General features: G+C 56.8%; 52 protein-coding genes and 1 pseudogene (1 of these 53 running past the window's edge). 43 read left to right on the forward strand and 10 right to left on the reverse strand.

Features of this window, described 5'->3' with window-relative positions; genetic code table 11:
* From IEI95_RS00870 to IEI95_RS29205, 3 genes and pseudogenes are all read left to right on the forward strand, one after another.
* Nucleotides 1-397, forward strand: a pseudogene (locus IEI95_RS00870) (hypothetical protein); the annotation flags it as partial.
* Nucleotides 398-599: 202 nt separating this feature from the next.
* On the forward strand, nucleotides 600-1,574 hold the full coding sequence (locus IEI95_RS29200) for a DEAD/DEAH box helicase (RefSeq protein WP_234934140.1): 975 nt from the start codon (nucleotides 600-602) through the stop codon (nucleotides 1,572-1,574).
* Nucleotides 1,575-1,582: 8 nt separating this feature from the next.
* The gene (locus tag IEI95_RS29205; protein WP_234934141.1) at nucleotides 1,583-3,109 is read left to right on the forward strand and encodes a hypothetical protein; all 1,527 of its coding nucleotides are present in this window, start codon (nucleotides 1,583-1,585) and stop codon (nucleotides 3,107-3,109) included.
* Between the two features lie 165 nt (nucleotides 3,110-3,274).
* Here the strand turns inward: IEI95_RS29205 and IEI95_RS00880 are convergent, their stop codons facing one another.
* Nucleotides 3,275-4,384, reverse strand: coding sequence for an RHE_PE00001 family protein (locus tag IEI95_RS00880; RefSeq protein ID WP_012654977.1), 1,110 nt, complete (start codon nucleotides 4,382-4,384; stop codon nucleotides 3,275-3,277).
* A 282-nt stretch (nucleotides 4,385-4,666) separates the two neighbouring features.
* On the opposite strand from IEI95_RS00880, the gene IEI95_RS00885 reads away from it, so the two are divergent.
* Nucleotides 4,667-5,608, forward strand: a complete 942-nt coding sequence (locus IEI95_RS00885; protein ID WP_194415655.1) for a recombinase family protein — start codon at nucleotides 4,667-4,669, stop codon at nucleotides 5,606-5,608.
* 8 nt (nucleotides 5,609-5,616) lie between these two features.
* Here IEI95_RS00885 and repC read toward each other — a convergent pair whose 3' ends face one another.
* From repC to repA, 3 genes are all read right to left on the reverse strand, one after another.
* On the reverse strand, nucleotides 5,617-6,936 hold the full coding sequence (gene repC, locus IEI95_RS00890) for a plasmid replication protein RepC (protein ID WP_194415658.1): 1,320 nt from the start codon (nucleotides 6,934-6,936) through the stop codon (nucleotides 5,617-5,619).
* 214 nt (nucleotides 6,937-7,150) lie between these two features.
* Complete coding sequence (gene repB / locus IEI95_RS00895; RefSeq protein ID WP_172691113.1) at nucleotides 7,151-8,161, reverse strand: plasmid partitioning protein RepB; 1,011 nt, start codon at nucleotides 8,159-8,161, stop codon at nucleotides 7,151-7,153.
* A gap of 229 nt (nucleotides 8,162-8,390) precedes the next feature.
* Nucleotides 8,391-9,608, reverse strand: coding sequence for a plasmid partitioning protein RepA (gene repA / locus IEI95_RS00900; RefSeq protein ID WP_041724029.1), 1,218 nt, complete (start codon nucleotides 9,606-9,608; stop codon nucleotides 8,391-8,393).
* Nucleotides 9,609-9,971: 363 nt separating this feature from the next.
* Here repA and traI point away from each other — a divergent pair, with 363 nt between their 5' ends.
* Genes traI through IEI95_RS00960 form a run of 12 tightly spaced genes read left to right on the forward strand, consistent with a single transcriptional unit; the run spans nucleotide 9,972 to nucleotide 20,274 of the window.
* Entirely contained in the window at nucleotides 9,972-10,607 is a 636-nt protein-coding gene (gene traI, locus IEI95_RS00905) for an acyl-homoserine-lactone synthase (RefSeq protein WP_194415661.1), read from the forward strand.
* The gene (trbB, locus tag IEI95_RS00910; protein WP_194415663.1) at nucleotides 10,604-11,575 is read left to right on the forward strand and encodes a P-type conjugative transfer ATPase TrbB; all 972 of its coding nucleotides are present in this window, start codon (nucleotides 10,604-10,606) and stop codon (nucleotides 11,573-11,575) included. The genes traI and trbB overlap by 4 nt, the downstream gene beginning before the upstream one ends.
* Complete coding sequence (trbC, locus tag IEI95_RS00915; RefSeq protein WP_194415665.1) at nucleotides 11,565-11,972, forward strand: conjugal transfer pilin TrbC; 408 nt, start codon at nucleotides 11,565-11,567, stop codon at nucleotides 11,970-11,972. Before trbB ends, trbC begins: the two co-directional genes overlap by 11 nt.
* A complete protein-coding gene (gene trbD, locus IEI95_RS00920; RefSeq protein ID WP_080868326.1) occupies nucleotides 11,965-12,264 on the forward strand; it encodes a conjugal transfer protein TrbD in 300 nt (99 codons plus the stop codon). Before trbC ends, trbD begins: the two co-directional genes overlap by 8 nt.
* Nucleotides 12,265-12,274: 10 nt before the next feature.
* Nucleotides 12,275-14,743, forward strand: a complete 2,469-nt coding sequence (locus tag IEI95_RS00925) for a conjugal transfer protein TrbE (protein WP_070167517.1) — start codon at nucleotides 12,275-12,277, stop codon at nucleotides 14,741-14,743.
* The gene (gene trbJ / locus IEI95_RS00930) at nucleotides 14,715-15,524 is read left to right on the forward strand and encodes a P-type conjugative transfer protein TrbJ (protein WP_070167518.1); all 810 of its coding nucleotides are present in this window, start codon (nucleotides 14,715-14,717) and stop codon (nucleotides 15,522-15,524) included. The genes IEI95_RS00925 and trbJ overlap by 29 nt, the downstream gene beginning before the upstream one ends.
* Entirely contained in the window at nucleotides 15,521-15,739 is a 219-nt protein-coding gene (gene trbK / locus IEI95_RS00935) for an entry exclusion protein TrbK (protein WP_070167519.1), read from the forward strand. Before trbJ ends, trbK begins: the two co-directional genes overlap by 4 nt.
* On the forward strand, nucleotides 15,733-16,935 hold the full coding sequence (gene trbL, locus IEI95_RS00940; RefSeq protein ID WP_070167520.1) for a P-type conjugative transfer protein TrbL: 1,203 nt from the start codon (nucleotides 15,733-15,735) through the stop codon (nucleotides 16,933-16,935). Before trbK ends, trbL begins: the two co-directional genes overlap by 7 nt.
* 6 nt (nucleotides 16,936-16,941) lie before the next feature.
* Nucleotides 16,942-17,604 (forward strand): conjugal transfer protein TrbF, encoded by a 663-nt coding sequence (locus tag IEI95_RS00945; RefSeq protein ID WP_070167521.1) that lies wholly within the window; start codon nucleotides 16,942-16,944, stop codon nucleotides 17,602-17,604.
* Between the two features lie 17 nt (nucleotides 17,605-17,621).
* Nucleotides 17,622-18,476 carry a P-type conjugative transfer protein TrbG gene (gene trbG / locus IEI95_RS00950; RefSeq protein ID WP_070167554.1) on the forward strand — a complete coding sequence of 285 codons (855 nt, stop codon included), beginning with the start codon at nucleotides 17,622-17,624 and terminating at the stop codon, nucleotides 18,474-18,476.
* Entirely contained in the window at nucleotides 18,476-18,952 is a 477-nt protein-coding gene (trbH, locus tag IEI95_RS00955; protein ID WP_070167522.1) for a conjugal transfer protein TrbH, read from the forward strand. The genes trbG and trbH overlap by 1 nt, the downstream gene beginning before the upstream one ends.
* Before the next feature lie 14 nt (nucleotides 18,953-18,966).
* On the forward strand, nucleotides 18,967-20,274 hold the full coding sequence (locus tag IEI95_RS00960; RefSeq protein ID WP_070167523.1) for an IncP-type conjugal transfer protein TrbI: 1,308 nt from the start codon (nucleotides 18,967-18,969) through the stop codon (nucleotides 20,272-20,274).
* A 329-nt stretch (nucleotides 20,275-20,603) separates the two neighbouring features.
* On the opposite strand, the gene IEI95_RS00965 is transcribed toward IEI95_RS00960, so the two are convergent.
* Complete coding sequence (locus IEI95_RS00965; protein ID WP_070167524.1) at nucleotides 20,604-21,506, reverse strand: LysR family transcriptional regulator; 903 nt, start codon at nucleotides 21,504-21,506, stop codon at nucleotides 20,604-20,606.
* Nucleotides 21,507-21,754: 248 nt separating this feature from the next.
* On the opposite strand from IEI95_RS00965, the gene nocP reads away from it, so the two are divergent.
* From nocP to IEI95_RS00990, 5 genes are all read left to right on the forward strand, one after another.
* Nucleotides 21,755-22,528, forward strand: a complete 774-nt coding sequence (nocP, locus tag IEI95_RS00970; RefSeq protein ID WP_070167555.1) for a nopaline ABC transporter ATP-binding protein NocP — start codon at nucleotides 21,755-21,757, stop codon at nucleotides 22,526-22,528.
* Nucleotides 22,529-22,592: 64 nt separating this feature from the next.
* The gene (gene nocT / locus IEI95_RS00975) at nucleotides 22,593-23,444 is read left to right on the forward strand and encodes a nopaline ABC transporter substrate-binding protein NocT (protein WP_045023355.1); all 852 of its coding nucleotides are present in this window, start codon (nucleotides 22,593-22,595) and stop codon (nucleotides 23,442-23,444) included.
* A gap of 73 nt (nucleotides 23,445-23,517) precedes the next feature.
* Nucleotides 23,518-24,228 (forward strand): nopaline ABC transporter permease NocQ, encoded by a 711-nt coding sequence (nocQ, locus tag IEI95_RS00980; protein ID WP_045023353.1) that lies wholly within the window; start codon nucleotides 23,518-23,520, stop codon nucleotides 24,226-24,228.
* A gap of 1 nt (nucleotide 24,229) precedes the next feature.
* Entirely contained in the window at nucleotides 24,230-24,955 is a 726-nt protein-coding gene (gene nocM / locus IEI95_RS00985; RefSeq protein WP_045023350.1) for a nopaline ABC transporter permease NocM, read from the forward strand.
* A gap of 114 nt (nucleotides 24,956-25,069) precedes the next feature.
* The gene (locus IEI95_RS00990; RefSeq protein WP_070167525.1) at nucleotides 25,070-25,990 is read left to right on the forward strand and encodes a LysR family transcriptional regulator; all 921 of its coding nucleotides are present in this window, start codon (nucleotides 25,070-25,072) and stop codon (nucleotides 25,988-25,990) included.
* Nucleotides 25,991-26,110: 120 nt separating this feature from the next.
* Here the strand turns inward: IEI95_RS00990 and IEI95_RS00995 are convergent, their stop codons facing one another.
* Nucleotides 26,111-28,066 carry a hydantoinase B/oxoprolinase family protein gene (locus IEI95_RS00995; protein ID WP_070167526.1) on the reverse strand — a complete coding sequence of 652 codons (1,956 nt, stop codon included), beginning with the start codon at nucleotides 28,064-28,066 and terminating at the stop codon, nucleotides 26,111-26,113.
* Between the two features lie 3 nt (nucleotides 28,067-28,069).
* Nucleotides 28,070-30,106, reverse strand: coding sequence for a hydantoinase/oxoprolinase family protein (locus IEI95_RS01000; RefSeq protein ID WP_070167527.1), 2,037 nt, complete (start codon nucleotides 30,104-30,106; stop codon nucleotides 28,070-28,072).
* Nucleotides 30,107-30,708: 602 nt separating this feature from the next.
* Here IEI95_RS01000 and IEI95_RS01005 point away from each other — a divergent pair.
* The 20 genes from IEI95_RS01005 to nos all read left to right on the forward strand — a co-directional run bounded on the left by IEI95_RS01005 (nucleotide 30,709) and on the right by nos (nucleotide 50,953).
* Nucleotides 30,709-31,827, forward strand: a complete 1,119-nt coding sequence (locus tag IEI95_RS01005; RefSeq protein ID WP_012654952.1) for an NAD(P)/FAD-dependent oxidoreductase — start codon at nucleotides 30,709-30,711, stop codon at nucleotides 31,825-31,827.
* A complete protein-coding gene (locus IEI95_RS01010; protein ID WP_041723965.1) occupies nucleotides 31,824-32,117 on the forward strand; it encodes a (2Fe-2S)-binding protein in 294 nt (97 codons plus the stop codon). The genes IEI95_RS01005 and IEI95_RS01010 overlap by 4 nt, the downstream gene beginning before the upstream one ends.
* Nucleotides 32,114-33,532, forward strand: coding sequence for an FAD/NAD(P)-dependent oxidoreductase (locus IEI95_RS01015; RefSeq protein WP_045025077.1), 1,419 nt, complete (start codon nucleotides 32,114-32,116; stop codon nucleotides 33,530-33,532). Before IEI95_RS01010 ends, IEI95_RS01015 begins: the two co-directional genes overlap by 4 nt.
* A gap of 47 nt (nucleotides 33,533-33,579) precedes the next feature.
* Nucleotides 33,580-34,536, forward strand: a complete 957-nt coding sequence (gene rocF / locus IEI95_RS01020) for an arginase (RefSeq protein ID WP_085946471.1) — start codon at nucleotides 33,580-33,582, stop codon at nucleotides 34,534-34,536.
* Nucleotides 34,537-34,611: 75 nt separating this feature from the next.
* Complete coding sequence (locus IEI95_RS01025; RefSeq protein WP_070167528.1) at nucleotides 34,612-35,694, forward strand: NAD/NADP octopine/nopaline dehydrogenase family protein; 1,083 nt, start codon at nucleotides 34,612-34,614, stop codon at nucleotides 35,692-35,694.
* Between the two features lie 47 nt (nucleotides 35,695-35,741).
* On the forward strand, nucleotides 35,742-36,803 hold the full coding sequence (ocd, locus tag IEI95_RS01030; protein WP_070167556.1) for an ornithine cyclodeaminase: 1,062 nt from the start codon (nucleotides 35,742-35,744) through the stop codon (nucleotides 36,801-36,803).
* 18 nt (nucleotides 36,804-36,821) lie between these two features.
* Nucleotides 36,822-37,082, forward strand: coding sequence for a DUF3422 family protein (locus tag IEI95_RS01035; protein ID WP_234887850.1), 261 nt, complete (start codon nucleotides 36,822-36,824; stop codon nucleotides 37,080-37,082).
* A 285-nt stretch (nucleotides 37,083-37,367) separates the two neighbouring features.
* On the forward strand, nucleotides 37,368-38,159 hold the full coding sequence (locus IEI95_RS01040) for a DeoR/GlpR family DNA-binding transcription regulator (protein WP_070167529.1): 792 nt from the start codon (nucleotides 37,368-37,370) through the stop codon (nucleotides 38,157-38,159).
* A 46-nt stretch (nucleotides 38,160-38,205) separates the two neighbouring features.
* Nucleotides 38,206-39,771 carry an ABC transporter substrate-binding protein gene (locus IEI95_RS01045; protein ID WP_070167530.1) on the forward strand — a complete coding sequence of 522 codons (1,566 nt, stop codon included), beginning with the start codon at nucleotides 38,206-38,208 and terminating at the stop codon, nucleotides 39,769-39,771.
* Nucleotides 39,772-39,832: 61 nt separating this feature from the next.
* The gene (locus IEI95_RS01050) at nucleotides 39,833-40,780 is read left to right on the forward strand and encodes an ABC transporter ATP-binding protein (protein ID WP_070167531.1); all 948 of its coding nucleotides are present in this window, start codon (nucleotides 39,833-39,835) and stop codon (nucleotides 40,778-40,780) included.
* A complete protein-coding gene (locus IEI95_RS01055) occupies nucleotides 40,777-41,772 on the forward strand; it encodes an oligopeptide/dipeptide ABC transporter ATP-binding protein (RefSeq protein WP_070167532.1) in 996 nt (331 codons plus the stop codon). Before IEI95_RS01050 ends, IEI95_RS01055 begins: the two co-directional genes overlap by 4 nt.
* Nucleotides 41,772-42,692 (forward strand): ABC transporter permease, encoded by a 921-nt coding sequence (locus tag IEI95_RS01060; protein ID WP_081344248.1) that lies wholly within the window; start codon nucleotides 41,772-41,774, stop codon nucleotides 42,690-42,692. Before IEI95_RS01055 ends, IEI95_RS01060 begins: the two co-directional genes overlap by 1 nt.
* Nucleotides 42,692-43,558 carry an ABC transporter permease gene (locus IEI95_RS01065; RefSeq protein WP_070167533.1) on the forward strand — a complete coding sequence of 289 codons (867 nt, stop codon included), beginning with the start codon at nucleotides 42,692-42,694 and terminating at the stop codon, nucleotides 43,556-43,558. The genes IEI95_RS01060 and IEI95_RS01065 overlap by 1 nt, the downstream gene beginning before the upstream one ends.
* Before the next feature lie 15 nt (nucleotides 43,559-43,573).
* Nucleotides 43,574-44,374: a glycerophosphodiester phosphodiesterase gene (locus IEI95_RS01070; RefSeq protein ID WP_070167534.1), complete on the forward strand. Its 801-nt coding sequence runs from the start codon at nucleotides 43,574-43,576 to the stop codon at nucleotides 44,372-44,374.
* Nucleotides 44,367-45,179 (forward strand): inositol monophosphatase family protein, encoded by an 813-nt coding sequence (locus IEI95_RS01075; RefSeq protein ID WP_070167535.1) that lies wholly within the window; start codon nucleotides 44,367-44,369, stop codon nucleotides 45,177-45,179. The genes IEI95_RS01070 and IEI95_RS01075 overlap by 8 nt, the downstream gene beginning before the upstream one ends.
* Nucleotides 45,180-45,552: 373 nt before the next feature.
* Nucleotides 45,553-45,882 (forward strand): NUDIX hydrolase, encoded by a 330-nt coding sequence (locus tag IEI95_RS01080; protein ID WP_475559351.1) that lies wholly within the window; start codon nucleotides 45,553-45,555, stop codon nucleotides 45,880-45,882.
* A 10-nt stretch (nucleotides 45,883-45,892) separates the two neighbouring features.
* Nucleotides 45,893-46,867 carry a DUF4432 family protein gene (locus IEI95_RS01085; RefSeq protein ID WP_070167537.1) on the forward strand — a complete coding sequence of 325 codons (975 nt, stop codon included), beginning with the start codon at nucleotides 45,893-45,895 and terminating at the stop codon, nucleotides 46,865-46,867.
* A gap of 200 nt (nucleotides 46,868-47,067) precedes the next feature.
* Nucleotides 47,068-48,717 (forward strand): Na/Pi cotransporter family protein, encoded by a 1,650-nt coding sequence (locus IEI95_RS01090; protein ID WP_070167538.1) that lies wholly within the window; start codon nucleotides 47,068-47,070, stop codon nucleotides 48,715-48,717.
* A 52-nt stretch (nucleotides 48,718-48,769) separates the two neighbouring features.
* Nucleotides 48,770-49,210: an aldose epimerase family protein gene (locus IEI95_RS01095; RefSeq protein ID WP_070167539.1), complete on the forward strand. Its 441-nt coding sequence runs from the start codon at nucleotides 48,770-48,772 to the stop codon at nucleotides 49,208-49,210.
* A 504-nt stretch (nucleotides 49,211-49,714) separates the two neighbouring features.
* The gene (gene nos, locus IEI95_RS01100) at nucleotides 49,715-50,953 is read left to right on the forward strand and encodes a D-nopaline dehydrogenase (RefSeq protein WP_070167540.1); all 1,239 of its coding nucleotides are present in this window, start codon (nucleotides 49,715-49,717) and stop codon (nucleotides 50,951-50,953) included.
* Between the two features lie 425 nt (nucleotides 50,954-51,378).
* Here the strand turns inward: nos and IEI95_RS29715 are convergent, their stop codons facing one another.
* Entirely contained in the window at nucleotides 51,379-52,074 is a 696-nt protein-coding gene (locus IEI95_RS29715) for a RolB family protein (protein ID WP_139190089.1), read from the reverse strand.
* A 440-nt stretch (nucleotides 52,075-52,514) separates the two neighbouring features.
* On the opposite strand from IEI95_RS29715, the gene IEI95_RS01110 reads away from it, so the two are divergent.
* Complete coding sequence (locus IEI95_RS01110) at nucleotides 52,515-53,129, forward strand: RolB family protein (protein ID WP_070167541.1); 615 nt, start codon at nucleotides 52,515-52,517, stop codon at nucleotides 53,127-53,129.
* 499 nt (nucleotides 53,130-53,628) lie between these two features.
* On the opposite strand, the gene ipt is transcribed toward IEI95_RS01110, so the two are convergent.
* A complete protein-coding gene (gene ipt, locus IEI95_RS01115) occupies nucleotides 53,629-54,348 on the reverse strand; it encodes an adenylate dimethylallyltransferase Ipt (RefSeq protein WP_070167542.1) in 720 nt (239 codons plus the stop codon).
* A gap of 705 nt (nucleotides 54,349-55,053) precedes the next feature.
* Nucleotides 55,054-57,321 carry an FAD-dependent oxidoreductase gene (locus IEI95_RS01120; RefSeq protein WP_032494182.1) on the reverse strand — a complete coding sequence of 756 codons (2,268 nt, stop codon included), beginning with the start codon at nucleotides 57,319-57,321 and terminating at the stop codon, nucleotides 55,054-55,056.
* 337 nt (nucleotides 57,322-57,658) lie between these two features.
* Between IEI95_RS01120 and iaaH the strand changes: the two genes are divergently transcribed.
* Nucleotides 57,659-57,671: the 5' end (the start) of an indoleacetamide hydrolase gene (gene iaaH, locus IEI95_RS01125; RefSeq protein WP_070167543.1), read on the forward strand. It continues 1,391 nt past the right edge of the window; the window shows 13 of its 1,404 coding nt (coding positions 1-13); it begins with the start codon at nucleotides 57,659-57,661; its stop codon lies off the right edge, out of view.

Raw genomic sequence — 57,671 nt, forward strand, 5'->3', positions numbered from 1 at the left:
CGATCTAGAATTCAGTGCTGACCTCCACGCGATTACAGCCATCGGGTCGGATAAAGATGCAAAACTCCGCCTTTCCAACGGCGCCTATCACATATTTCTCTTCCTCCACTTAATTGAACTTCTGGGCTCCCGATTTCTCGATATACCTCGGTTTTCGGTATCCGAGACCCATCCCGCGCCGCTTGAACGGCTGTATGCGCTGAATGCAGCGCTTGGAGATAGGAACCAACCAACAAAGCAACATCTGGACGCACTCGTAAAGCACGTCGGCGTGGTGGCCGAGGCGCTAACACAACGAATCGACGGCGCGCCGCGGAGCGATCTGTTGTCATTTTATGGCTCCATGTATTTATTTGGCCTTGGTGGTGAAATGCGAGAGGACAGAATTGATTTCTGACCCTCAACCTTGGACGTCTGTGAATTAGTGGATGCAGAAAGCATGGTTTTTCATCCTGCTCCTGCCACATCGCTAGGCGTCAGTAACGCCCGCCGAAAAAATAACCTGCAACAGGTTTTTCAAAGTAGTAAGAATTTTTAATGCCTCTCTCATGGGCATACATCTGTTAAAGCAGAACTGTCAGTAAATTGGGGGACAAGAGATGGTCGACTTCAAAAAGCTTCGCGAGGACAAGGCAAAGCCGAAGCCCGTCGCCCCACGAGATATCTTTCATTCCCTCCCGAAAGCCGTCGGGATCAATGACCTTTATGTTAGCCAAGCCGAGGCTCTCGATGCTTGGTATCCGTCCCGCAGAAACGACAAGGATGTCGTTGTAAAACTGCATACGGGGGGAGGAAAGACCCTGGTTGCGCTGCTCATGGCACAATCAACCATGAATGAACTCGGTGAACCCGTTCTTTATCTCGCACCAACTACCCAGCTCGTCGAACAGGTTATTGCCAAAGCGACTGAATATGGAATACGCGCGGTACCCTACACGAGGGGGCAGCCTCTAGCCTCCGAGTTTCTAGATGGTAACGCCGTTCTCGTGGGGGCCTACGAGAGCCTTTTCAGTGGTCGCAGTAAATTTGGTGTTCGGGGTTCCGCGAAGCCGGCAGTGAAAGTCGGCGGCATCATCTTGGACGACGCGCACGTCGCGCTTTCCTCTGTTCGTAAAGCATTCAGCCTGACAATCACGTCGAAAGACCACCTCGAGGTCTATCAGGAGATGGCGGATCGATTCAGGGGCGCGTTCGACGAGGTCGGACGAGGCGGCGCCTTTGCTGACATCACGAGGGGGAAGGATTTCGGCGTGATCGAGGTCCCCAGCTGGGCTTGGCTGTCCAAGGTCCCCGAAGTTCGGGAATTTCTTTCACAGCATGTCGAGGGCGTTGATCCCTACATATGGCCTCTCCTACGTGACAATCTGGCCATGTGCCACTGCCTCTTCAGCCGCAAATCGGTGACGATCACCCCCACCTTTCCACCGGTTGATCTTCTTCCTACGTTCGATGACGCTAAACGCCGGATCTACATGTCTGCTACGATTTGGACGACAGCGAGATTGTTCGCACATTCGGTGCCTCCCCTGCTGCAGTTGGCAGACCGATTCAGTCTTCATCGCTTGCGGGTGTAGGCGAGCGCATGATCTTGGTGCCCGAGCTGATGCCGCTCGGCAATGTCGCTATCACACCGATGGTTAAACAGATCGCGAAATGGATTGCCGGTTATGCCGGCGTCGCGATTTTGGCGCCGTCCGGGACCATTGCCAAAGGATGGTTGGATACTGCGGAATATCCAGAGACAAGCGAAGCGGTTAGCCACCGTATAAAAGATATGCAGGCCGGATCCTTCAAGGGTCCGATCGTTCTTGCTAACCGATACGACGGCATTGATTTGGCTGGTCCGTCTTGCCGCCTGCTGATTATGGATGGCCTGCCACAGGGTACGACCGACTACGATATGTTTCGGACGAGTGTTCTTGCAGATTCCGCGGTCAACTCGTTGTTGGCTCAGCGGATCGAGCAGGGCATAGGGCGCGGCTCCAGGGGCGGCGGCGATTTCTGCGTTGTCGTCCTGACGGGAAGCGATTTGGTTGCATGGATCGGACGCAAGAAGAATCTTGAGCATCTGACCGCGAGCAGCCGCGTCCAACTCAACGTGGGACAGGAAGTGAGTGAGGCTGTCGCCAGCTATCAGGAAATTGGCGAAACGATGCTCAAGTGTTTGAACAGGGATCCGGATTGGGTTGCCTACCATGCGTCAGAGTTGGCAGCCGCCACCCGGCCCCCGGGTATCGACGAACTGGCGCTGAAGGTCGCCGGTGCTGAGCGCAGGGCTTTCCGGCTGGAAAGAGTGGGACAGTATGAAAGCGCCATTCAAGAACTCGAACACCTAATTTCCTCACCAGACCTAGTACAGGATGGTCAGAGAAGGGCATGGCTTTCCTCGTTGGCAGCTCGCATCGCTTTCCATATGAATGACGATCACAAGGGTCAGCGACTTCAGACGTCAGCTTTCGCAACCAACAACAACCATATCCCACCTCGCATCCGACCCGCCTACATTCCGCGACCAATGGCAGGTCCACAATCCATGGCGATTGTTAGCCGAATCCTCGAATACCAACGTCGTGGGTCGCTCATTCCTGCTTATAACGAAGCGGTCTCGGCTTTAGTGCCCGACGCCTCCCCGTTCCAATATGAGGAAGCGTTAAAGAACCTTGGAGCATATCTTGGTTTTGACGCCGAGCGACCGGAAGCAGTGCACAAAACAGGGCCTGATGTTTTGTGGCGAACGAGCGGTTTGTTCGACTTTGTCATAGAAGCCAAAAGCGACAAGGAGAAGGACAACCCGCTCTACAAGAACGACCATGCTCAACTCCTAGAAGCCGAGCAATGGTTCAGGCGATGCTATCCCGGAAGGCAGTCTTTGCGGGTTTCGGCGCTTCCGGAGCCCATCGCCGATCGGAAAGCAAGCACCCAGGGAACGTACGCCCTCAAGTTGGAGGAAGTGACAAAGCTCGTCGGAGCGGTCCGTAATCTCTATGTCTATCTAATTGGGCAACCCGGAGACAGGGAGGTTCTTCAAGAGCGCTGTGAGGCTGAATTGCGCCGTACTGGCCTAACGCCGGACGGCATCAAGACGATCTATTTAACTGAGTTCAGATGAACGTTGCCGCCCTCTCCCACGGATTTTGACGGCGGCAAATGCGCTGCCGTTTTGCGATAAGCGTCGCCACGAATAAGCCGCGAAACAAAAGGGGATTCTATCACCAGAAACATCTGAACGCCCGAGGACCCGACCTCGTACCGACCATCGTTTGCTGCCTTCGCATCAAATTACACCCCATGCACGGAAGCTTCCTCTCCCCGTCACTTCCCGAACGCCGAGTTCGGCGACGAGATCGAGCGCCGCACGATGGCTAACCTTCAATTCCTTGACTATAATCGACGAGGATACGATCGGTCGCGCCATCAGCAAGTCCACAACGCGCGGCAAACTGCTGGATGAGCGCTTTCCCTTCAGTTTGCGCTCGAGGTGCTCCCTAGCCTGTCCCAGCCGAATTACTTCCTTCATGGCCAGTTCAGCGCTGCTCGCCATTGCATCCAGCCCGGCAAGCACTCGTGATACACGATTGTGTGATCGCCGCCGTTCCCGCGGCACAGCTTTCAGACCGGAGCAGATGCCGAACAGGTGCGAGGACACCTTTCCGCGCACCCGGAAATAGGAATTCACCAGTTGTGTACCAAGCCAATGCTGCCGCTGCAATGGCTCTATGCATTCCCATGCGTCCCATATAACTGCGGCCGCCAACGTGGTCGGCAAGGCGTCGGCCTCAGCCAGAGCCGCTCTCCAATCCGAAAGGCGCCCTTCCTCGTTCCAACCCGGATCCCGGACAATGAGCTCACCGACCATCAAAGGATCCGCCTTGCGGCCCTCGCCCGTTGCCACCGCTTCGAGCACACGGGCGGATCGATTAAGGACCGCATCGATTTCCGCCATCTCCGCCGCAAAACCGTTCTCGTCTTCGTTCAATGCCAGTTCGATGGATAATGACGAGCTCCCTTCGCCTACCACCTCTCGTTCCGTAGAGTCCTCTGATCGCCCCGCGAGGCTTACGACCCCAGCCCTGCTCGTCGCCCAGCCCGGGTCAGCGCTTGCGATGCGCCGCCGCGCCCTCAAGATTGAATGTGCGATTGTGACTTCATGGGTCGGGGTGCGGACATCCCGATTTGCGTCGTGGAGAACGAGATCCTCGAGATGGACAAGCTCGCCGGCGACCCACATGCTGGCGGCCGCCTCGATGAAGTGCGACCTTTCGGTAAAGCCCTGCCTGACGGGGCTGCGGCGAACAACCTCGTCGAGACGCGCGAGCTGATCTTCCGCCCTTGCGATGGCCGGAAGCAGCGCCGCCAGTGGCAAATCACCGGTTTCATATCTCATTGTTTTAACGTATCTATTTTGATAATCTTGAAGCTATAATAGCATACACTTCAATCATAGCCGATACTTTTTCTCGCGCGCGTACTATTAGAGCTGCCAAAGGCGTTCGAACTGTACAGGATTAGCGCCGATGGACGTGACATCGATGAAAATCACTGTTTTCCAGCCACTTGCGACGTGTTTACTTTGACTCCAAAGGACCAAGAGACGTTTACAAACGATCGTTTATCCTTATCCTCTACGTTTGGAAAAGCGCCCTTCAACACTCCTCAGGCACTACAAATGGCTGCTAACACCAAGAACAGGGCTTCCCGTCGGCCACAGGGCCGGCTGATCGGCTATGCACGCGTCTCTACGGACGAGCAGGCGACGGAAGCCCAGGAAATCGACTTGCGATCGGCGGGGTGCGATATGATCGTCCAAGAACACGGATCCGGCGCCTCGCGTGCCCGCCCTGCTCTCTCCAAACTGCTTCGGGAGATTAGCGCTGGTGACACGCTTGTTGTGGTACGACTTGACCGCCTGGCGCGCTCGGTCAGTCATCTGCTCGAGGTGATCGAGGATCTGACGGCGAAGGGCGCGCATTTCCGGTCGCTGCGCGATCCTATCGACACGTCGACGCCGCAGGGAATGTTTTCCCTCCAGGTTCTCGGCGCCGTGGCGCAGCTCGAACGCGCGCTCATTTCCGAACGAACAAAGGCAGGCATTCGGGCAGCCAAGTCCAAGGGAAAGCTTCCCGGCAACCCGGGCATCCGGGAAAAACGCCCCGAGGTGTTGGCCAGGATGACCGCGGCCCAGAAAGCCGCATATGGCGATCGCATCCAGGCTTCCGCGAACCAATGGCTTCCGACCGTCCGGCGCATGCGACCGGATCACACATGGGACGACATCGCACGAGTGCTCAAGCAGCGCGGCCTCGAATGGACGCCAGAACGTCTTCGCCGAGCCGTGAAGTGGATGGTGTCTGAACGCATGGCGGATCCAGCGCTGCTGAAAAAATCTCTGCCCCGTCTTCCCGAAGACCGCCTGATGACGCTTGTGGCTGGCATTCATTCTTCGAACCCGGACCTCAAGCTTCGTGAGATCGCTGTCCAGCTTGAAAGATTGCACGAACGTACGCCGCGCGGTGGATCCAAATGGTCGCCCTCGTCCGTCAAGAACCTGATCGATCGCGCCCGACGTTCCGGGTTGATCACCGAGGTCGACATCGCGGCGGCTGAATAGCGAGGGGATCACCATGATCTCGGCTTTCGCAGGTTTTTCAGCAGCGATTCCGATACGTGGAGGCGGCTGTCATCCTCGACCTCCTCATCAGTTCGCGGCTTTCCAGCGCCGGCTGCATTCTTCTGCTCGTCCAGCTTCGCCCGGAGCAACGCCATAACCATCGGCCAGGTCGAAAACTTCCCGTCCTTGGCCCGGTCGGTCAGGCTTCGGAGATAACCGCCGGCGTTGTTGATCTGACCGGCCCGCTGATAGATTGACGCCAGCGTGATCGCAGCGTGTTGCTCGCCCATGGTTTCGCGGGCCTCCCGCCAGGCGCTCGGACTAATCCCCAGCATCGGCCGGGCAAGCTCAGCCGCCGCCAGCAAGTCCCGCCAATGCCGGATTGTCCCTCCCTGGGCCAGTTCCTGAATTTCGGGGCAGGCATCCATCACTATCCCCAAAGGCAGCTCGCGTTTCGGCAAGCTCCGCACGTTGTCGGTTTCCGCAACGCTGCCGCCCGCTTCTACATTTTTTCCAGAGCCGTATTCAGATTCAGATTTAGAGTCTGGTTTTGAATTCTGTTTGTGGCGACCGAAATGGGACTCATTGCCGTCCAATTTCATTGTTTCTGCAAATGATTCCAATACGTCACGTATCTCGGTGCAGAGATCCTGAAGTTCGTGACCAATACTCTCGACAAGCTGACGGGGTGCAGAGCGCGGCAAGCGGCCGATGATCCCCTGATAGGTCTGTGTAACTCTTCCCCAGTCTCCGGGAACGCCTTCTTCGACGCCAGTCTCGATCATTTTGACGATGTCGCGGCGAAGCAGAGTCAGCCGTTCCTTGGAGACCCGGAAGGCCTTCTTTTCAGCTTGCACCGCCTGGGCCAAATCTCGGAACTCTTCGGCCCGCGCTACGATCGGCGACAGATCCAAGCCGTAGGCCTGCTCGATCTCCCCTCCCCTTCCCTTGCGAGCGAATCGCTTGCCGTTGGGACTGTCGCGGCGAATGATGAGCCCGCAATCAACCAGTACGGCAAGATGCCGGCGCAGTGTCGTGGCGGGCATGCCGTTGGCGCGAGCCATCAGCTGCTCGTTAGAAGGCCATACGACCAGTTCGGCGCCACCAGTCAAGGTGGTCTCCGGGTAAAACGTCAACAGCGCGTTCAGGATCGAGAGCGAGCGGTCCGTGGCTCCGATCAGTTCCCGGGATTCACGGATGTGCTGGAAGACCTGCCATTTGTTGGCGACAGCGTCTGATGCGACCGCTTTTGCGACCATCTGGCTTGCAAGATGGCCGAGTGTCATCGGCCGCCGCCCAAAGGACGTCGTTGAGATATGCGTCTGCATTTCCTTTTACCTTTTGTTAGGCAATAGAAATCCGCCCGTCGAAATGACGCTTTCCCTTACGGGACCCTTGACTACGATTTCTGGAAATGCGATTCTCTTAGCTGCGAGACTACAGAGAAGGTCTTCCGGAACGCCGTTTCGGGGGCCTTTTTCTTTTGCGGTGAGAGCCAGTCCATCTCAATCGAGCGAAGCTTTGAATTGGATGAAACCCTGGCTATTGGTCGAGCTTGCCTCCTCCGGTTGTTTCAATAAATTGGGCGTACAGACTATCCAACTGGTCAGCGACATATTCGCCAAAAGTTGGCACCAGTCTCTCGTCGAAAACCAGAGCTGTTCGTCCGGTTTCTTGTCGGATCGTCGCAGCCTTTTTCCCCTTTGGCGTGCTCCAGGCCCTTACCTTTTTTGGAGCCTTAGCGGGCGGCTTTGAAACGGCGTTAAAAATGAGGGCAAAGCGGGCATCGCTATCGGAGTGCTTGAACTGCTCTGACTCAAGCACCGCTTCGATTGCGTCCGTTGCCTTGGCCTTCCCAAGCCCCTCGGCAAGTGCGACCCAACGCGATCGACCCGCTTTCGACGCTGGACCAATTTGCGTGGCAAGGTTCAGCGGTATGCCCCTGGCTACCGTTATGTAGCGGCTGAGGTCGGCCTTGTCAGTGGAAAGCGCGGCAATGATGGTGGCCCGATCAAAACCCGCATCTTCGAGGCGCAGGGCGAAGAGAGCCTTCTCAATGAACGAGAGGTCAGCACGGTCAAGATTTTCGCGGCCCTGGGCCACGACCAGTTCACGGTCCGTGAGATTTCGGACAATTGCAGAAACCTCTCTGCGCAGATTTACTGCCGCGCGCAGTCGCCGCCTTCCATATACGATTTGATATCGACCGGCAGCCTCAGGATGCGGTCTGACAAGAATCGGCACCTGCTGCCCCTCCTGCGAAATGCTCGCCTCAAGCTGCTCGAACTTCGGATCGACGTCCGCGGGCAGCCGATCCGCGATCGGCGACCCGTCGATCATGGATGGATCCAGGGACACGACGGCTTCGCCCGCAGCCAGTTGATCCTGCAGCCGAGCTGCAGCTTTTGCTCCCTCGGCCATCTCTTGCAAAGACGAACCCATGGCCGAAATCGCTCCGGTACGAACACGAACGGCTGACTTGTCGACTGCTGTTCTATCGGTCGCAGGTTGCTTCTTGAGAAACAAGGAGTCGATTGCGTCTTTACGGCTCATAATGTCGGCCTCTTGGTTTTGGGTGCGTGCCGTCGGATTTTTGATTGCACACGCGCCTGGTTGGGAGCTCCCAACAGGAATAGGCGACTGCGCCCTGGCCAACTAGCTAGGGGCATACGTCGGTGTCTCAAACCAACGCGATATTTCCAGCTCCCGTTTCCCAGTGGGCGATTCAACACATCACGGTTGGGAGCTCCCAACAGCCCCACGGGAAGCGCGCCACCCATCATCATGCTCGCCCCCACGCAGTCTTGATCAAAGCCTCGATCTCGGAGTTCACGGCATCCAAAGATTCCATCGCCCGGTCGTATGTCGAGCGCGTAAGGTTCTCTCGCCCTATCTCATAGAGGGTCTGCTTGGTTAAACCGGCATCAGACACCGCTGCCGACTTGACCATAGGATTTGTAAGGACGTGATCCTCGAACATGTTGCGCAGCAGTGCCGCCACTTTCGTCTGCGGCGCGTCCTGGGGTTCATAGCGCGTCAAGAGATAGCGTATGAAATCGTACTGGAGATTGCCCCCCGCCTCTTTCACGACACCCAGAAGGTCGCGTGTCATGAGGAGAAACTGGCTCATGGAAGCGATATCCAGCATCTGAGGATGTACGGTGATTACCATTGATGTTGCAGCACACAACCCGCTGAGAGTCAGAAACCCAAGCTGAGGAGGGCAGTCGATGACCACGACATCGTAATCGTCGGCGACCTCATCAAAGGCTTGGGCCACGCGAGTGAAGAACAATCCGTCGCGCGTACCTTTGTCAGTCAATGCTTTCGGGGTGGTATGCTCGAACTCCATAAGCTCGAGATTTCCAGGAACAAGGTGAAGACCATCAAAATACGTCGGTCGGATCACATCTCGCAACGGACGACGTGTCTCGTCATACCGAATAGCCGCATAGAGCGTTTCGTTTGCACCGACATCAGTTTCTGGCAGAACGCCGAGGAGTGCTGAAAGACTAGCCTGCGGATCGAGATCGACTGCGAGAACCCTGTAACCTTGCAACGCCAGATACTGTGCAAGATGAGCGGACGTCGTCGTCTTCCCAGAGCCACCTTTGAAGTTGGTTACGGCAATGACTTGCAAATGCTCAGAACCTCGGCGATGAGGCACAAAATCAATGCTTTCACGTCCTCGAGTCGAGCCGGCAAGCATCTGCCGGATTTCATTTATCTGACCGAGGGTGTAAAAGCGCCGCCCGTTGCTGGCGAGTTCAGGTTGCGGCCCTTCGCCAGCCAGTGTCATCTTGCGAAGCGTCGAGTCAGATATTTTCATCAAACGTGCGGCTTCACCCGAGGTAAATTTGCGCAAGCTCTTGTGTGATGTCGGAGGAAACAAAGCCTCGCTCATCGCTTGAAGCTGAGAGCTGAGCTGCTCAGCATGCTCACCAATGGTGACATCTACCGACGGGCGATCATTTCGGGATATGGCAGCGGCTTTGCTCACGGTGTAATCTCTTGTCACGGTTAATTGGCGCGTATTGCCATTTATCCGTGACGATTACCTAATGCGGGTGAGGTTGCAAGACGTTTTTGGTTAATGAAAGGTTACGCCCGTTTCAATCGAAATCACACTAAATGCCGATTCTTCAAATGCTATCTGTGAGTTAGACCGATTCTCTTCTTCTGTGCGACGTGGCACCAAGTGCAGATTTGCACAACCTTGATGGTGTCTGGCCGGCCTCACCCGCTCGCATTTCGCGCCCTGGAACGCCGACTCGGTAGAATCACCTGAGGTGCAAATCTGCACGTAGGCAAACGCGCCGTGAGATGATTTCTGTCCGCATGACCTGTTCATGCGGAGATCATGATGCGGATACTGACAGTCTCGCCGGACCAATACGAACGTAATCGAAGCTTCCTCAAACAAATGCACCGTCTTCGCGCGACAGTGTTCGGCGTCCGCCTGGAATGGGAGGTCTCCATAACAGCCGGGGAAGAGCGCGACCAGTACGATGGTTACAAGCCGACCTACCTTCTGGCGATTACCGATAGTGGACTTGTCGCAGGTTGCGCCCGTCTTCTTCCGGCTGCCGGCCCGACGATGCTGGAGCAGACTTTTCCCCAACTCCTCGAAACGGGATCACTCGTCGCGCATTCCGGGATGGTGGAGAGCTCGCGTTTCTGTGTCGATACCGCGCTTGTCTCGCGGAGGGATGCAAGCCAACTGAATCTCGCCACGCTCACCCTGTTCGCCGGCATCATCGAATGGTCGATGGCGAGCGGCTACAGCGAGATCGTCACGGCAACCGATCTTCGTTTCGAGCGCATCCTGAAGCGCGCCGGATGGCCGATGCGACGGCTCGGCCAACCGGTCGCAATCGGCAACACCATCGCCATCGCGGGAAGCCTGCGGGCCGATCGTGCCAGCTTCGAGCATGTTTGCCCACCGGAATATCATTCGATCCCGAGGATCGATGCAGCCTCGATCAGGAGCGTCGCGTGACCCAGCTGCGCTCCCATTCGCGTCTCGTGCGCAAACTGCAGGACGCTCTCGGTGATCAGCTTTGTGTCGCGCTTGATGATGCGACAGTCGTCGAGATCATGCTCAACCCCGATGGCAAGCTCTTCATCGAGCGCCTGGGTCATGGGGTTGCCCCCGCAGGCCACCTCAGCCCCGCCGCGGCGGAAGTGATCATTGGCAGCGTCGCCCACGTACTGCAATCCGAAACCGACGACGAGCAACCGATCATCTCCGGCGAACTCCCGATCGGCGGCCACCGCTTCGAGGGCTTGCTGCCGCCGATCGTTTCCGGACCGAGCTTCACGATCCGACGTCGCGCGTCGCGCCTGATCCTGCTCGACGATTATGTGAAGCGCAAGATCATGACGGAGGCGCAGGCCTCGGTTCTGCGCAGTGCGATTGCGTCTCGCATGAACGTCGTGATTTCCGGTGGCACGGGCTCGGGAAAGACGACGCTCGCCAATGCAGTCATTGCCGAAATCGTTGCCAATGCGCCGGATGACAGGATCGTCATTCTCGAAGACACCGCCGAGATCCAGTGCGCGGCTGAGAACGCCGTCGCGCTCCACACAAGTGACACGATCGATATGGCCCGGCTTCTCAAGAGTACGATGCGGTTGCGGCCCGACCGCATCATCGTCGGCGAGGTCCGCGACGGGGCGGCGCTCACGCTGCTCAAGGCATGGAATACCGGGCACCCGGGCGGTGTCACCACCATTCATTCGAACACGGCAATGTCGGCTCTTCGACGACTCGAGCAGCTGACCGCGGAAGCGAGCCAGCAGCCAATGCAGGAAGTGATCGGCGAGGCAGTCGATCTGATTGTCTCCATAGAACGAACGGGAAAGGGAAGGCGAGTCCGCGACGTGATCCATGTCGAGGGCTTCATCAACTCGCGCTACCGGACCGAGCACTACGCCCAGATCGATGAGGACAGCCATGTCGCGTAAGACCCAAATCACCATTTCGCTTGCAGCACTGGCCGCTTTCTTCTGGATCAGCGTTTCCAATCCGGCGTTCGCCTCTTCGGGCGGGGGTGGGTTGCCGTGGGAATCTCCGCTGCAACAAATCCAACAGTCGATCACGGGACCGGTGGCTGGATTCATCGCACTCGCGGCGGTGGCGATCGCTGGTGCCATGCTGATCTTCGGGGGCGAGTTGAATGATTTCGCAAGGAGGCTTTGCTACGTCGCCCTCGTGGGCGGCGTGCTTCTTGGCGCGACCCAGATCGTCGCTCTCTTCGGGGCAACCGGCGCTTCGATTGGCGAGTTTGAGGGGCGAGCCGGATCTTGGAATGTCGAACTGTCTTCGGAGCTTCGAACGGAAGGGGAGGGGGCTCATGACTGAACCCGGCTCCAATCTTACCCGCACTCGAATACATCGGGCGCTATCACGCCCGAACCTGCTGATGGGCGCCGACCGCGAACTGGTGTTGCTCACCGGCCTTGCCGCCGTGATCCTGATCTTTGTGGTGCTGACCTGGTACGCCGCGCTGTTTGGCTTGGCCATCTGGCTGATCGCGGTCGCCGCCCTTCGTATGATGGCGAAGGCCGATCCGCTGATGCGCCGCGTATATCTGCGGCACGTGTCTTACCGATCGCTCTACCGGCCCACCTCGACACCGTGGCGCAAGTTCTGAGGAGACGGGCATGGTCGCACTAAAGCTCTTCCGACACTCCGGCCCGTCCTTTGCCGATCTGGTTCCTTATGCGGGCCTGGTCGGCAATGGCGTGATCCTGTTGAAGGATGGCTCACTGATGGCCGGCTGGTATTTTGCCGGCCCGGACAGCGAAAGCTCGACAGATTCAGAGCGCAACGAGGTGTCGCGGCAGATCAATATGATCATGTCGCGGCTGGGTTCGGGTTGGATGGTTCAGGTCGAGGCATTGCGGGTTCCGACGATCGATTATCCGGTCGGGGACACTTGCCATTTTCCTGATCCGGTCACGCGCGCGATCGATACGGAGCGCCGGTCTCATTTCGAGCGGGAGAGCGGGCATTTCGAGAGCCGGCACGCGTTGATCCTGACCTGGCGGCCGCCGGAGCCACGCCGATCGGGCCTCACGCGCTATGTCTATTCGGATACGGTCAGCCGTTCCGCCACCTATGCCGATACGGCGCTCGACTCCTTCCGGACCTCCATCCGCGAATTCGAACAGTATCTCGCCAATGTCGTCTCCATCCGCCGCATGGTGACGCAGGAAACGGAGGAGCGCGGCGGCTTTCGCGTTGCGCGCTACGACGAGCTGTTCCAATTCATCCGCTTCTGCATCACCGGCGAGAACCACCCTGTCCGCCTCCCCGATATCCCGATGTATCTCGACTGGCTTGTCACGGCCGAGCTGCAGCATGGTCTTACACCGACCGTCGAGAACCGCTTTCTTGGCGTCGTCGCCATTGACGGCTTAGCCGCGGAGAGCTGGCCGGGGATCCTGAACAGTCTCGACCTGATGCCGCTCACCTATAGGTGGTCATCGCGCTTCGTCTTTCTTGACGAACAGGAGGCACGGCAGAAGCTGGAGCGCACCCGCAAGAAATGGCAGCAGAAGGTCCGGCCGTTCTTCGATCAGCTTTTCCAAACCCAGAGCCGTTCGGTGGATCAGGACGCCATGATGATGGTGGCCGAGACGGAGGACGCAATCGCCGAGGCATCGTCGCAGCTCGTCGCTTATGGATATTACACGCCGGTCATCTTGTTGTTCGATGAACAGCAAGAACGGCTTCAGGAAAAGTGCGAGGCGATCCGCCGATTGATCCAGGCCGAAGGATTCGGCGCCCGGATCGAGACGCTGAACGCGACCGATGCCTTTCTCGGCAGTCTGCCGGGAGTTTCCTATGCCAATATCCGCGAGCCGCTCGTCAACACGCGCAATCTCGCGGACCTCATTCCGCTGAACTCGGTCTGGTCGGGAAGCCCCGTCGCGCCATGCTCATTCTACCCGCCGGGATCGCCGCCGCTCATGCAGGTCGCCAGCGGCTCGACGCCGTTCCGCCTGAACCTGCATGTCGATGATGTCGGGCATGCGCTGGTCTTCGGCCCGACCGGTTCGGGCAAATCGACTTTGCTGTCGCTGATCGCGGCGCAGTTCCGACGCTATGCGGATGCGCAGATCTTTGCGTTCGACAAGGGGCGGTCGATGTTGCCGCTAGCGCTCGCCATCGGCGGCGATCACTACGAGATCGGCGGGGAGGCGGCCGAAGGAGGGGAGGGGGACTCGCCGCGACTGGCCTTCTGCCCGCTCGCCGAACTCGCGACGGACAGCGACCGCGCCTGGGCGGCCGAGTGGATCGAGACGCTCGTTGCCCTGCAGGGCGTCACGGTCACGCCTGACTATCGCAACGCCATTTCCAGGCAGTTGGGCCTGATGGCGGAATCGCGCGGCCGCTCGCTTTCGGATTTCGTATCAGGCGTGCAGATGCGCGAGATCAAGGACGCGTTGCACCACTACACGGTCGACGGTCCAATGGGCCAGTTGCTTGATGCCGAACAGGACGGACTGGCGCTCGGCGCCTTCCAGTGCTTCGAGGTCGAGGAATTGATGAATATGGGCGAACGCAATCTCGTTCCGGTCCTGCTCTATATGTTCCGGCGGGTCGAGAAGCGGCTGACGGGCGCACCCAGCCTGATCATCCTCGACGAAGCCTGGCTGATGCTCGGCCATCCAACATTCCGCGACAAGATCAGGGAATGGCTGAAGGTCCTGCGCAAGGCTAACTGCGCCGTCGTGCTCGCCACACAATCGATATCCGACGCCGAGCGCTCGGGCATCATCGACGTGCTGAAGGAATCCTGCCCGACCAAGATATGTCTGCCCAACGGCGCGGCACGCGAGCCAGGGACGCGCGAGTTCTATGAGCGCATCGGTTTCAACGAACGGCAGATCGAGATCGTCGCCACCGCACTGCCAAAACGCGAATATTACGTCGCCTCGCCCGAGGGTCGCCGGCTGTTCGATATGTCGCTTGGTCCCGTAGCGCTTTCCTTCGTCGGTGCGTCCGGCAAGGAGGACCTCAAGCGCATCCGCGCCCTTCACTTCCAACACGGGGCGGATTGGCCCAAGCACTGGCTCCAGCAAAGGGGGATCGCCCATGCCGAAACACTTTTCCAGGCCGCTTGAAGCGGCGCGCGCCGCCATGATCACGGCCATCATCGTCCCGGTCGCTCTGCCGTTTACCGCATATGCCGGCGGCGTTACCGGACAGGCCACCGAATGGACCCAACTCGCCAACAATGCGGAGCTCATTAGTCTCGTCGGCAAGTCCGCCGAGCAGGTGAACAATCAGATTACCCAGATCAGCCAGCTTGCCGAGCAGATTCAGAACCAGATCAACATCTACAAGAATCTGCTGCAGAACACCGCGCAACTGCCGGACCATATCTGGGGCCAGGTCGAGAACGACCTCAACAAGCTCCAGAACATCGTCGCGCAGGGGCAGGGCGTCGCCTTTTCGATGGGCAACATCGACGACGTCGTGAAGCAGCGCTTCCAGAGTTTCGCCGACATGAAGAGCAACCTGCCGGACGGCCAGAGCTTTTCGTCGACCTATCAGAACTGGTCCGATACCAATCGCGACACCATCGCCGGCACGCTGAAGGCGGCTAACCTGACGGCCGAGCAGTTTTCAAGCGAGGAATCCACCATGTCCTCGCTGCGCTCGATGTCGGAGAGCGCCGACGGCCAGATGAAGGCCCTGCAGGTGGGGCACCAGATCGCCACCCAGCAGGTGGCGCAGATGCAGAAGCTGCGTGGGTTGGTGTCGCAGCAGACCACAATGATGGGAACATGGTTTCAGTCGGAACAGGCACAGAAGGACCTCGCCCAGGCCCGACGCGAAAAATTCTTCAACGCGCCGACCAATGACATTCGCGGCGGGCAGACGATGGAGCCGCGCTGGTGAGCCCGCGCATCCTCATCGTCCTCGCAGTCGCGGGTCTGGTCGCCTTCGGAGCCGGCATGATCGTCTGGGTGGTGGTCCAACCGGATGCTGCGACTGAAACACCGGCCGGGACGTCCGGTTCTGGCGCAGCGCAGCGCGAGCACCGGGAGCGCTTCCTCGGCGGCGACCCGGATCGCGACGTGCGCGGCGGGCAGGAAATGAAGCCGCGATGGTAGTCGTCCGCCCGTCCCGCAAGCTCGAAACCGCTTTCATCGTCATCGCGATCCTGGCTCTTGCGACAGCGCCGGCGCTCGCCCAACAGGGTTCCGTGCTCACCACGTTGGAGAACCAGGTTGTTACCGCCGCCAAGGGCTGGGAGACGACGATCATGAACGCGGCGCGGTCGCTGTTCTGGATCCTTGCCGGGATCGAGATCGGTATCGCCGCCGTGTGGCTGGCTATCAATGCGGCAAGCCTCGACGCCTGGTTCGCCGAGCTCGTGCGTCGGATCATGTTTATCGGTCTCTTCGCCTTTATCCTCGACCGCGGCCCGGCGCTGGCCAAGGCGGTGGTTGACAGCCTGTTCCAGATCGGCGCGGGCGGGGGCTCGGCTTCGCCGGCCAACATCTTCGACGCGGGTATCCGCGTCGCCTCCAAAATGTCGGAACAGGCGAAGTTCGGCCTCTGGGAGGATAATGCGCTGGCGATCGCAGCGGTCTTCGCGATGATCGTGGTCGTCGTCGCCTTTTCGCTCGTCGCAGCGATCTTCGTCGCCGTCATGGTTGAGATGTATGTGGGCCTCCTCGCCGGCATGATCATGCTCGGTTTGGGCGGCAGCTCCTATACCAAGGATTTCGCGGTCCGGTATCTGGTCTACGCCTTCTCCGTCGGCATGAAGCTGATGGCGCTGGTGATGATCGCCAAGATCGGGTCCGACATTCTGATAGGGCTGGCCGAGGCGCCGACGGCGACCTCCGACCAGTTCATCACCACGATCGGCATCGCCGGTATCTCTGTCGTGGTCTTCATTATCGCCATGTATGTCCCGCCGATTATCCAGGGCGTCGTGCAGGGCGCATCGGTCTCAGGCGGCATGGAGGCGATCCGTCATGGTGGTCAGACGGCCGCCTTCGCCGCCGGTGGCGCCTTCCTTGGCGCGGGCGCCGCGATCAAGGGAGCAGAATCAGCGAGCTCGGCGAGGGCAGGGGGCTCGTCCATGGCCGGAGCTGCACTTCGCGGCATGGCGTCCGGCATCGGCAACGCCGGATGGGCGGCAGGCTCAGCGGCACGAGAAAAGGCGATCGCGTCGCCTGGCGCCTATGCCGGCTCTCTGCTCGGCCTCGCCAATGCCAAGCTTGATCAGACCCGGCAAACCGGCAGGCCTTCGACGCCTCCTCCGCCTCCACCCGTCAACGAAAACAAACAAGGCTGACCGCACATGGCCGGACGAACCCCGCCCGACAATCCCTATATCGCTGCGAGAACGGAATGGAACGAGCGCTACGGCTCCTATGTGAAGGCAGCCGCGGCCTGGCGCCTGATCGGGGTCACCGGGATGACCATGGCGGTCGTCGGCTTCAGCTACGCTCTTTACCAGAGCACGCAGGTCAAGCTGGTCCCGTATATCGTCGAGGTCGACAAGCTCGGCACGGCCTCAAGCGCCGGCTTTCCGCAGCAGATCGAATATGCCGACCCGCGCGTGGTGCGCGCCACGCTTGGAAGTTTCGTTTCGAACTTCCGGTCGGTGTCGCCGGATGCGGTCGTGCAGAAGCAATATATCGACCGCACCTATGCGCTGCTTCGGACCTCGGATCCGGCGACCGAGAAGGTCAACGCCTGGTTTCGCTCCTCCTCGCCCTTCGAGAAAGCGAAGAACGCAACGGTCGCCGTCGAGGTCAACAACATCGTCGCGCTGTCGAACCAGTCCTACCAGATCGATTGGACTGAATTCGAGCGCGATCGCCGCGGCAAAGAGACAGCCACACGCCGGTTCCGCGGGATCGCCACCGTGACGCTTGCACCGCCGCAGGACGAGGGCGTCATCCGGCTTAACCCGATCGGACTCTATCTCAGGGATCTCGACTGGACCGCGCAGCTTTGAAAGGCATGGCCCCGAACATGAACATTCGACTGAGACGTTTTTCGGCCACGCTGACTGCTGCCACGATCGTCGTTGCTCTCGTGCCGTTGTCGGCTTCTCTTTCCTCACGCGCGCTCGCAGCCGATGGCGTCACCGCCAATGAGGCGAAGGGGATGGGGATTTCCACTCAGTGGCGCGGCTCACGCGGACTTGTCACGAAAGGACCGGACGGGAAGGTGATCTTCCTTTACGGCGAGGTGCAGCCCTCCGTCGTCTGCTCGCCGCTGCAGGTGTGCGACATCGAGCTTCAGGGCGGCGAAGTGGTGCGCGACGTCCTCGTCGGCGACACCGTAAGGTGGAAGGTCGAGCCGGCGACGTCAGGTGCTGCGGGTGGGCAGGCGATCCACCTGATCGTCAAGCCATCAGAGCCGAACCTCGTCACCTCGATGGTGGTGACGACCTCGCGCCGCACCTATCACATCCAGCTCAAGTCGCATCAGACACAATACATGGCCCGCGTCGGATTCGAATATCCGGAAGACGTGTCCAACAAGCTCGCCGACATCAACGCACGGATGGAGGCGAGCACGATCCCCGGCGCCGGCGTACCGGCCGAGCAGTTGAATTTCTCCTATTCCGTCTCCGGCAATGCCGGCTGGCGGCCGACACGGGTCTATAGTGACGGGGAAAAGACCTATATCCAGTTCCCGCGCTCGATCTCCGGCCAGGACGCGCCGGTGCTGTTTGTCGTCTCCGGCGGTCAGAACCGCATCGTCAACTACCGGATGAAGGGCGATATGATGGTGGTCGACTATCACGTCGATCGCGCGGTTCTCGTTTCCGGCGTCGGCTGGAAACAGGAGAAGGTGACAATCAAAAGGGGAGGGCGGTGATGCCAAGCCTGCCCTCCCGCACGCACCCCTTGCGCCCCCTCCGCAGCCTCGCTGCCACCTGCGCCCTCGCCCTCCTCCTTTCCGGATGCCAATCCGCCGGGACGGACGGGTTGAGCTCCAGCAATGCCCCTGCCGAAATCTCGGGGCCGGCGGCCAGCGCCATTGCCGGCGACATGGTGAGCACGCTCGCCGAGCAGATCGGCCCTGGTACCGCGACCGTCTCGCTGAAGCAGGACGGCTCGCCCTTCGGGCAAGCGTTGGAGGCGTCCCTCAAGGGATGGGGTTATGCGGTCGTGACCGACCAGAAGACGGATGGCACGACGCGCACCGTGCCGCTCGCCTATGTCGTCATTCCCTTCGAGGGGCAAGTGCTCGCCCGTCTGTCGACCAACAGCGTCGAACTCGGCCGCGCCTATACCGTCACAACGATGAGCGCGCAGCCGGCGAGCGCGCTCTCGGTCATGCAACGCGGTTAGTGGAGAGGGCGGTCATGGTTCAATCGCTCAAGCTCGGCGGCTCTAAAAACGAGGAGGTGGGCTCCGGCATGCGCCGGATCAACCGCATGCCGATCATCGTCGTGATCGTGCTTGTGGTCGTCTTTCTAGCCGTCATCTTCTACGGCCTGACCTCACGCGGACTGTATTTCCGCGACACCGGCCCGGACACAAGCTCCGGCAATCCGGCGTCAACCTTCGCCGATCAGATCAAGCGCGGCGTTTCCGACGGCATCATCGGCGAGCCGCAGCAGGTGACGACGCTGCAGCCGACGCCGGTCGAGAGGGAAGAGGAGAAGCGCTCCGTCAATCCATTCACACCTCAGCCCGGTCAAAGGGAAGATGCGCGGACGGAACCGCAACTGGAATCTGAACAGGTCTGGCGCGCCCGCTTGCAGCGCGAGCAGGAAGAGCAATATCTTCGTGAGCGGCAGCGCCAGAGAATGGCCCGGCTGCAGGCCAATGACGCCGCCTATGACTCACCGATCGCTATCGACCGCGGCAAGTTTGACAGGCAGGGAGCTAATGCAAACGACACGGCCGGGACGACGAACGAGGTTTCCACGGCAACGGCTCCCGGAGCATCCGACCTCTACGCCGCCGATCTTCGTGCGGGTCTCGCCGGGCAAAATGTTGATCCGAACGGCCAGAAGACGAAGGAGGATTTCTTCAATGCCGACCTCAAGGAGCTCGGTTATCTTCCGAACCGTGTCGTCCCCCAGCAGTCGCTTTACGAACTCAAACGTGGCTCGGTCGTTCCCGCGACATTGATCACCGGGATCAATTCCGACCTGCCCGGGCGTATCACTGCCCAGGTAAGCCAGAACGTCTATGACTCGGCGACAGGACACCGCCTCCTGATCCCGCAGGGAACGAAACTGTTCGGCCGCTATGACAGCAAGGTGTCGTTCGGCCAGAGCCGTGTGCTCGTCGTCTGGACGGACATCATCTTCCCGAATGGCTCGACGCTCCAGATCGGCGGCATGTCCGGGACGGACGCGCAGGGCTACAGCGGTTTCCGCGATAAGGTGGATCGGAAGTGGCTCCAGACGTTTGGTTCGGCCGTCCTTATTGCGGTGATCGGCACGGGGATCGACATGGCCGTGCCCGAGAGTTCGACACTGGCGACGCAGGATACGGCATCAGATGCGGCGCGAAGGAACTTCGCAGAGACTTTCGGGCGCGTCGCTGACCGGACCATCCAGAGAAACATGGACGTGCAGCCTACGCTCGAGATCCGGCCTGGTTACAAATTCAATGTGCTGGTCGATCAGGACATTGTTTTCCCAGGAGCATATCGATGAGACACGTGCCCAGACCCAACAAGTCTGTTGTGTTCGGGCAAAACATCACCGTGTCGAAAGTACCCAACCGCTCGAATTACAGCGTTCCGGGAACCACAGTGTTCGGAGGCATCTTTCTATCTGCAGTCGCCACAGAATCTCCGTCTAGCCGTGATTTCGACGAGCTGCGCGCCGGTCCCGCTGCCTATCGCATCAGCAACAATGTTTTCGTGCGGGTAAATCTCGCCGACTGGTGGCCTCTAGAACGGAATAAGCCGGGTTCGCCAGCCTTTCGACCACGACACCGGGCTGGACCCGATATCTTTGACAACTTGCTGCGATCCTGACGATCAAATGGTTTCATAGGGCAAGGCTTTCAAAGCATCAAGCAACGCTGCCCGGAACTCGCTAACCAAGCGCGGCGGTGGGCTGTCGGTCGGAAGAACGATAGCAAAATGGTAGGGGACAACCGGATCAAAGGAGCGCTGAATAACCGGATTTGCACTGTAGTAGTCGGCAGTGAAGGGGTCGACGATACCAACCCCCATTCCCCTGCTTACCAGATCGCAGAGATTCAGCGCCAGACTACTTTCTATCCTGCGATTACAGTGGACGCCGCAGCTGTCCAGTGCGGCGTCCGTTTGCATCCGTAGAAGGCTTACTGGAGAGAGGCAAATCAATGACTCTCCTTCAAGGTCCGTCGCATGAACAGTTTCCTTGTCTTCGAGACGATGCCCCGGCGGCAGCAGGCAGACCGCACGAAAGGAAGGGACAGGTTCGATGGTGAGACCAGGATAGTCGCCAGCCAATATCGATATTCCGAGATCGTAGTGCTGGAGCGAGACCAATTCGAGGACCGTCTGGGAGGGAACCGTGTCGAGGTAGACCGACACGTCGGGCCGATCGGCGATGAACGTCTGAATGACGCCGGACATAAAACTCAGAGCCGGCGCCGTATAACAGGCGACCCTTAGAGACCCCATGTGAGACTTCTTCAGTTCAGCCGCGACTTTGTCGATGTGCTGAATCCCGTTGAAATGTCGCGACACTTCCTTGAACAGAATACCGGCCTCACGAGTGGGTCGTAAGCGGTTGCCCGTTCTCTCGAACAGGCTGATCCCTATTTCGTCTTCGAGATCCCTGATCAGCCGGCTAATTGCGGGCTGTGTGATCCTCACAAGATCAGCTGCAGACGTCATACCTCCCGTCAGCATCACAGCCCGGAACGCTTCCAACTGACGCGATTGAATCATTGTCCCCTCCATAACATATGCGCATGGGCGCATGCTTATTACTGCCCTTGCGATATGGAAGGCAAGCTTTTAGTAACAATAGAAAACTGGGTCCTAATCTCGAATTGCACTTCGGCGGGCATGTTAACACGTGCTGCATCGTTGAAAATAAATGCTGGCAGATGCCAGCGGCGTCATTCTCGGCTGTCCTGCCGTGAGAGTTTCCGCTGCATTGCAAGAGATTAGGAATGAAAAACAAGGGAACGCGAATGGACGCTACTCAACCCACCTTGGTGGCAGAAGACGTGCATAAAAACTTCGGAACGCTCGAAGTTCTGAAGGGGATTTCACTCACGGCCGATAAGGGTGACGTCGTTTCGATAATTGGCAGCTCCGGCTCCGGTAAGAGTACTTTCCTTCGCTGTATGAATTTCCTCGAAACGCCGAATAAGGGCCGTATCGCGGTCGGGCAGGAGGAGGTTGTCGTCAAAACCGATGCGGCCGGCCGATTGGTCGGAGTCGATCGCAAAAAGATCGAACGCATGCGGATGCAACTTGGCATGGTGTTCCAGAGCTTCAATCTGTGGGGACATATGACTGTCCTGCAGAACGTCATGGAAGGCCCCGTACACGTTCTCAAGCAGCCCAAGGGCGACGTGCGCGACCGTGCAATGGATTTCCTGGACAAGGTCGGTATTGCCGACAAGCACGACGCCTACCCGTCTCAATTGTCAGGTGGGCAACAACAGCGCGTCAGCATCGCACGCGCACTGGCTATGCAGCCGAGCGCGCTTCTCTTCGACGAACCAACCTCTGCCCTCGATCCGGAATTGGTGGGTGAAGTCCTGAAGGTGATCAGGAAGCTCGCCGAGGAGGGGCGGACGATGGTCGTGGTGACGCACGAAATGGGTTTTGCTCGCGACGTATCGAACAAGGTTCTCTTCCTCGAAAAGGGGCAAATCGAAGAGCAGGGAACGCCGCAAGAAGTGTTCCAGAACCCGACGTCACCAAGGTGTCGGGCCTTCCTCTCCAGCGTTCTGTGAGCGCGTAAGCGCGCAGAAGAGTCAAGATTCGAAATAAACAATAACAGCAACAGAGGTGAACGTTATGAAATTCTTCAACTTGAATGCGCTTGCGGCAATTGTGACCGGCGTCCTTGTCGCGGCAGGCCCGTCAGTGGCCAAGGACTACAAGAGCATCACAATTGCGACCGAAGGATCTTACGCGCCCTACAACTTCAAGGATGCGGGCGGAAAGCTGATCGGCTTCGACATCGATCTCGGAAACGACCTTTGCAAGCGCATGAACATCGAATGCAAATTCGTCGAGCAGGCTTGGGACGGGATCATACCTTCCCTTACCGCGGGTCGGTACGATGCCATTATGGCAGCGATGGGCATCCAGCCGGCGCGCGAAAAGGTCATTTCGTTCTCCCGCCCGTATCTCCTCACGCCGATGACGTTCCTGACGACAGCGGACAGCCCGCTTCTGAAAACTCCGGCTACAGTCGAGAACCTTCCGCTCGACAATATCACCCCCGAGCAGAAAGCCGAGTTGGATAAATTCACCAAGGTTTTCGAGGGCGTGAAGTTTGGCGTTCAGGCCGGTACATCTCATGAAACGTTCATGAAACAGATGATGCCGAGCGTGCAGATCTCGACCTACGACACCATCGACAACGTCGTGATGGATTTGAAGGCCGGTCGGATCGACGCGAGCCTGGCTTCGGTCAGCTTCCTGAAGCCGCTGACGGACAAGCCCGATAACAAGGACCTGAAGATGTTTGGCCCGAGAATGACGGGGGGACTATTCGGAAAGGGTGTCGGCGTTGGCATCCGCAAAGAGGATACCGATCTCAAAGCGCTGTTCGACAAAGCAATTGATGCCGCCGTCGCGGACGGCACGGTCCAGAAGCTGTCCCAACAGTGGTTCGGCTACGACGCGTCTCCCAAGCAGTAAATCTCTTTTAGTTGGAGCGTCGGCACTCGTGCGTCCGGCGCTCTATCCGTTTTGCAAGCTTGAGGCGTGGGCGATGGATTTAACACTATTACAATGGGGAGATGCCGGCTGGGGCGATGAACTGGTGCGTGGGGCAATGATGACCGTTGTCGTCGCAGCCTGTTCGTACTTTTTCGGAATCATCTTTGGTTCGATTTTTGCTGCGGCAAAGCTATCCCGTTTCTGGTCACTACGCCTGCTCGGTGACGTCTATACGACGGTCGTTCGCGGCGTCCCTGAACTACTCATCATCTTTCTGGTATTCTTCGGTGGCGGGACACTCCTGCGCACCATTGCCAACGGACTGTTCGGATACGGCGGATACATCGAGCCTCCAATCTTCGTGATCGGCGTGCTCTGTATCAGCGTGAGTGCCGGAGCATATGCCACCGAGGTCATTCGCGCGGCCGTTCTCGCTGTCCCCCCCGGTCAGATCGAAGCGGCGAAATCCATTGGGATGGGTCCATGGCTGCGGCTGCGCCGGGTGCTGATCCCACAAGCGGCTAGGTTCGCCCTCCCAGGCCTTGGAAACGTCTGGCAGTTCACGCTCAAGGACACGTCGCTAATCTCCGTTGTCGGCCTGGTCGAAATCATGCGGACGGCGGCGATGGGCGCAGGTTCGACGAAGCAGCCCTTTACCTTCTACATCACCGCCTTCGTGATCTTCCTTCTTCTTTCCTCCGTGTCAAATCGGGGCTTTCTCAAAGCTGAAAAGTGGGCGAACCGCGGTGTGAGGAGCCAATAATATGGATATTCAACTCATCATCGAGTCGTTCCCCAAACTCATTGCTGCCGTCCCCACGACGCTGGCGCTCGCGTTCATATCGCTTCTCATCGGATTTGTTGTTTCGGTGCCTGTCGCGCTTATGCGGCTTTCGAAAAACCGCATCGTTTCTTCGGTAGCATACGGCTACGTATACCTGATCAGATCGACCCCGCTTCTGGTGCAGATGTTCCTGATTTACTACGGGTCGGCTCAGTTCAGAGTGTTCCTCACGGAAGTTGGTCTGTGGTCGTCGTTCCGCGAACCGTGGTTCTGCGCGATCCTCGCTCTGGCCCTCAATACCGCAGCCTATACCAGCGAAATCATCCGGGGCGGCATACAGGCGGTTCCTCTCGGGCAGATCGAAGCCGCGCGCGCTGTTGGCATGTCCACAATTCTCCAGTTTAGGAGAATCGTGTTCCCGATCGCCATCCGGCAAGCGTTGCCGGCCTATGGCAACGAAGTGATGCTCATCATCAAATCGACGTCGCTTGCTTCGACAATCACGATCGTCGAAGTGACCGGTCTGGCGAAGCAGATCATCTCGGCTACCTACAGCCCGGTCGAAGTGTTCATCGTCGCCGGTGCGATCTACCTGTCCATCACGTTCGTTGTTAGCCGTCTGGTCATGCTGGCGGAGTGGTGGCTCAATCCGCACATGCGCGCCCGGGTGGGCGGAACGGCTCCGAAGGCCGTGGAGACGCATTAGAACTTGGAAATCCCCGTTGGATTACCGATCGAAAGAGTGCGCTCAGGCGAAACTCGACGTAACATTCAAATATTCGGGTTTGACTGTTACGTTGCTTTGTATTGGTGAGCGGAGATGTCGTATCAAATAGAGATCGGAAGCATCCGCTGCTTTGTCGTTGCCGCTGAAGAACTACATTTCCGCAGAGCCGCGATCCGACTGAACATGTCGCAGCCAACGCTCAGCCAGCAGATCAAGCGGCTCGAAGAGCTTATGGGGGTGCAACTGTTCATCCGCTCTACGCGGCGCGTGGAGCTGACGCGTGCGGGGGCGTCATTCCTTGATCACGCGCGCGAGATCCTTTTGAAAATCGACGAGGCGATCCTCAATGCCAAGCTGGAAGCCGGCGGTCTCAGTCCCGGCGGAGAAGAGCTGATCATCGGAGCGATCAGCCCGGCCACCAGTCAATTGCTCCCCTTGATCTTGAGCCGTTTCCGGCAAAGGTTTCCCAGGACAAGGCTTGTCATCAAAGAGGTCGATTCTATCGAGCTTCTGCGGGGGATCGAGCGCGGTGACTTCCATGTCGGGTTGATGCGACCGCCATCAAATAGCAATCTCGTGCGGTTTCGCCACCTGCTCTCGGAACGATTTGTCGCCGTCATGCCTCGCCAATCGGCACTTGCGAGGAAACCGGCGTTGAGATTGTCAGATTTCGCCGGGCACGGTGTTTTCGCGCTCAAGCGCTTCGAGCTATCGTGTTTTGAGACTGTATACGAACAACTTGTCGGCGCCGGCCTGCTGATCGAGAACGACATAGCGGTCTCCGACACCAATACAGCTCTGGCCCTGGTGATTGCCGGCGTCGGGATCACATTCCTGCCGGAGTGGGTGTCTGCGATGACCCCCGACGGCGTTGTTACCCGAGTTGTGGACGATATGTCCGTCGAAATTTCGATGGCCGTGGGCTGGAATCCGGATTGCCCGGTTCCAGGGATACTGCCTTTCGTCGAGTTTGCGACGTTGGCTGCGCAAAACCTGATTTCAGCGCGAAAATAGCGGCGCTTTTGAAATCCTGAATGAACAAGGGATGCCCCCTTGGAGGAGGCATCCCTTCCAATAGCCGCACTTTCAGACGACCGTTCACACTAACTGCTTACGATCACAGGACCATCGCCGCTACAACCGGCCAGCTTCTTCGGCGATGACTTGATCCAGTTTCCCGGCATCAACCCGTTCACCTTTCGCCAACAGGCGGTGATGAACGCGATCGACAAGCTGGCTGCGGATGCGCTGTTCATAGGTCAGTGCTCGCGATGCCAGTTCCCTGCGTGTCTGCTGCGACCACACCTGGTCCTGACGCTGGCGTTCGATGCAGAAATTGAAGTCGCCGGACCTCTGGTTCCCGCGTTCGCGGCGATGTTCCGCAGTCGCCGCCTCATCGATCTTACCGTCCCGGTCGAAGACGACAGCATAGACGTCGGCGGCCCGCTCCGGGGAAATCATGCCGTTTTCGATCTCGCGCGCGATCGCCGCCACATCCCGCTCAAGAGGTTCGCCGAACGCCCCGCCTGTGGAACTGGTGATCCTGAGAATATCGCCCTGTCCGAGCTCCAGCACCGAGATCTTGCCGACCGATCGCTCATCGGGTCGGCCAGGATTGACGATTGCCTTACCCAGAAGACCGATCTCTCCCCCCTTGAAGCCCCACGGCGCGAACACAAACCGGTTCAGGTTTCTGACCGTTATGACCGCGCGATTTGACGTGTTTTCCATTTCGATTTCGAGCGCGGCGCCGCTGGCGAATCTTCCCGCGCGGCGACTGTCCGGCACGAGGCGGAGCGCCCGCATGACCAGCACCGTTTCGATCTCGATGACTTCGACTGGCACGCTGCGCTGTGAGTAGCGTACTTCCGATCCGTCCAGGCCGTCAACGCCACGGCGGGCACCGCCGCCGCCGTCGATCGTACCCACCACGTTGACACGGTCACGGCCTGTACGAGGATCGGGAGCCGAAACGACGATAACCCCGCTCATACCGCCACCGGCTGCGGCAAGGCCCTCCGGTAGTGCCTGATTGAGGCACCCCAGGATAACGTCGTAGGCGCGTGTCGCTGATGCAGCACGAGACCCGCCGGATGCGGGATAGACCGCGTTGAGAACCGTGCCGCGCGGAGCATGGCCGTGGATCGCCCGCAAGATACCGGAGTTGCGCGGCGTCAGCGGATCAACGGTCAGGATGTAGGCGTAAAGGCACTGGATAATGTAGGGGTGGGTGGTTGCCCCCGTTACCAGGTTGTAGGCGGCCGCCAATTGCGGATCCGTGCCGGTAAAATCAACCTCGATCTCGCTGTCCTTCACCGTCATGGTCACGCTGAAATAGGCCAGCTGACCATCATGGATCCCTTCAAGATAGTCCGAGAAGGTATATACACCGTCCCGAATCGTCCTGATCACCGCGCGGGCCTTGGTCTCCGCGTAGTTGATGACGTCCTGCATCCCCTCCTCGACACTCTCACGATCATATCGCTCGCAAAGCTCGCTGACGCGCCGGTCCATGCTCTTCAGGCCCGAGATCATGGCCTGAATGTCGCCCCACAACTCGGTCGGAATTCGGCTGTTGTCCTGGAAGATCGACTTGATCGCTTCGTTCAACACCCCTCCTTCGTAGAGCTTCATTGGCCTGACACGGAGGCCCTCCTGGAATACTTCCGTGAAGGCTGGCGAGATACTTCCTGGAACGGCGCCGCCGATATCGGACGCATGGACAAATGCCCAGCCGATCGCGATCAGCTTCTCGTCGTAGAAGATCGGATAAAGCAGCGTAACGTCCATCAGGTGCGTCACCAGACCGTCCGTGGCAAAGGGATCGTTGGTGATGATGATATCGCCTTGCTTCAGGTTCTCCCGGCCGATGGCATCCAGCGTCGGCTTCAACGGGGAGCCGACGAAGACATTGACGCCAGACAACATCGGATAAGCGAACATTTCGCCTTCGGCAGTCGCAATCGCACACTGATAATCCTGCACGATCTTAACGAAAGTCGTGTGGGCGGTGCGGTAGATCGCGGCAGAGGCTTCTTCGACAATCGCGTTGAATCGATTGTTCATGACGGCAGTACGAACGGCATCCATTGATCAGCTCCGGGTCATGAGAATTGCGCCAAAGGCTCCGACGCGGGCAACGAACTCTGGCGGAACGACGATCGTCGCATCACGCTGCTCGATGACGGCCGGCCCCTGGATCGCATCGTTGGGGGTGAGAGATGCGCGATCGAAGACGCGTACCTCGGGAATGAGTTTGTTGTGGAAGCGCATCGAACGAACCGTTTTGAGCGCACCGCCAGCCCCGAACGTTTCCGGTGTTGTGGGCTGAGGTATCGACATCGATCCACGCACGCGCATGCGCAGGTCGACGAACTCGACTGGCGCCGCTTTGTCGGCATGGCTGTAGATGCGTTCGTGCTCTTGGTGGAAGGCGGCATGCATTGCGGCAATGTCGTGCGCTTCGATCGCCGTATCCGGCAGCCGCACGTCGACCTGGAAGGACTGCCCGACGTAGCGCATCTCGGCCCAGCACTCGAACGTTTTCGACACGAGACGCTCCGGCGGTGCCTGCCGCGATAACCATTCGGCTCCCTGCTCGCGAAGGACCTGAAACTTCTTCGCGATGAGAGAACCATCGATATCAAGGCCGTGGACGGTTTCGAGCGCGTCGTTGCTCAAATCAGAGACAAGGCCCCCGAGGGCACAGAATACGGAAGGTGTCGCCGGCACAAGAACGCGGTTCACGCCGATCTCGGCCGCAAGGAGCGGCCCCTGGATCGCGCCAGCTCCGCCGTAAACGAGCACCGTCAGATCTTCGGGATCGACGCCCTGGCGTGCGAGATAAGGCAAGACACCGGCCACCATGTTCGAGCTTGCGACGGTGACGCACATTTCCGCGGCGCTGAGCACGTCCGTCTTGAGAGTCTCCGCAATCGGCGCCATAGCGCGTTCGGCGGCATGACGATCGAGCAGCATATCGCCGCCAAGAAGGGCTTCAGGCAAATAGCCCGCAAGTAAAAAGGCATCGGTCAGCGTGGGTTCCGTGCCGCCTCGGCTGAAGCAGGCAGGGCCAGGATAGGACCCAGCACTGCGCGGGCCGATACGCAACACCCCGCCATCAATCGTGACGACCGAACCGCCGCCTGCGCCGATCGCCTCGATGCTGGTAACTGGCATGACAACCGGAAACTCACCCACCTCGGCCGAAGTCGAGGTCAGAGCTTCGCCATCGCGCACGAGCGAGATGTCAGTGCTGGTGCCACCCATGTCCATGGTGAGGATGTTGTGTTCGCCCAAGGCGCGGCCGAGATATTGCACAGCCGTCACGCCAGACGCCGGACCCGACAGAAGCGTATGGACGGGGAAGTTGCGCGCCTCACTGGCGGCCATCGCACCACCGTTCGAGCGTGTGACGAAAAGTTGCGACCCTGGCAACCGTTCAGCCACATAAGTTTCGACCGCACCGATATACTCGTTCATCCGGCGCTTCACGAAAGCGTTGAGCACACTGACGATCGCTCTTTCGTATTCTCCGATCCGCGGCCAGATCTCGCTGGACAGGCTGACCTCGGCATCTTCGCCGACCGCTTTACGGATAGCCCGCGCGACCGCTTGTTCATGCTGCGGGTTGGCGTAGCTGTGAAGCAGCGCGACCGCATAGCCGGCAGCACCTGCGTCGGCTGCACGACGGGCAAGTGCCTCGACTGCGGCCTCGTCGATCGAGGTTCGAACCAAGCCGCCGCGCAGCAGGCGTTCCTCAACCTCGAAAACCATCTCGCGATCGATCAGCGGCCTGGTTCGGATCTCGAACAGGTTCAGAGGGTTGCGGACGCCGATCCGCTGCAGTTCGAGCAGATCCCTGTATCCCTTCGTTACGAAGAACGCGATCTTCGGGCCTTTTCGCTCGATTACGGCATTCGTGCTGACCGTGGTGCCGTGCATGACGAAGGCTGCCTCGCCCGGCTCGGGCGCGAGCCGTTCCAGTAGTTTTTCGAATCCCTCGCGGAAACCGTTTTCGAAAGCGGGAGGAGTCGAAGGTACCTTCAGAGTGACGATCCTGTCCTCTCCTTCACGCCACCCGCAAAAATCTGTGAACGTCCCACCGATATCAACGCCGATTCTAAGCATCTGCCGCTCACCCTCGCTTCTTCAGTTGGTCGGCCTGCGGGGTATTTCGATCTATTCTGATCTGCATGAAACCTGTCTCCGTCCTGGAATGATCATCGCGATATTTCAGCGATGAATACGCTGCTCACTCCGCTTGGAGAATTTGCATATCCCACCGATTGATTGGCAACGGCAATCAATCGGAACGGATGAGACTCGCCTGCTTTATAGAAACTGAGGGCGACGAAGGTGACTGAGATCTCGTCCTGTCGCTCGCGACGGCCCTAGGACCATGCCGCCTTCATAACATTTGAACATCGCCGTATGCCTATTACTGCCCTTGTAGCATGGACGGCAACGCCTTATCCCTAAGCTGGAAGGCAAGAATTCCAAGATAGCCAGATCTGCAATCGACCCGCTTCACATGGTGATCATCTGTTCAAGACTGATGAAACCGAAGCAAAGAAGGTCCTCAAAACTTGGCCGTCAAACGGCGACAGCTGGACACACTGTATAGCCGACCGCACGAGGATTGAAGGATGCGTCTGGCTCACTGGGGGCTAATGGCCACGGATCGAACGTTTCGCCCGGGCACGGAAGCCTTCGTATTGTGAGAAGGTTAAATGGATCACGAGTTCGAGACGGCCATTGTTGGCGGCGGCGTAGTGGGCGCCGCAATTGGATACGGGTTAGCCAAGTTGGGGCGCCGGGTGATCATCATCGATGGCGCGGACGATGCGCTGCGTGCGTCCCGAACAAATTTCGGCCTGATCTGGGTTCAAGGCAAGGGCGACGAATATCCTGAATATCATCGCATCACGCGGCAAAGCGCTGAGCTGTGGCCAGGTTTTGCCTCCGAGTTGAAAGAGCTGACCGGTGTCGACGTAGAGTACCGCCGCAACGGTGGTTTGCTCTTTTGTGTGTCGGAAGCTCAGGCGGAAGAAGAAAAAGCCATCGGCGAGAAGATGGCTGCCATTCATCCTGACTATCGTTTCGAGATGCTGGAGCGCTCGCGCCTTGAGCGCATGCTTCCCGACATCCGTCTCGGGCCGAAGGTGTGTTCAGCGTCGTTCAGTCATATGGACGGTGACGTCAATCCTCTCCTGGTCCTTCGCGCTTTGCTGGAGGGATTTGTGCGCCTCGGTGGAACCTTGGTGACGGGCGAACACGTCGACAGCATCGCGCCCACGCTTGGTGGCTTCCGACTGGCAACGGATGGCCTCACGATAGAAGCGGAGCGGGTGATTATTGCAGCGGGAAATGACTCCATGGCTTTTGCCAAGAGCCTGGACCTTCCACTTCTGCTCGTTCCGGAAAAGGGGCAGCTTCTCATCACGGAACGGGTCGCCCCGGTATTTCCTTACGCCGCCAGCGGTATTCGTCAGACTATGACGGGCACGTTTCAGCTCGGCGTTACGAATGAACGTGTGGGCCGGTCTACCGATGTGACAGCTGGCGGCGCACGTCATATCGCCAATCGCGCGATCAGTGTGATGCCTGACGTCGGCGCGTTGCGTGTCATAAGGCAATGGGCGGGACTCCGCGTGCTGACCCCGGATGGGGTGCCGGTCTACGATCGGTCGCGGCGATACCCCGGCATCCATGTCGTCGCATGCCATTCCGGCGTCACCCTTGCCGCTCTGCATGCGGGTCCTTTTGCCGAATGGTTGGCAGCCGATGGAAGGGAGCCATCCTACGACGCTTTCCGCGGCAGCAGATTCAAGATGGGGATCGCGGCGTGACGAGTGAAGTTCTCTTTCCCTCCGGCCCAAGCGTGGAAATCACCATCGACGGTCGAACTGTGACCGCTCGTGATGGGGAGCCTCTGGCCGCCGTCTTTCTGCGTCTGGACGACATCCATACGCGGACCTCCTTTCCTTCCGCCCAGCCCAGGGCGCCCTACTGCATGATGGGCGTCTGTTTCGAATGTATCGTGTACATCGAAGACATCGGCACGATCCGAAGCTGTCAGCAAGCGGTTCAAGCCGGCATGAGGGTCGAACGCCATGACCATCCGAAGAGGCTGAAATGAACCATCATTCGAGCGCCGACCTGTTGATCGTCGGAGCCGGCCCCGCTGGCATTGCCGCCGCGAGGCGCGCTGTGCGCGGCGGTCTGTCCGTCATCCTGCTGGATTCGCAATCACAGCCTGGAGGTCAGATCTGGCGCAATGCCGGCCGCAACGCGACGAGCCCGGTCATAAACGTTCTGGGGGCGGAATATCGACGCGGTATCCGGCAAATCGAAGCATTCCTGGCCTGCGGCGCCGACTACATTCCGGAGGCTCAGGTAAGCAGGCTCAGCCAGGGTTGGACGGTGGAATATGTAAAGGGTGGAGAAATTCGTTCTGTCATGGGACGGCATCTCTTGCTCGCTATGGGCGCACAGGAACGCCCGGTTCCGTTCACCGGCTGGACGCTACCCGGCATCATGACGGTCGGCGCCGCACAGATTCTCCTTAAGACGGCGGGCCAACTGCCACGGGGGCCAGTTGCCGTGGTCGGGAGCGGACCTCTTCCCCTACTATACATGCAGCAGATGCGGCTCGCCGGGACAAAGCCCGTCGCTTATCTCGATACGACCCCTCGGGGTCTCATCAGCCGTTCGCTGCGCGGTTTTCGCGGGGCGCTAAAGGAGCCCGGCCAAATCCTGAAAGGGATTGCCTGGTTACCGCAGTTCAGTGGCGTTCGGCACGTACGCAACGTGGTCAAAATCAGCGCCGAAGGAAGCGGACGACTGGAAACTGTACGGTTCGAAACTTCAAACGGCAGGTCCGACCGATTGGAGGTCAAATCCCTTCTTGTACACGAGGGGCTGGTGCCAAGCCATCAGTTGGCCGTGTCGGTCGGCGCGCAACTGATGTGGGATGTCGGCCAGTCAGCGTTCCGGCTTGAGCGCGACGAGTGGATGAACGCAGGTCCGGACGGACTGTACATAGCCGGGGACGGTGCTCGGATCGGCGGCGCCGTCAATGCCGAGATCGAAGGAGAGATCGCCGCGACCGGTATCCTTCTTCGTGACGGCGCCCTGACGGCCGCTCAGGCGGATGCCGAGACAAAACCGCTAAGGGCACATCATGCCGGGCAAAAGGCGTTCCGGCGATTTCTGGATGGAGTCTATCCGCCGAATATTGCGCGGACCCAGCCGGACGACGCAACGATCGTCTGCCGGTGCGAAGAGTTGAGCGCGGGCGTGTTGAGGGAAGCTGCTGTCCGTGGCGCTTGCCGAGGCCCTAACCAGCTGAAGAGTTTTACACGCGCGGGCATGGGTCCCTGTCAGGGAAGGCAGTGCGGCTACCCGGTGCACGAACTGGTGAAGTCCGTCGCCGGTCTGACCGCTGGCGAGGTCGGCCTATTCAATCCGCGGCCTCCCTTCGTTCCCTTAACGGTATCGATGCTTGCAGCTCAGCAGGCCGAGGAAGTCGTTTCAGCGTCGACACATGAGTGATCGTTCGGCCATCGCCACAGCGTGGTGACCAAAGGTGCAGTCAAGAAATGAACGCCTCGCGGCGTCGCAAGGAGAATGAGTTGAAGACGTGCCAAATCCTGGGAGCCCCCGTTCAAAGCGGCGCATCCCAACCCGGATGCCTGATGGGGCCTGATGCTTTTCGGACTGCCGGCTTGTCGCGAGCTTTGACGGAACTGGGCTGGGCCGTCACTGATCTCGGAGATGCGACGCCGACGGCGGAGCCCGAAATCAGTCACACCAATTCCGCTGTTAAGAACCTCGACGCTATGGTGGGATGGACGCGCAGTCTCTCCAAAAAAGCGCTGGAGATGGCCCGCAGCTGCGATCTTCCGGTTTTTCTCGGCGGCGATCACTCAATGTCTGCCGGCACCGTTTCCGGGGTGGCCGAACGAGCGGCCGAACTCGACAAGGAGCAATTCGTCCTCTGGCTGGACGCGCACGCAGACCTGCATACCCTACACACGACTGCAAGCGGCAATCTTCATGGCACGCCGGTCGCCTACTATACGGGCCAGCCTGGCTTCGAAGGGCTACCGCCGCTGGCCGCGCCTGTGGATCCCCGCAACGTATCCATGATGGGGATTCGCTCGGTCGACCCGGAAGAAAGGCGCCGGGTTGCCGAGATCGGTATCGAAGTCGCCGACATGCGGGTTCTGGACGAGCAAGGCGTCGTACGCCCGCTCGGCGTCTTTCTTGACCGCGTGAGCAAGGCCAAGGGCAGATTGCACGTCAGCCTCGACGTCGACTTCCTCGATCCCGGGATTGCGCCGGCGGTGGGCACCACGGTTCCGGGCGGGGCGACTTTCCGAGAGGCACACCTCATCATGGAGATGCTCCATGACAGCGGTCTCGTCACCTCGCTCGACCTTGCGGAGCTCAATCCGTTTCTGGACGAGCGAGGACGTACGGCCCGACTGATGACCGATCTTGCCGCGAGCCTGTTCGGCCGGCGCGTGTTCGACAGGGTGACAACAGCATTTTGACCACCGGGTGTGGCCCGGTGCGATCGAGGTTTGCCTCTCGCATCGAGACGACCCTTCGAAACCAGGAGGAAGAAGATGAAGGTTGGAATCGCCGGAGCAGGATCGATCGGCATTGGGTATGCGGCGTTCCTCTTGCAGAATGGACATGAGCCATTGATCTGGTCGCGTTCACGCGAAAGAACTGCTGCTTTCTCTGCCGGCGCACCGGTGAAGATCACGGGTGCGATCAGCACGGAGTTCCACCCGCATATCTGCACGAACGCCCAGGAATTGGCCGAAGCCGATGTGATCGTGCTGGCGCTGCCCGCCTATGGTCACCGCTTTGTTCTCGACGCTCTTCTGCCGCACCTCAGCGCACGTCATTCGGTGATCATCAGCGCCCATCTTTCCTTTGCGGCGCTCTACCTCGCCAAAGGGTTGGCCGAGCGTGGAATCGAGATCCCAATCACGGCATGGAGCACAACTGTGCTGACATGCAAGCCGCGGGAGGCGGATACGTTCAACATCGGCGCCATCCGGGCAAAGGTCGATATGGCGACCGTGCCGGCACGTTTCGCAGGACGGGCGCACGACACCTGTGTCGCTCTGTTCGGTGATCGCTTCGACGTGAAGGACGATATCCTCACGATCGCATTGAGCAATCTCAATCCCCAGGACCATATGGGCATCGCGCTGTGCAATCTGTCACGTATCGAGCGAGCTGAGGAATGGGGTCAGAACACCAACGTCACGCCTGCCGTCGGCCGCTTCCTTGAGGCGCTCGATCTGGAGAGGTTGGCAATCGCTTCCGCCTTCGGCAAGACGGTCCGATCCACCTTCGATCACTTCCGATTGTCGTTCGACATATCCGGCCAATCCGTTTCGGAAATATCGTCGATCCTGGTCGAGCGCGGAAGCGACCCGGCAGGCCCAAAGAGCGTTGATACTCGCTACGTGCTCGAAGACGTTCCCTTTGGTCTGATCCCCACCCTGCATTTGGCAAAAGCAGCCGGCGTATCGGCGCCTTTGCATGAAAGCGGCGTGCGAATTTTAAGCGCCTGCTACGGACGCGACTTTTCCGAAGAAAACGACCTGCTTCCAGACCTCGGCCCGCTGGATCTGCCCACGCTCAAGAAACGGGTAGTTACCGGGTACGCGATCACGGCCGAACCCGTGTGATCGGGGCTCGTCCGGCAGTCTATCAAACCAATAAAGGGGGCCAAAAGATGCCAGCAATTGCCAACCTCAACATCGTTCCGTTCATCAGTGTTGAAAACATGATGGATTTGGCGGTCAGCACCGGGATCGAGAACTTCCTTGTTCAACTGGCCGGCTATATTGAAGAAGATTTCCGGCGCTGGGAAAGCTTTGACAAGATTCCACGCATCGCATCGCATTCGCGGGACGGCGTGATTGAACTCATGCCGACGAGCGACGGCACGCTCTACGGCTTTAAATATGTCAACGGCCATCCGAAAAACACGAAGTCGGGACGCCAGACGGTGACCGCGTTCGGCGTGCTCTCCGATGTCGATAGCGGCTATCCGCTGCTGCTGTCGGAAATGACAATCCTGACGGCCTTGCGAACGGCCGCGACCTCCGCGATCGCGGCAAAGTATCTGGCCCGTAAAGATGCGCGCACGATGGCGCTGATCGGCAACGGTGCCCAGAGCGAATTCCAGGCGCTCGCCTTCAAGGCGCTGCTCGGTATCGATCGGATACGGCTTTACGATATCGACCGGGAGGCGACTGCTCGCTGCAGCCGCAATCTCCAGCGGTTCGGGTTTCAGATCGAGGCCTGCACATCCGCCGAACAGGCGGTGGAAGGCGCGGACATCATCACGACCGTAACCGCCGACAAGAACAACGCTACGATCCTGAGTGACAATATGATAGGCCCCGGCGTCCACATCAACGGTGTCGGCGGAGACTGCCCGGGCAAGACCGAGATGCACCGCGATATCTTGCTGCGTTCGGATATTTTCGTGGAGTTTCCGCCACAGACCCGGATTGAAGGCGAGATCCAGCAACTCGCGCCAGATCATCCTGTGACGGAACTTTGGCGCGTGATGACTGGCCAGGACGTCGGCCGAAAGAGCGACAAGCAAATCACGCTTTTCGACAGCGTCGGATTTGCGATCGAGGATTTTTCGGCGCTGCGCTACGTCCGCGACCGCGTTGAGGGATCAAGCCACAGCAGCCCACTCGACCTTCTAGCCGACCCAGACGAGCCAAGGGATCTTTTCGGAATGCTGCTCCGGCGGCAAGCCCTGCTGGCCGCGTCCTGAACTGGGAAGACACTCACCATGACACCTTCGCCTGAGAATTCGACACAAGCGCTCTCGCCTCATCGCGATCGTGCATCTGTTCTCGGCGAGGTTCATGCGCGCCCGTTTCGCCCGATCGAAACGCCAGCTCGTCTTGCCCATTTTGCGTTTCAATCCGTAGAGCCTGATAGGGATGCGGAGCGCACGATACTGTCGGCTTTTTGCGAGGAAAAGGGCCACGGGCCTATTCCGGCCCACGCTCGACATCACCGCGTGTCATTCGGGCCTGAAACTCCTTGACCGCCTTGCGAATGGCGAAGCATTGGGAACCCAAGACTAAGTGCTCGCCTAATGCCACTCTGAGACCGCGCCCGCGAGGAGTGATTGAATGCCTAACACTCTCAGATAAATTTATCCTTCAGAACGTGAACGATATCGCTCATTCTGAGGCAGATTAGCGCACTGCAGCATCGAATTGGTGCCCCGCAAAATACAATGTACTTACGTTGCATGCCGTTTTCGTCATATGGGTGTCATCTAGGGTAGATAGATAACGCTCACACATGAACGAGAAACGTCATTACCATGAATGAAACGCATCCAATCCCGACACAGGCCGAAGGCAGACAGGCAAAAATCGTCGAGCTTCTGCGTGAGCAGAGCTTCGTTGATCTCAAAACGCTAACGGAGCGTTTTGAGATCTCTGTGGCAACGGCTCGTCGGGATCTCGTGGAACTTGAGGAGTCGGGCGTTCTTCGCCGGACGCATGGTGGCGCAGTCGGGCTTAACCAGGTAGCGCAAGATGCGACAAACTCCGCCCGTCTGGTCTGGAAGCAGGCTGAAAAGGCTGCAATTGCTGCCGCCGTTGTTGGCATGATTTCTGACGGAGACACGATCCTGCTCGATGCAGGCACAACCGCGCTAGAAGTCGCGAAAATGCTCGCGGGTCGCCAGAGCCTTACCATCATCTCGAACGGCCTCGACATCGTTGCGGAGCTGGCGCGCCAGGGTAATCACAAGATCTATTCCGTAGGTGGTGAATACACCGACTCGAATCACTCCTTCCGCGGTCCGTTGGCAGAGCAGTTCATTCGGCAGTTCAACGTCGACAAGCTTGTCTTGAATGCTGCGTCAATCGACGTCGATCGCGGTCTGGTCTGCACCGTTGAACCGGTCAACGCGAGCATCGCGAAGGTCATGGTCGAAGTCTCTCGGCGGACGATTGTCGTCGCAGATCATTCTAAGTTCACCAAGAGCAGCCTGTCTGTCGTCGGGAAGATCGAAGAAATCGGCATCGTGGTCACCGACAGTGGATCGAAAACCATCATCGAAGCCGCGCCCGAGAAGCTGCGCAAAAAGTTTGTCATCGCGACTTAAGCCTCACTCACCTTTCCCTCACATCATGCCAAGCAGGAGCTCTTAGATGCTTTCGACTAGCCGCAGAAATTTCATCATCGGTGCCAGCGTTGCAGCGCTTGCATCAACCACAAGTATGAAGTTCGCCTTCGCGCAGCAACGACGCGAGCTCCGGATTGGCGTTAATGGCCTGCCGCCGACCCTTGAGCCGGTGAATGCGATCAGCAACGTTGGTCCGCGTATCGTGAACCAGATCTACGACACGCTCGTGGCCCGCGACTTTTTTGGAAAAGGCGCACCAGGCAGCGGCATTACGCTGGTGCCGGCGCTTGCCGAGAGCTGGGAGCGGATCGACGACAAATCCGTACGCTTCAAGCTACGCCAGAAGGTCATGTTCCACGACGGCGTGGAGATGACCGCAGACGATGTCGCGTATACCTTCTCGTCGGAGCGGCTCTGGGGGCCCGAAGCGATCAAGACAATCCCGCTCGGCAAGTCCTATTCGCTCGCCTTCGACGAGCCCGTCGTCGAGGACAAGTATACGGTCGTGCTTCGCACGAAAACCCCGAGCTATCTCATCGAAACCTACGCTGCGTCCTGGATGAGTCGCATCGTTCCCAAGGAATACTACAAGAACCTTGGAGCGGTTGCATTCGGCAACAAGCCGATCGGAACGGGTCCGTATAAGTTTGTCGAGCTCGTCAGCGGCGACCGTGTCGTGCTGGAAGCGAACGACGACTACTGGGGTTCAAAGCCGACGGCTTCGAAAATCACGTACCAGCTTGTCGCAGAGCCAGCCACGCGGGTCGCCGGCCTGATCAGCGGCGAATACGACATCGTCACAACGCTGACGCCCGACGACATCCAACTGATCAACAGCTACCCCGACCTGGAAACACGTGGAACGCTCATCGAGAACTTCCAGATGTTCACCTTCAACATGAACCAGCCGGTTTTCAAGGAAAAGACGCTTCGTCGTGCGCTGGCGCTTGCGGTCAATCGCCCGCTGATGGTCGAATCCCTTTGGAAGAACAAGGCCTCGATCCCGCATGGTTTCAACTTCCCGAACTATGGCGAAACCTTCGATCCAAATCGGCCCGCCATGGAATACAATGTCGAGGAAGCCAAGCGCCTGGTGAAGGAGAGTGGCTACGACGGCACGCCGATCACCTATCGTACGATGGGCAACTACTACGCCAACGCAGTTCCGGCGCTGATGATGATGATCGAAATGTGGAAGGAAATCGGCGTCACCGTCGTGCCGGAAATTTATGCACCGGGCACAACGGTGCCTGACGAAAAGAGCTGGATGCGGAACTGGTCCAACGGTCAGTGGATGACGGACGCTTATGCCACCATCGTTCCCGAGTTCGGGCCCAACGGCCAGGTTCAGAAGCGGTGGGGCTGGAAAGCGCCGGCCGAATTCAACGAGCTGTGCGATAAGGTCACGGTGCTGCCGAACGGCAAAGAACGCTCCGACGCCTACAATCGCATGCGAGATATCTTCGAAGCTGAGGCCCCCGCGGTCATTCTCTACCAGCCCTATGACGTCTACGCCGCCCGCAAGGATGTCCACTGGACGCCCGTAAGCTTCGAAATGATGGAGTTCCGGAACAACCTCAGCTTCGCCTGAGCGTGAGTTTCGTTGGTGGTGGCGCGTATCTGGAGGCGCGCCGCCGGGGAGGAGTTTTCAAGTGACAAGTCTACTAGCAGTTCGCGACCTCACCGTTCAGGTGCCGGCGCGCGCGCTCAAGATCATCGATGGCATCAGTTTTTCGCTGGGTGCGGGTCAAACGCTCGGCCTCGTTGGCGAATCCGGCTGCGGAAAAAGCATGACCTGCTATGCCATTGCCAAAGCGCTGCCGCGCGGCATTGCTCAAACGGGCGGAACGGTAACGTTGAGTTCTGGTGCGCAGGCCGACAGCCAGGGGAAAGCACCATCGGTCGCCATGATCTTCCAGGATCCGACGAGCAGCCTGAACCCAGTGCACACAATTGGCTACTACCTCGAATCTGCCCTCTTCCGGCATCAGGGTCTCAGGGGCAGCGACGCGCGGCTGGAGGCGATGCGGCTTCTTGAGCGCGTCGGCATCGACCGTGCCAAGAGCCGGTTGCGTTCCTATCCGCACCAGTTTTCCGGCGGCATGAACCAGCGCGTCATGATCGCTCATGCGCTTGCGGCAAAGCCCCAATTGCTGATCGCCGATGAGCCAACTACCGCGCTCGATGTGACGACGCAGGCACAGATCCTTTATTTGCTGGAAGAATTGAAGGCCGAAACCGGCATGGCACTCCTCATCGTGTCGCACGATCTCGGAGTAATCGCTCGTTTGGCCGACCGCGCAGCGGTGATGTATTGCGGTAAGATCGTCGAGACGGCGCCCGTGACAGAACTGCTCCGGCGCCCGGCTCATCCCTACGCCCAGGCCCTGATCGATTGTATGCCCAGTATCGATCCCGCGGACCGCGAACCTCCGATCCCTATCCCCGGATCGGTACCCCTTCTCGATAGCCTTCCGGAGGGATGCCATTTCCATCCACGCTGTCCGCGTGCGAGTGGCGAATGTTCCGTACGCTTCCCAGCGCCCAAAAATATAGGCCTCGTCCATGAAGCCTCCTGTTACCATCCGGTGGTCGCATGAATACGCCATTGCTTCAAACCCACGATCTGGTCAAGGCCTTTAGCCACAAGACCGGGTTCTTCGCCAAGCCGACGAGCCAGCTTGCGGTCAACTCCATCAGCTTCGACCTCGCGCCGCGGGAACGCCTCGGCGTGGTCGGTGAGTCCGGAAGCGGCAAATCGACACTTGGTCGGCTCCTGCTCGGCCTGACCCCACCGACAAGCGGAGATGTCTTGTTCGAGGGCGTGAACCACAAGGACCGCAGCTCTAAAGACTGGACGAAGTTCCGTATGCGCACCTCGCTTGTGCAACAGAACCCGCTGTCGGCTCTGAACCCGCAGATGACGATTGGAGAGCAGATCGCCGAGGGCCTTCTTGTTCATCACGTTGCAGGTCGCGCGAGCGCGTATGAGCGCGCAGCCGCTATTCTCGAGCGTGTGGGGCTGTCAAGTGCGATGATGACCCGGTACCCGCACCAGATGTCGGGTGGCCAGCGCCAGCGGGTCGTCATTGCCCGTGCTTTGATCCTCGACCCAAAACTGGTGGTTTTCGACGAAGCCGTCTCGGCGCTGGACGTATCCGTCCAGGCTCAGGTTGTGGCGCTACTCCAGTCGCTTTGGCAGGAGTTGGATCTTGCCTACGTGTTTATCACCCACGATCTTCGCATCGTTCGACACCTGGTCGACCGGATCGCCGTGATGTATCTCGGGCGGGTCGTTGAGACCGGCCATATCCGTTCGGTCTACGAACGGCCCCGCCATCCCTATACGAGAGCGCTCCTGGATTCAGTTCCGACGATGGATCCGAGCGTGCGCAACCTTCCGCCACCGCTACAGGGCGAAATCGATGCGAGCAAACCATCCGAAGGCTGCGTTTTCCGGACGCGCTGTCCGTTTGCCATCGACAGATGCGCGTCCGAAACGCCGAAGCTTCGCGAATTCGACGGCCAGCAGGTGGCATGTCACCGCGCCGAAGACGTGTCATCCGAGATTTGCCGGAAGGAGATCGCATAATGATAGGCTTCATAATCGCTCGTGCCCTTCGGGCTTTGGTCGTTCTCTTTCTCACCGTGACTTTTGTCTTCATCGTTCTTCGACTGAGCGGCGATCCAGCGCAGACGATGCTGGGCGAGCGTGCAACGCCGGAGGTGCTGGCGGTGTTCCGCGCCGACTGGGGCCTCGACAAGCCGATCCTCCAGCAGTTCCTGATCTATGTGGCCAATGCGTTCCAAGGAAATTTTGGCGTCTCATCCTCCGACGGACGCGAGGTCTTTTCGATCATTGCCGAGCGCATACCAAAGACACTGGTGTTGACGGTATCCGCCTTCATTCTGAGTGTGCTCCTCGGCATACCGGTCGGGATCGTCGCTGCTGTTCGACGCGATAGCCCTGTCGACAAAGCCGTCATAACGGGAGCTGTGCTCGGATACAGCGTTCCCAACTTTCTCCTTGGTCTCACTCTCATCTTCGTGTTTGCCGTTTGGCTGCGTGTCTTGCCGAGCTCTGGCAGTTCTACCTGGCAGCACGCGATTCTGCCCGTCGCAACCTTCGGCCTTTTCAACGCGGCCACAATCGCGCGCTTCACGCGCTCGACGCTGATTGAGGTGCTCGAGCAGCCGTACATCGCCGCCGCCCGAGCCGATGGGATACCAAAGTGGGAAGTCATTCTTCGACACGCGCTGCCTAACGCCGCCATCCCGATGGTGACCATGCTGGGCTTTGTCGCAGGCGGTCTCTTGGGCGGTTCGGTGCTCATCGAAACCGTCTTTGCCTGGCCGGGCCTCGGAAGCGGCTTCGTTCATGCAACGACCCACGGCGATCTCAACGTTGTGCAGGCAATGATCCTTCTTTTCACGGCCTTTATGGTCACGATCAACTTGGCCGTCGATATTCTCTACGCGGTCCTCAATCCGAAGATCAGGCTTCAGAAATAATGACCCACGCTAAGATACTCTCCTTGCCGAGGGGGCAATTCTGGAATTTTGCCACCCGAACCCCGATCAGCATCTGGCTGTGCATAATATGGATCGCTGCGATCGTAATTGTCGGTGCGACGGCGCAATGGATCGCACCCTTCCACTATCTGCAACAGTCGCCACTTGCACGCTTCGCGTTGCCGGGCACCCTGCCAGGACATCTGCTTGGCACGGATTATCTCGGCCGGGATGTGCTTAGCAACCTTTTTGCTGCGATCCAGATGACATTGATGATCGCCTTCGCAGGCTCGGTGATCTGTTTGCTTATCGGCACCATTCTGGGTTTTCTGGCTGCGCATTTTGGGGGCTGGGTCGATAACCTCATCATGGGCTTTGCCGATGCCATGCAGTCCGTTCCCTTCATCATCGTGGCTCTTGGCGTACTGGCGTTTTTCGGTTCGAACCCGCTGCTGTTTGTCTTACTAGCGGGGATCTACAACTGGTGGCGTTATGCTCGTCTGACGCGCGGCCTTGTCCTGAGTGCCAACGAGGACGGTTACGCCGAGGCGGCGCGGATCGTCGGCGTACCATCATGGCGCATCTACCTGCGTCACATACTGCCAAACATCGCAGGCCCGCTCGTTGTTCAACTCACTGTAAATTATCCGGAGCTCATTCTGCTCGAGAGTGGTCTGAGTTTTCTCGGGCTCGGCATCCAGCCGCCGTCCACAAGCCTCGGACTTATGGTTGCCGACGGGCGAAACTACCTTGCGATTGCCTGGTGGCTTGCTGCTTTCCCAGGCGTAGTCCTCGTGTTCACAACATTATCCATAAGCCTGCTTGGCGACTATTTGCGCGATCGTCTCGACGCGCGCCTCCGATAAATGAAGGAAGAGAAAATGAACCCCCTTAGAATGTCGATCGAGAACATGCGTATAGGCGGCCACCGCGGCCACAGTGCGGGCGCTCCGGAAAACACGCTGGTCGCGTTTCGCAAGGCTTTTGAGTATGGCGGTCCGCTGACCACCTGCGAGACGGACCTCTCGATTACAAGCGATGGCGAACTCGTCCTCATGCATGACAAGACAGTCGATCGCACGACCAACGGTCACGGCATCGTGCACAAAATGACTTATGCTGAGCTCGCTAAGCTAGATGCCGGCAGCTGGTTTAATGAAAAGTTTGCGGGTGAGCAGGTACCGCGACTTCGTGATGCGCTCATACTCGCTCGAGAGCTTGGCATCATTTATCAGCTCGAACTCAAGATCTACGACCAGAACGACGTTTTTTTCCCGAAGCTTCGGGCGTTAATCGATGAGCTTGGCGCCGCGGACCTGTTGCAGTTCTCGTCGTTCGACTATGTCCAGCTCAGGGATGTCAAGAAAGCTATCCCGGATGTTCCAACGGTCGGCCTGATGCACTCTCGCCTTATCGACCCTGCGTCCCTTGCTCGCCAGGCCAATCTCGATGCCATGAATATCGAAGTCTACCATTTCGCCAGCGGCGAGGCCCGCCAGCTTCACGAAGATGGTTTCGCGGCCTTCTGCTATCTGCCGGCCGGCCACCATGAGAAATTGATGAAGTACGGCGTGGACGTCGAGTCTCAGGTCGTCCAGTGGGTCCGTGAAGGTCAGCTCGATCAGCTCCTCGGTGACGACGTCGCACAGGTCGCACGGTTGCGGGATCAGGCTCGTGGATAAGGCCATCACAGCAGTCTCTTCGGAGCAGGCGACCATCGTCGAGGGTATTGCGCGAGAAGCGGGAAACCTGGCCCTCTACTATTTCAAGAAGTTGGCCACCTTGCCGGTTGAAAAGAAGGGGCACCTCGACCTTGTCACCGAAGCCGACACACAGGTCGAAGCCCTGATTATCGCAAGGCTTCGTGAAGCTTTTCCAGACGATGGCGTTTTCGGGGAAGAGGGTGGCGAGATCACCGGGACTTCGGGTCGCATCTGGGTCATCGATCCGATCGACGGAACGTTCAACTATGTCCGCGGCGCCCAGAACTGGGCGGTGTCTATCGGGCTGTACGAGCACCGCCGCCCTGCCTTTGGCGTTATCTTCGCTCCCGCGCGCGATCTGCTGTTGATTGGTGGTCACGCCATCGTACCGCAACTCAATGGGAAGCCTCTCGGTCCATTGCCCGCGCTCGACATGTCTCGTGCATCGACTGGCTTCAGCTTTCATCCGTCGGTTTCGACGGCTGACAGGTTGGAGGTCCTGCGCTTCATCTCGGATGACCTTCGCATAAGCTTCCGCTTCACGGGGTCAGCGACGCTCTCGTTGATCGAAGTGATGATGGGTGAGACGGATGGCTACGTTTCTGTCGGCGACTCCACTTGGGACGTCATGGCGGCGCTGCCAATTCTCGCCGGCTTGGGCGTCAGTCACACGATCGATTGGGACAAGACGGAGCTTCCCCAGAAACTTCGTTTCGTGTGCGGCTCGGACGAATTTCTTAATCGAGTAAAGCCCGTGCTCAACAATCTCTCGGCGGCTGCCTAACCCTCGATCGCCTTGTACGAACGGTTGTCGCGCGAGAACACGTGCGACGCCCCTCACCATGAGACAAAACGCGCAAGCACCTCGTCAATCAAGGCGTTGAATAGTCGGGACATTCGTCGTCCTTGGTTCGTCAATCCTATAGCAATCTTGCATGACGAGAGTGTGAAAGGCCCTCGACTTGGCACACGAAAATACCGAACTTTCGCCATCGACGGAGTTTGCAGCCGTAGCCGACAAGCTTCCAAAAGGCGATGTCAGGACGCAATATGCTGCTATCTGCTTTCGACGCGTGCCGAGCCGAGACGGAGCGATCGAGGTCCTGCTGATCACGAGCAGGGACAGCGGCCGCTGGGTCATCCCAAAGGGATGGCCGATGGGAAAAAAGAAGCCCCACCAGGTTGCGTGCGCCGAGGCCTGGGAGGAGGCCGGGGTCAGAGGCCGTATCCACAAGAAGGCATGGGGTCATTACACCTATGTGAAGAAGCTGGATGACGGAAAGCTCGTCCCCGCAATGGTTCAGGTCCACCTGCTCGATGTGCAAGAACTTGAGACCGATTACCCCGAAAAGAATGAGCGCAGACTAAGTTGGTTCACACCGGCGGCAGCCGCTTCGTCAGTGAAGGAGCCGGAGCTTCGTGGCTTGATCTCCAAACTTGAAAACTATGGTTTTGCCGATGCGTCAGCGCTCCGCGCCGTGAAATGAGGACCAGTTGATGGACATGGATTTGCTCCGCCGAACCGCAGACCTCCGTTCGGTTGCCGACGCTAGGCTCTTAACACTGCAAGACGGCCCTGGCAGGGGACAACGTCTTATCGTTGCCAGGAATGGAGCCGGCGTCGGATTCGAGATCTCGGTCGATCGTGGTTTCGACTTGTCATCCCTGTCGTTCAAAGGGGTGAATGTCGGGTGGCACTCGCCCAATCAACTGCCGTTCTCGCCACATGACCCGGATTCGGAGGAAGGACTGGGCTTCTTCCGCAATTTCGATGGGTTCCTCGTGACCTGCGGTCTGGATCAGTACAGCAAGCCTCATGAGGCCGATGTTACGCATTACGGATATCCAAATTTCAAGACACGCCGCCTACCGCAGCACGGTCGGATCTCGTCAGAAAAGGCGCGACTGAATCGATACGGTGTCGACGTCGAGACACTGGTCATCATCTGCGAGGGAACCGTACGGCAATCAACTGTTTTCGGAGAGGTCTTGGAACTGCACCGCAAGATAACCGTGCCGGTATTCGAACCTGTCGTATTCATCGAAGACACCGTGACGAATAGAAGTTTTCGGCCATCCGACCACGCTATTTTGTACCACTTCAATGTCGGATATCCATTCTTGGACGACAGTTTGACGATAAGAGGGCTTCCAGAAGCTGTACTAACACAGATCAACTCGACCCCGCCGATCCCGCATGATGATTTCGGTGAGAAGGTGGATCATGTCGACTGCCGTGTGACTCCGCATGACATGCCAATTGTTCTTGAGAACGAGCGATGCGGTTTCTCGCTCTCCCTCACCTATGATCAACAAGCGCTCCCGAGGTTTGCTACCTGGCGTGCCTATCAGTCCGGCGTATTTGCACTTGGGATCGAACCTCGATCAGATCTTCGACCAGTCGACGGTAGCAAGCTCGGGCCTGGCGAAAGCCGTGGCTACAGGCTGCGGCTGGAGTTTCAATCCAAATGAGGGAGACGCCCAGACTACAGCTCATCGATGGAGGAGCCATGATTTCAGTCCTGTCGAAGCGGCGAGAGCGACAGGATGTTGGTGGACGGCGTTCCTCCCGCGCTGTCCACCACATGTTTGCTCGGTGCGGTTCCCCTTCGGCGTCAGGGGATCGCACATATGACCATGGGTCCCGTCAAACCGAAAGAGGGGATTAACTGTTGGGCTCTACGCTCGTCATGATCAATCTGTTCGGCGCTATCGCGCTTTTGCTGTTCGGCCTGTCATTGGTAAAGGACGGCGCCACGCGCGCGCTCGGAGCAAGGTTGAGAACGGGACTTGCGACAGGCACGCGCACGAGCCTGCGCTCCCTGCTCTCGGGTTTCCTTGCGACAGTCGCGTTGCAAAGTTCGACCGCAACGGCTCTCATGGTTTCTTCCTTTGTCGAGCGCGAACTGATCAAGCCGCGGATGGCGCAAGTCGTGCTCCTCGGTGCGAACATCGGAACAGCCGTCACGGCATGGATTGTTGCGACCGGGATCGAATGGGTATCCCCACTGCTGCTTTCGGCTGGAATCGTACTCCATCGGAGTAGGTCAGTCCCACGCCAAGGCGCCGGCGCGGCTTTGATCGGCGTCGCAATCATGCTGCTATCTCTTCATTTGCTCAGTAGCGCGACGGAACCACTTCGACATTCGCGGGCGCTTGCAGCTTTTATCGGCCTACTCGACAATGCCTTGCCGGTCGCAATGCTGCTTTCCGCGGCCATCGCATTCATTTCGTCATCTAGCCTAGCGGCCGTCATCCTTGTTCTGTCATTGGCCTCAACCGGGATGCTTTCAGGTGGCCTGACTGTCGCGCTCATTCTCGGCGCGAATCTGGGAGGTGCGATCCCGCCGGTGATTGCCACTCTGTCAGGTTCGGCCGCAGCCAAACGCGTAGCGCTTGGAAACCTAATTGTTCGAGGGATCGGCTGTCTCCTGACCCTTCCATTCGCTGAGCAGTTTGCAAATTTACTATCACTTCTGCCGCTACCCGCGTCAAAGCTTCCCGTTGATGCCCATCTTGCCTTTAATATTGCTTTGGCCGCTATAGCCTGGCCGTGCTCGCGCTTTCTATCAGCCCGGATGGCAAAAATCATCCCGGACAGGATCCAGCCGGAAAACGGACCGAAATTCCTCGATCAGGATGAACTTTCGACGCCGCTCGTTGCGCTCACCAGCGCGGCGCGGGAGGTGCTGGGCGTCGGCGATCTCGTTGAAAAAATGTTGTTGCGGGCTTCCAACGCCTTCGAACAGAATGATGCTGCGGGTTTGACTGAGCTTCCCGCGCTTGAGCGCCAGGTCGACCGAATACAACAGGAGATCAAGGTCTATCTATCCAAGCTTGGCCGCAATGGATTATCTGACGAGGAGGGCCGGCGGTCGATTGTCATAATCGACTACGCGATTAACCTCGAACATATCGGCGACATCATCGAAAAAGGCCTATTGCCTGAAGTGACTAAAAAGGTTGGTCAGGGCCTGAATTTCTCCGAGGATGGATTTGCTGAACTGCAGCAGCTGTTCCAACTCACCATCGATAATCTACGTATCGCTCAGACTATCCTGATGACCCGTGATGCGGGTCTTGCGCGACAGCTGATGGAGCGAAAGATCGATGTGCGCAGGATGGAGAAGCGATCGGCGGAGCGCCATCTTGAGCGTCTCCGGGCCGGTCGCGTCGAAAGTCTCCAGACAAGCTCCCTGCATCTCGACATTTTGCGCGACCTCAAACGGATCAACGCGCACATAACGTCGGTCGCCCATCCGATCATGGATGAGCAGGGGCTTCTCGGCGAAAGTCGCCTCCTTACTAGGATCGACCGGTAGCGGAGAAAAATTCAAGGTCTCCTGGTTAGCCACTAATATGAGAGAGAGAAGATTGCTCGGCACAAAGAACAACCCGGACCTAACATCGGTCTTGACGACAATGGTATCCGGCATCGATGCGATAGAGGTCCCCGGTCGCGGTTATCGAGCCCGGATTGCATTGGTCGGGGCGACACTTCTCGATTGGCGAACTGTCAGTGCCGATGGACAGGAAGGCGAAAGTATCGTCGACGGCTATCGGGATATCGAAGAGCTGCAATCGCAGAATGGCGTGAGGAATGGGATCCTTGCCCCGTTCAGCAACCGTATCGAAGGTGGAAAAATTCAGCTGGCTGGATCAGCCTACCAGATTTCGCCGGTCGCAGCGGTGGAGACAGCCGTCTACCATGGTTTTGCGCGCGTGCGACCGTTCAGGCTGCATAAGGTTGACTCTGATGGTGAAAACGTTCGAGCGGTATTGCGTCGTCAGGCTTTCCGAACTTTGGCAAGTTGAAGAGACGCCAATAGCGCGTCGACCGTCAAGCATCCAGAACGGGCTCTATGGGGCACGCACAAACAAACGAACGATCGAGTGAGTCTTTCACGCCCTTACAAACATACAAATATTCTAATAAATGCTCTTTTCTCTTAGGTTTACCCGCCAATATATCCTGTCAAACGCTGATATTTACAATTGATTACGGAAAATGACGAACAGATCAGGAGCGCAAAATTTAAGGCAGCCACGCTATTGACCCGGGCGATGACGTTGGACAAGCCGTTTTAATTTTGGGATGGATTGAACTTTAAAGTTGAAGGAGTCACTCAGCCGCCGGCTGCTAGAGCTTTAATGAGCTAAGCACATACGTCAGAAACCACTATTGTGCGTACAAAAGTCGCCTCAGATCACTGTCAGCCAGCAAGAGTTTCTTGCCACAACGCAACTGACGTTCCACATAAATTCCTTTCGGAACTCAATCAGATATCTCATATTCTCTCTCAACCAAAATATTCGACAATGGCTCTCGCTTCATCCTCAACTTCTCTACCTGTTCCCGCCGCAGGTCATCATCCCCTTCCCTTGACTGTAGGGGTCCTCGGTTCTGGTCACGCTGGGACTGCATTAGCGGCTTGGTTCGCCTCTCGGCACGTTTCCACGGCTCTGTGGGCACCAGCGGATCATCCAGGATCGATCTCAGCAATCAAAGCCAATGAAGGAGTCGTCACCACCGAGGGAGTGATCAACGGTTCATTTACGGTCTCAGCCTCTGATGATCTGCTCGCAGTTATTCGCTCCAGCCATCTACTGATTATTGTCACCCGTGCGGACGTTCACGACAGCTTCGTCAGTGAACTCGCCAACTTCAACGGTGAACTCGCAGAAAAGGATATTCTCGTCGTCTGCGGCCATGGCTTTTCCATGAAGTACGAGAGGCAACTGCAATGCAAGCGAATACTCGAGACGGATAATTCGCCCACAACGTCTAAGCTATCGGATAAAAAAAAATGTAAGGTCAACATTAAGGAAATGAAAGCTTCTTTCGGACTGTCGTGTTTCCCAATTCATCGAAATGATGTTGGCGTCATCGATCTACCCGAAGATATCAAGATCATCTTCGCCCAGCTATTTACGGCTAGGATCATCCCCATCCCACCATTGCAGGTGCTGTTCTTTTCCAACTATATCACTCATGCGGTTGCCGCTGTCATGAACATCGGAAGGCTGCGCGACCCTGTCAATTCCCTTACCAAAAGAGCTGAGCAGTGGCTTCTTGAACTAGACGAGCGAACCCCACGAGCCGAGACGGGCTTTTTCTTTTATGGTGAAGGATCCAACACTTACGTTTGCAAGGTCCAAGAGCAGATAGACCAAGAGCGCCGGAAGGTTGCCAAAGCGTGTGGGTTGCATCTCAATTCTCTCTTGCAGGAATGCAACGATGAATATGGCACTGATTATGCGACCCTAAGGGAATATTGCCTCGCACCATCACCTCATAACGTGCATTATGCATGCCCTGACAACATGGAACATCGTTATTTTTCTGAGGAATTATGCTCATTGGAGGATATCGCGGCAATTGCAACTATTACCAAAATCGAGATGCCCCTCACCCGCGCGTTCATCAATATTATTCATGCGGGAAAAGGAAACTTTCCGCCAACTGACAAAACATCCAGCGTGATTGGTAACTTCAGGTCAGGAGACTTGATCCGCTTTGGTGCCACCATATTTGTTAAGGACGAGAAGATGAAGTAAAGAAGACGTGCGCCAAGCAGTTCGTTCCAACCTCCTGTAATAAAGTTCCATAAGGCCGCACCCCTATCACCGTATTGCGATGCATCTAATATATTTTCTGTTGAATTATCATATTCATGTAATATGTAACGCGTTTTTTTCTTATCAGATGTGTTTTTTGTGCTTTCGACTTTGTTATTTTTATGTTTTCTATATTGATCTAGCAACAAAATAGAGGATGTTAATTTCGTATAAAAGCAAATTTTTTCCTAGAGGAAATCACCTCACACAGACATTCTTAACTACTAATTATCACATCCGGAATTACTTTATATTACAATACAAAAACCCCATGATATAATATAACGTTAAAAACACACTCAAGATTCAGTTAACATTAATATTTGAAAAGCAATACACATCCGCAATCAACACTCTGCGCTAATCTAACACCGGAAACAACTACCGTAGGACCACTTAGAAAGCCTCTCAACGCTGACAATCTTCGCATCTGGTACGAGCTTAGGCGACGGCGGAAAGGCCTCACCAAACGCGACAACTTCGCATCTAAACCGTGAACCTGGGATTGGGGCAAGAAACTTGCGCTGATGCATGCCATGGATTTCGAGAAGTGAATAGTTCGTCTTGAAAAAAGATAAATTCGGCAGGAAAGCGAAAAACGCCTCCACATCCTTCAGGGAAAGCCGAGAGCCAGGTGAGATCTGGTTGTGCCATTTCCATATCGTCTGGGATGTCACTCCGTCGGTGTAAGGCGATTCAGTACAGGCGACAAATCTGGAAGCCGTAGTGCACAAAAATTCTCCGCACTCCACAAACCGATGAATTTGGTCGGAACTACCGTAGACGTACCACAAATCAGTGCCGGGAAGCACTGAATACAAGGTGTCAAAAGAAGGACCCTGCAGACACGGCGCTTCAGAAAAATGCGATAACCTCCCGTCGGCTGCGCAAACCTTAGCTTTTAGAATTGATTCCTCCAACACTTTCTGAGCACTAGCTAATGTACTATTGATAAACCCTACATATGCGTCCCTAGATTCCCTAAGACGGAAATCTCCCAACGATGAATCAGATACAAATTTGACGTATCTCGGTCGGAACATTGGACGATTGTATTCCATTTCCAACTTGTAATTGAGAAGCAGAAAACTTGCCTCAGACGGAATAGATATCTTCTCTGAAATCTGAAATTTGCACCAAGCGCTCTTTAAAAAAGACAAACAATTCGTGCCGACGGTGGTCCACCGAAGAAAAAGTTGGGGCGTAAATGTCAAAAAGCAGTTCGGCGTAGAATTTGCCACATTCTGCGATCTAATTACCCAATCCACGACTTTTGGGACAAAAAAGACAAAAAATATGACACATTTTGCGAAAAATGCGCCTGATTGGAGAAATATTTCCACATGCGGCGACTATTGCGCGCTGATTGCCTGACGAGGCTACCAAGTGCACTCGTGAAAATGCTATCGAGTCGGCCACAATCGCTTGCCCATTCACTATAAGAACACGAATCATCACTCCATTTCTGTCACAGCCCCTCGGCAAATCGGCAATATACGAAATGACGGTTCCTACTTGGCAGGTTCGCGATCTTAGACGCATCCTACGAGTTAGTGAGTTGAGTCAACACTTGCGCCAGGCTCGTACCGATTTCAGATCCACCCTGTCACAACTCGTATACTTTAACCGCTCCGTTGTTAACCCAAATGAGTACGATGACGAGTATCTCCTTTCAGACCAGAGGCTCACCTATGTTTACGTCGATGAAGTAACAGCGCAATTGTGTGGTCTCAATCGCCTATTACCGTCCAACTCTCCGGCCTTCGGGACAGTAGCTACCGCAATGCCCCCATGGCTATTGGATCCACAAGAAATGAACGCAATCTTGCAACAGAGTTGCGGTCAAGGAGGCTTCGTTAATTACCACCACGGTCCGAGTACAAACGGCTTTTTTTTAGCGATCCTGATGAGCCAGTTGTTCATACGGATCAGGACTGATGTAATCCGCGGTCAAGGTTATGGTTGGTACGCCAGGCAAGGTAATTATGTTGAGGAAGGAGAGGATAACGAAGGTATCGAAAACGAGGAAGAGGAAGAGGAAACGAGAGAGTTCCAATTATCCGATCTCATTCACTATCCCATTGTCGCATTGGGATCGTGCCATCTCACACGTTAGGTGTCGCGGTTACCAGAAAACTTAATCTATCAACGCGTGCTTTGAATCTTGTTGTTTTTCATGTTTCTAATATCATCCAGTACCGAAATAAAATTCGTCATTTTCGTCTCTCGCAATGCAATTAATATGGTCTAAATACAGCAATTGTGGCCCAAACACATATTATTATTACTATTATTAGTCGTGCGTAATTTTATTTATGAAACGTCTCGTTTCAAAACTATGAGAATACAATACACAATGAAACACGCCCATGAACAATAAAACATCTACGAATACCAATCGAACATTCCATAATATACTTAATCGTATTTTATTATGCAAAGATAGATCTATCTTTGGCTTTGCGTAGCGGCGATGTTGCAGCCGAGCATAGCTGAGATACTCTTGGGCTATCCCTTCCACCAACTCGTTCTGCGATTTTTGTCTTCATCGGATAGGGCTGTTCGTCGTTGCCAATCGCAAACATAGCGAATCCCCAGGGCGCCAGGAGATCCTATTACATTCCGAACGGATGACCCTCGAATCCTTCGAAAGCGACTGCGTTAATTGAAGGGAATTCCTGCTCCTGCAGGCGAGCATACCTGAGATACTCCTGGGCTATTCCTTCCACCAACTTATCCTCCATGTCTGCGCCAAGCTGCAATAGCATATCGGGTGTAATCTGGTTTTGGCTAGCAAACAACATAGCATATCGATACCCATCGATCCCTTCCAGTATGGGCCTCAGTTGAGGCTGATTCCAAAGATGAACCAGCTCTTGGATGATGGAAAGGCCTGCAGCGGGGCGCAACATCTGCTTAACTCTGGCCTTGGCCGCTTTGATGAAGGTCTCCTCGTCTGCTAACTTGTGGCGAATAATACGCCAACGAAAATCGTTGCTCCAATAACTGCTCTGCACCATGCACTTGAGCAACGAGATAGATCCTCCCTCAAGAATAAGCCCACCGTGAGCCTCATTATTATAAACCTCCGCGATCAGCCTCTCGTGAGCTTGCTTGGCTGAGATGATACCCTTCACCAGAGGCTGCTCATCAAGGTATAGACGGGTCGTGCCCTTCAGTTCTTCCACTGTTGGTCGTCCGCTTCCGGTTGACAGTTGAGGACAGCATTGGATCCGGTCGAGAGAAAGGACTGGCTGCCCGGTTTGCTGGGCAAGAGCTATCGCGGTCGATGTCTTTCCTGTACAAGTTGGACCGAAAATTAGACAGAGATCCATAAGTGTTTTGCGATATCTTGAATACAAATTGATATTTTTTTGGTTCGAGAAGTGTATCATCACAGGCTGTTATATTGTCTTCCTCGAGATTCCTTATTGAAGAGCAAATGGCTTTAGCGTCTCTCCAAAGGGCAACTTGTTTTTCAACAAAGTGTGGGGCACGGCTGTTTCCTTGAAAGCAATTTGTCACCAACGCAGGCGCCTTTAAGTCAAAATAAGGCTGACTAAATCAGCACTATAGAGGCAGCTATTCATGCCACTTGAGGACGTTTTTCCGCGCTTTACTGCCACTTGTCTGCGCTGATTAATCATCATTGCTGGCGAGAGAGTGAAATCGTTTGTAATAGTTGATTAGGTGAGACGTCAAAATAAGGGCGACTATTTCATATTTGACTTAAATATGTCCATATTGTTAGGCACATATGATAGCAATTCCTTAACAACGGTGTCTATTATTTACTTCTTGCAGTCGTTGTCATTGTGACAAAATAAAAGATATTCTATATTTGTAATAATATTACCATTTCAATAAACGCGACAGTTGATATTTTAACTATACCTCAACATATTACTGCGCACTTCAACATAATGGAAGTTAATAGAATTACAGAAATTTTATTTACACCATCATATTCGTTGTTAAAACATCAAGATTCATTAATAGCAATTTATAAAACGTGCAATACTTGTAACAGGATACGCAGATTAATTTCTATTGCGGTAGTTATATCTCCTCCAAGAGTGTTCGAGAGGATTGTCCTTTGCTAAAACACCTCCACAATTGTGGATAATTGCACAGACGGCATTACACGCGGTCTGAATAGCGCCCTCCACCCATCCACCGGTGAAGGAACAACTGCAACCCGCCAAGTAAACTCCAGTATCATTAGTCATGTCCAGCGCTTGAAAGAAAAGTTCTTCAGAATAAAAATCCTCGCCACGCCGGTTGAGTTTGAAAGCTCCGCCGGCATTCTCGTCTGTAAGCCAATCATGTTGAACAACATTTTGGACGTAATCAGCGCAAGCGGGAACTAAATGCCGGGCAAACGCCGGGAACGATTTCGAAATTGCGTCCCGTAGCAGACATAATCGCTCTTTTTTGTCGGGGACCGCCAATAGCTTGTGGGAGTCGTCCTCCCATGTATAACTGATGAGCACCAGACCTTTACCGTTCGGATCCTGCGGCTCATAGTCCAGACAATACACTGCTTTTGCGACCCCGTCCATGAGGACACAGGACGGGAGCATATGGTCAAACCAAAATTTACGTTCAGTCAGCAGGAACAATTTTGAAGAGCCCGTCATGTGGCTGTTATCAACGGCTTGGTTCACTGGTGCACGAAAAATGGTGGTATCGGATGTCAGACGATGCCTGAGTTGGATATTTGCGAGTCCAGATGTAACCACCACCTTATCATAAAGTTCAGATATCCCGCTCTTAAGCCTTATCTTTATTTTTGTCTTTTCCTTCTCAACCGCCCTGACTTGAACATGGCGTATACGCTGGCTTACAGACACGCCATTAACCACTTGAGAGGCGATCCGACGTGGAAGTTCTGAGATTCCTTCAGAGCACATACGCTGATTTTCTTCATATCCGTTTATGACCAAGCGAAGGATCTCAATAAACCCGCTTTCAAAAACTGGACCAAACCCGCCAGATCCTATTCCCATTAGCTTGAATAGGTCCCAATCATGAGGGAAACTCCATGTTTCACCACCGGGAGGACGCGTGCCCAGAAAGATCCTCTCTATCGCTGAAGAGAACGACTCCCTCCCGAAACGGTTCAGCCAAATTTGCCAGGCGTCATGAGCCCGCCTAATGTCCCCTAATTTCAAGGCCTCAGTGATAGCATCAGGCGAAGCCAACACAATATCTCCCTCAAGGAAACCGTCCTTCAAGAACGCATGCCACCCGCTATAAACGCGATGGAACAACTTCGGTGGCTGCTGCCCGGCTTTCCACATGTATCGGCAACCCTCGTAGACCAAGTCAGTGTCGACTGTGCCGGGATTTGGGAACGGCCTCATCGAAGACAGACCGTACCGCTCGAGGAAGAAAAACAAGCACGATGCAGCAGGAGGAAATCGCATCGCCCCCATTTCGGCCACGACGCTCGGAGCTTCCTTGAAAGCATGTGACCAAAGCTTGCCTCCAACCCGATCACCTGCTTCATATATTGTAACATCGTCTACGCCAGCATGAAGCAGTTCGCTTGCCACCACGAGCCCGGAAATGCCAGCCCCAATGACCGCTACTTTTGGCCTGGGAACATCTTCTGGAAAGAAGCCGATCCGCCCACTATCTGAACATTTGTCGAGAAACAACCTGTAGTCGTAGAGCAAGTCGATCGTTGGAAAGGACCCTGCCGAGGCTTTCAGCATCAGGTTTCGACCATAAGCTACCATGTCAAATGGTACTGCCTCTTCAATGATTACGGTAAACCCGGTAACGCTTTTCAACAAGCCTTCTTCGTACGGCGCCATTTGCAGGGTTCGGGAGCGGGCAGTCTCAGAGATTGAAATGGCCACGAAATGACTAAGGTCGCTGGGTGCACATCTTTTACCACTCAGCAAATTCATGGTTTGGAGAAGTTGAGCTCTGGAGATATCCATGCAAGATGGTGCAAGGTCGATGGCAACGAGACCACTCACTCTTGTTCGCACCGAAGCTTCTGGTTCGAGTATCCACCTCAGAATTTCCTCGCCAACATAGATGTAAGCGGAGAGGACTGCGACCCTCTGACCGGCTGAGATCTCCGGAAAGCGACCGTCGGCAAGCCTTTTGCAAGCTAACCCAGCGTTGCACTCGCCGGAAATTTGACTAATTCTTCTTTCCCTCGAAGCTTCTCGTTCTGAGAAGGCTGCGGCAACGCGGCGGTCCAACTCATCAGCCTTGTCGACCATTATCAGATCCACAATTTTGGTAGAGAAATGATCGCATTGTTTATCAAGAAGAGATGAGGCTGACATTGCTAGGGAAGATTGGTCTTTGTGTAGATAACTAAAGACATCAACCGTTTCTATTTAAGTTGAGAATCGGGGAATACTGTGCATTGACATCCCAATGGAAAGCGACAATTTTGGCGTTTTTCAATAGAATATTCACGCGGGTCCACCTCGCCGCTCAATCAGGTTGAATATTGATTGATACAATACTGTTTCCGTTTGAAAAAGTGCCCTTAATACCTCCAATAATTCGCATCATACGCCGTGATTGGGAAATTCCCTCCAATAATCGCGCAATTTGGGCCCAAGCGCGGTATATTTATTTGATCTGAAATGGGCTTAAAATCCCCAATCCAGAAAGATGGTGCCCATTA

Source organism: Agrobacterium vitis, assembly GCF_014926405.1.
Lineage (GTDB): Bacteria > Pseudomonadota > Alphaproteobacteria > Rhizobiales > Rhizobiaceae > Allorhizobium > Allorhizobium vitis_H.

Excerpts from the sequence above, each read along its gene's own strand:
- nos (WP_070167540.1), top strand. The coding sequence starts at position 49,715 with ATGGCTCTCGCTTCATCCTCAACTTCTCTACCTGTTCCCGCCGCAGGT.
- nocT (WP_045023355.1), top strand. The coding sequence starts at position 22,593 with ATGAAATTCTTCAACTTGAATGCGCTTGCGGCAATTGTGACCGGCGTC.
- IEI95_RS01110 (WP_070167541.1), top strand. The coding sequence starts at position 52,515 with ATGACGGTTCCTACTTGGCAGGTTCGCGATCTTAGACGCATCCTACGA.
- nocM (WP_045023350.1), top strand. The coding sequence starts at position 24,230 with ATGGATATTCAACTCATCATCGAGTCGTTCCCCAAACTCATTGCTGCC.
- ocd (WP_070167556.1), top strand. The coding sequence starts at position 35,742 with ATGCCAGCAATTGCCAACCTCAACATCGTTCCGTTCATCAGTGTTGAA.
- IEI95_RS01015 (WP_045025077.1), top strand. The coding sequence starts at position 32,114 with ATGAACCATCATTCGAGCGCCGACCTGTTGATCGTCGGAGCCGGCCCC.
- IEI95_RS01060 (WP_081344248.1), top strand. The coding sequence starts at position 41,772 with ATGATAGGCTTCATAATCGCTCGTGCCCTTCGGGCTTTGGTCGTTCTC.
- IEI95_RS01065 (WP_070167533.1), top strand. The coding sequence starts at position 42,692 with ATGACCCACGCTAAGATACTCTCCTTGCCGAGGGGGCAATTCTGGAAT.
- nocQ (WP_045023353.1), top strand. The coding sequence starts at position 23,518 with ATGGATTTAACACTATTACAATGGGGAGATGCCGGCTGGGGCGATGAA.
- trbG (WP_070167554.1), top strand. The coding sequence starts at position 17,622 with ATGAACATTCGACTGAGACGTTTTTCGGCCACGCTGACTGCTGCCACG.
- IEI95_RS00880 (WP_012654977.1), bottom strand. The coding sequence starts at position 4,384 with ATGAGATATGAAACCGGTGATTTGCCACTGGCGGCGCTGCTTCCGGCC.
- traI (WP_194415661.1), top strand. The coding sequence starts at position 9,972 with ATGCGGATACTGACAGTCTCGCCGGACCAATACGAACGTAATCGAAGC.
- IEI95_RS29205 (WP_234934141.1), top strand. The coding sequence starts at position 1,583 with ATGATCTTGGTGCCCGAGCTGATGCCGCTCGGCAATGTCGCTATCACA.
- IEI95_RS01085 (WP_070167537.1), top strand. The coding sequence starts at position 45,893 with ATGGACATGGATTTGCTCCGCCGAACCGCAGACCTCCGTTCGGTTGCC.
- trbH (WP_070167522.1), top strand. The coding sequence starts at position 18,476 with ATGCCAAGCCTGCCCTCCCGCACGCACCCCTTGCGCCCCCTCCGCAGC.
- IEI95_RS01035 (WP_234887850.1), top strand. The coding sequence starts at position 36,822 with ATGACACCTTCGCCTGAGAATTCGACACAAGCGCTCTCGCCTCATCGC.
- IEI95_RS01025 (WP_070167528.1), top strand. The coding sequence starts at position 34,612 with ATGAAGGTTGGAATCGCCGGAGCAGGATCGATCGGCATTGGGTATGCG.
- IEI95_RS29200 (WP_234934140.1), top strand. The coding sequence starts at position 600 with ATGGTCGACTTCAAAAAGCTTCGCGAGGACAAGGCAAAGCCGAAGCCC.
- IEI95_RS01005 (WP_012654952.1), top strand. The coding sequence starts at position 30,709 with ATGGATCACGAGTTCGAGACGGCCATTGTTGGCGGCGGCGTAGTGGGC.
- IEI95_RS29715 (WP_139190089.1), bottom strand. The coding sequence starts at position 52,074 with ATGGAATACAATCGTCCAATGTTCCGACCGAGATACGTCAAATTTGTA.
- IEI95_RS01045 (WP_070167530.1), top strand. The coding sequence starts at position 38,206 with ATGCTTTCGACTAGCCGCAGAAATTTCATCATCGGTGCCAGCGTTGCA.
- trbC (WP_194415665.1), top strand. The coding sequence starts at position 11,565 with ATGTCGCGTAAGACCCAAATCACCATTTCGCTTGCAGCACTGGCCGCT.
- nocP (WP_070167555.1), top strand. The coding sequence starts at position 21,755 with ATGGACGCTACTCAACCCACCTTGGTGGCAGAAGACGTGCATAAAAAC.
- IEI95_RS01120 (WP_032494182.1), bottom strand. The coding sequence starts at position 57,321 with ATGTCAGCCTCATCTCTTCTTGATAAACAATGCGATCATTTCTCTACC.
- IEI95_RS01055 (WP_070167532.1), top strand. The coding sequence starts at position 40,777 with ATGAATACGCCATTGCTTCAAACCCACGATCTGGTCAAGGCCTTTAGC.
- IEI95_RS01070 (WP_070167534.1), top strand. The coding sequence starts at position 43,574 with ATGAACCCCCTTAGAATGTCGATCGAGAACATGCGTATAGGCGGCCAC.
- IEI95_RS00925 (WP_070167517.1), top strand. The coding sequence starts at position 12,275 with ATGGTCGCACTAAAGCTCTTCCGACACTCCGGCCCGTCCTTTGCCGAT.
- IEI95_RS01040 (WP_070167529.1), top strand. The coding sequence starts at position 37,368 with ATGAATGAAACGCATCCAATCCCGACACAGGCCGAAGGCAGACAGGCA.
- trbL (WP_070167520.1), top strand. The coding sequence starts at position 15,733 with ATGGTAGTCGTCCGCCCGTCCCGCAAGCTCGAAACCGCTTTCATCGTC.
- IEI95_RS00965 (WP_070167524.1), bottom strand. The coding sequence starts at position 21,506 with ATGATTCAATCGCGTCAGTTGGAAGCGTTCCGGGCTGTGATGCTGACG.
- repC (WP_194415658.1), bottom strand. The coding sequence starts at position 6,936 with ATGCAGACGCATATCTCAACGACGTCCTTTGGGCGGCGGCCGATGACA.
- rocF (WP_085946471.1), top strand. The coding sequence starts at position 33,580 with ATGAACGCCTCGCGGCGTCGCAAGGAGAATGAGTTGAAGACGTGCCAA.
- IEI95_RS00960 (WP_070167523.1), top strand. The coding sequence starts at position 18,967 with ATGGTTCAATCGCTCAAGCTCGGCGGCTCTAAAAACGAGGAGGTGGGC.
- repB (WP_172691113.1), bottom strand. The coding sequence starts at position 8,161 with ATGAGCCGTAAAGACGCAATCGACTCCTTGTTTCTCAAGAAGCAACCT.
- IEI95_RS00990 (WP_070167525.1), top strand. The coding sequence starts at position 25,070 with ATGTCGTATCAAATAGAGATCGGAAGCATCCGCTGCTTTGTCGTTGCC.
- trbJ (WP_070167518.1), top strand. The coding sequence starts at position 14,715 with ATGCCGAAACACTTTTCCAGGCCGCTTGAAGCGGCGCGCGCCGCCATG.
- IEI95_RS00885 (WP_194415655.1), top strand. The coding sequence starts at position 4,667 with ATGGCTGCTAACACCAAGAACAGGGCTTCCCGTCGGCCACAGGGCCGG.
- IEI95_RS00945 (WP_070167521.1), top strand. The coding sequence starts at position 16,942 with ATGGCCGGACGAACCCCGCCCGACAATCCCTATATCGCTGCGAGAACG.
- IEI95_RS00995 (WP_070167526.1), bottom strand. The coding sequence starts at position 28,066 with ATGGATGCCGTTCGTACTGCCGTCATGAACAATCGATTCAACGCGATT.
- trbD (WP_080868326.1), top strand. The coding sequence starts at position 11,965 with ATGACTGAACCCGGCTCCAATCTTACCCGCACTCGAATACATCGGGCG.
- IEI95_RS01000 (WP_070167527.1), bottom strand. The coding sequence starts at position 30,106 with ATGCTTAGAATCGGCGTTGATATCGGTGGGACGTTCACAGATTTTTGC.
- IEI95_RS01080 (WP_475559351.1), top strand. The coding sequence starts at position 45,553 with ATGGGAAAAAAGAAGCCCCACCAGGTTGCGTGCGCCGAGGCCTGGGAG.
- ipt (WP_070167542.1), bottom strand. The coding sequence starts at position 54,348 with ATGGATCTCTGTCTAATTTTCGGTCCAACTTGTACAGGAAAGACATCG.